The organism is Roseibium sp. MMSF_3412, from assembly GCF_030733265.1.
In the GTDB taxonomy this organism is placed as follows: domain Bacteria; phylum Pseudomonadota; class Alphaproteobacteria; order Rhizobiales; family Stappiaceae; genus Roseibium.
In genome coordinates this window covers 114843-171467 of sequence record NZ_JASHJI010000003.1, presented here as the reverse complement: position 1 = coordinate 171467, position 56625 = coordinate 114843, and the positions used below count along the sequence as shown (strand labels likewise).

The 56625-nt window shown below is 59.3% G+C and carries 56 protein-coding genes (2 of these 56 running past the window's edge); 32 read left to right on the top strand and 24 right to left on the bottom strand.

Annotated features, from left to right (window positions below):
• Both RBB49_RS07000 and RBB49_RS06995 read left to right on the top strand, forming a co-directional pair.
• Nucleotides 1-1143, top strand: the 3' portion of a protein-coding gene (locus tag RBB49_RS07000; protein ID WP_306141999.1) for a 6-phosphofructokinase. The gene continues 78 nt to the left of window position 1, outside the view; only the last 1143 of its 1221 coding nucleotides appear in the window; its start codon lies off the left edge, out of view; it ends in the stop codon at nt 1141-1143.
• Between the two features lie 207 nt (nt 1144-1350).
• Nucleotides 1351-3234, top strand: coding sequence for an SLC13 family permease (locus RBB49_RS06995; RefSeq protein WP_306141998.1), 1884 nt, complete (start codon nt 1351-1353; stop codon nt 3232-3234).
• A 38-nt stretch (nt 3235-3272) separates the two neighbouring features.
• Here RBB49_RS06995 and RBB49_RS06990 read toward each other — a convergent pair whose 3' ends face one another.
• On the bottom strand, nt 3273-4127 hold the full coding sequence (locus RBB49_RS06990; RefSeq protein ID WP_306141997.1) for a LysR family transcriptional regulator: 855 nt from the start codon (nt 4125-4127) through the stop codon (nt 3273-3275).
• Nucleotides 4128-4232: 105 nt separating this feature from the next.
• Here RBB49_RS06990 and RBB49_RS06985 point away from each other — a divergent pair, with 105 nt between their 5' ends.
• From RBB49_RS06985 to RBB49_RS06970, 4 genes are all read left to right on the top strand, one after another.
• Nucleotides 4233-5372: a TauD/TfdA family dioxygenase gene (locus RBB49_RS06985; RefSeq protein ID WP_306141996.1), complete on the top strand. Its 1140-nt coding sequence runs from the start codon at nt 4233-4235 to the stop codon at nt 5370-5372.
• Nucleotides 5369-5980: an HD domain-containing protein gene (locus RBB49_RS06980; protein ID WP_306141995.1), complete on the top strand. Its 612-nt coding sequence runs from the start codon at nt 5369-5371 to the stop codon at nt 5978-5980. Before RBB49_RS06985 ends, RBB49_RS06980 begins: the two co-directional genes overlap by 4 nt.
• A gap of 17 nt (nt 5981-5997) precedes the next feature.
• The gene (locus RBB49_RS06975) at nt 5998-6825 is read left to right on the top strand and encodes an alkaline phosphatase family protein (protein WP_306141994.1); all 828 of its coding nucleotides are present in this window, start codon (nt 5998-6000) and stop codon (nt 6823-6825) included.
• A gap of 203 nt (nt 6826-7028) precedes the next feature.
• Nucleotides 7029-8564, top strand: coding sequence for a hypothetical protein (locus tag RBB49_RS06970; protein ID WP_306141993.1), 1536 nt, complete (start codon nt 7029-7031; stop codon nt 8562-8564).
• A gap of 33 nt (nt 8565-8597) precedes the next feature.
• Here the strand turns inward: RBB49_RS06970 and RBB49_RS06965 are convergent, their stop codons facing one another.
• On the bottom strand, nt 8598-9083 hold the full coding sequence (locus RBB49_RS06965; protein ID WP_306141992.1) for a hypothetical protein: 486 nt from the start codon (nt 9081-9083) through the stop codon (nt 8598-8600).
• A gap of 131 nt (nt 9084-9214) precedes the next feature.
• On the opposite strand from RBB49_RS06965, the gene RBB49_RS06960 reads away from it, so the two are divergent.
• A complete protein-coding gene (locus RBB49_RS06960; RefSeq protein WP_306141991.1) occupies nt 9215-9613 on the top strand; it encodes a nuclear transport factor 2 family protein in 399 nt (132 codons plus the stop codon).
• A 347-nt stretch (nt 9614-9960) separates the two neighbouring features.
• On the opposite strand, the gene RBB49_RS06955 is transcribed toward RBB49_RS06960, so the two are convergent.
• On the bottom strand, nt 9961-11013 hold the full coding sequence (locus tag RBB49_RS06955; RefSeq protein ID WP_306142381.1) for a Gfo/Idh/MocA family protein: 1053 nt from the start codon (nt 11011-11013) through the stop codon (nt 9961-9963).
• An 85-nt stretch (nt 11014-11098) separates the two neighbouring features.
• Entirely contained in the window at nt 11099-11884 is a 786-nt protein-coding gene (locus tag RBB49_RS06950; RefSeq protein WP_306141989.1) for a ThuA domain-containing protein, read from the bottom strand.
• Nucleotides 11885-12097: 213 nt separating this feature from the next.
• Here RBB49_RS06950 and RBB49_RS06945 point away from each other — a divergent pair, with 213 nt between their 5' ends.
• From RBB49_RS06945 to RBB49_RS06935, 3 genes are all read left to right on the top strand, one after another.
• Nucleotides 12098-12466, top strand: a complete 369-nt coding sequence (locus RBB49_RS06945; RefSeq protein ID WP_306141988.1) for a hypothetical protein — start codon at nt 12098-12100, stop codon at nt 12464-12466.
• Entirely contained in the window at nt 12466-13029 is a 564-nt protein-coding gene (locus tag RBB49_RS06940) for a TetR/AcrR family transcriptional regulator (RefSeq protein ID WP_306141987.1), read from the top strand. The genes RBB49_RS06945 and RBB49_RS06940 overlap by 1 nt, the downstream gene beginning before the upstream one ends.
• A gap of 71 nt (nt 13030-13100) precedes the next feature.
• Complete coding sequence (locus tag RBB49_RS06935) at nt 13101-13610, top strand: hypothetical protein (RefSeq protein WP_306141986.1); 510 nt, start codon at nt 13101-13103, stop codon at nt 13608-13610.
• Here the strand turns inward: RBB49_RS06935 and ggt are convergent.
• Nucleotides 13604-15340: a gamma-glutamyltransferase gene (gene ggt, locus RBB49_RS06930; RefSeq protein WP_306141985.1), complete on the bottom strand. Its 1737-nt coding sequence runs from the start codon at nt 15338-15340 to the stop codon at nt 13604-13606. The two genes, RBB49_RS06935 and ggt, sit on opposite strands and share 7 nt — an antisense overlap.
• A gap of 174 nt (nt 15341-15514) precedes the next feature.
• On the opposite strand from ggt, the gene RBB49_RS06925 reads away from it, so the two are divergent.
• Nucleotides 15515-15883, top strand: coding sequence for a c-type cytochrome (locus RBB49_RS06925; protein WP_306141984.1), 369 nt, complete (start codon nt 15515-15517; stop codon nt 15881-15883).
• Between the two features lie 41 nt (nt 15884-15924).
• On the opposite strand, the gene RBB49_RS06920 is transcribed toward RBB49_RS06925, so the two are convergent.
• Nucleotides 15925-16896: an endonuclease/exonuclease/phosphatase family protein gene (locus RBB49_RS06920; protein ID WP_306141983.1), complete on the bottom strand. Its 972-nt coding sequence runs from the start codon at nt 16894-16896 to the stop codon at nt 15925-15927.
• 97 nt (nt 16897-16993) lie between these two features.
• Between RBB49_RS06920 and RBB49_RS06915 the strand changes: the two genes are divergently transcribed.
• The gene (locus RBB49_RS06915) at nt 16994-17392 is read left to right on the top strand and encodes a YchJ family protein (RefSeq protein ID WP_306141982.1); all 399 of its coding nucleotides are present in this window, start codon (nt 16994-16996) and stop codon (nt 17390-17392) included.
• Nucleotides 17393-17432: 40 nt separating this feature from the next.
• Here RBB49_RS06915 and RBB49_RS06910 read toward each other — a convergent pair whose 3' ends face one another.
• Nucleotides 17433-18200, bottom strand: a complete 768-nt coding sequence (locus tag RBB49_RS06910; protein ID WP_306141981.1) for an SDR family NAD(P)-dependent oxidoreductase — start codon at nt 18198-18200, stop codon at nt 17433-17435.
• 131 nt (nt 18201-18331) lie between these two features.
• Here RBB49_RS06910 and RBB49_RS06905 point away from each other — a divergent pair, with 131 nt between their 5' ends.
• Both RBB49_RS06905 and RBB49_RS06900 read left to right on the top strand, forming a co-directional pair.
• Nucleotides 18332-18901, top strand: coding sequence for a TetR/AcrR family transcriptional regulator (locus RBB49_RS06905; protein WP_306141980.1), 570 nt, complete (start codon nt 18332-18334; stop codon nt 18899-18901).
• A 162-nt stretch (nt 18902-19063) separates the two neighbouring features.
• On the top strand, nt 19064-19210 hold the full coding sequence (locus RBB49_RS06900; protein WP_306141979.1) for a hypothetical protein: 147 nt from the start codon (nt 19064-19066) through the stop codon (nt 19208-19210).
• A 94-nt stretch (nt 19211-19304) separates the two neighbouring features.
• Here RBB49_RS06900 and RBB49_RS06895 read toward each other — a convergent pair whose 3' ends face one another.
• Nucleotides 19305-19994: a hypothetical protein gene (locus tag RBB49_RS06895; protein ID WP_306141978.1), complete on the bottom strand. Its 690-nt coding sequence runs from the start codon at nt 19992-19994 to the stop codon at nt 19305-19307.
• 689 nt (nt 19995-20683) lie between these two features.
• Between RBB49_RS06895 and RBB49_RS06890 the strand changes: the two genes are divergently transcribed.
• Both RBB49_RS06890 and RBB49_RS06885 read left to right on the top strand, forming a co-directional pair.
• Complete coding sequence (locus tag RBB49_RS06890; RefSeq protein ID WP_306141977.1) at nt 20684-22108, top strand: lipopolysaccharide biosynthesis protein; 1425 nt, start codon at nt 20684-20686, stop codon at nt 22106-22108.
• On the top strand, nt 22098-23228 hold the full coding sequence (locus RBB49_RS06885) for a GNAT family N-acetyltransferase (RefSeq protein ID WP_306141976.1): 1131 nt from the start codon (nt 22098-22100) through the stop codon (nt 23226-23228). Before RBB49_RS06890 ends, RBB49_RS06885 begins: the two co-directional genes overlap by 11 nt.
• 8 nt (nt 23229-23236) lie before the next feature.
• Here RBB49_RS06885 and RBB49_RS06880 read toward each other — a convergent pair whose 3' ends face one another.
• From RBB49_RS06880 to RBB49_RS06870, 3 genes are all read right to left on the bottom strand, one after another.
• Nucleotides 23237-24868, bottom strand: a complete 1632-nt coding sequence (locus RBB49_RS06880) for an AMP-binding protein (RefSeq protein ID WP_306141975.1) — start codon at nt 24866-24868, stop codon at nt 23237-23239.
• Between the two features lie 75 nt (nt 24869-24943).
• On the bottom strand, nt 24944-25867 hold the full coding sequence (xerD, locus tag RBB49_RS06875; RefSeq protein ID WP_306141974.1) for a site-specific tyrosine recombinase XerD: 924 nt from the start codon (nt 25865-25867) through the stop codon (nt 24944-24946).
• Nucleotides 25867-26010, bottom strand: a complete 144-nt coding sequence (locus RBB49_RS06870; RefSeq protein WP_306141973.1) for a hypothetical protein — start codon at nt 26008-26010, stop codon at nt 25867-25869. Before RBB49_RS06870 ends, xerD begins: the two co-directional genes overlap by 1 nt.
• A 146-nt stretch (nt 26011-26156) precedes the next feature.
• Between RBB49_RS06870 and RBB49_RS06865 the strand changes: the two genes are divergently transcribed.
• The 3 genes from RBB49_RS06865 to RBB49_RS06855 are packed head-to-tail and all read left to right on the top strand — an operon-like array spanning nt 26157 to nt 29273.
• Complete coding sequence (locus RBB49_RS06865) at nt 26157-26786, top strand: shikimate kinase (RefSeq protein WP_306142380.1); 630 nt, start codon at nt 26157-26159, stop codon at nt 26784-26786.
• A 19-nt stretch (nt 26787-26805) separates the two neighbouring features.
• On the top strand, nt 26806-27948 hold the full coding sequence (gene aroB / locus RBB49_RS06860; protein WP_306141972.1) for a 3-dehydroquinate synthase: 1143 nt from the start codon (nt 26806-26808) through the stop codon (nt 27946-27948).
• Nucleotides 27945-29273, top strand: a complete 1329-nt coding sequence (locus RBB49_RS06855) for an HlyC/CorC family transporter (RefSeq protein ID WP_306141971.1) — start codon at nt 27945-27947, stop codon at nt 29271-29273. Before aroB ends, RBB49_RS06855 begins: the two co-directional genes overlap by 4 nt.
• Before the next feature lie 149 nt (nt 29274-29422).
• Here RBB49_RS06855 and RBB49_RS06850 read toward each other — a convergent pair whose 3' ends face one another.
• Nucleotides 29423-29860: a hypothetical protein gene (locus RBB49_RS06850; RefSeq protein WP_306141970.1), complete on the bottom strand. Its 438-nt coding sequence runs from the start codon at nt 29858-29860 to the stop codon at nt 29423-29425.
• Nucleotides 29861-29890: 30 nt separating this feature from the next.
• Between RBB49_RS06850 and RBB49_RS06845 the strand changes: the two genes are divergently transcribed.
• On the top strand, nt 29891-31675 hold the full coding sequence (locus RBB49_RS06845) for a hypothetical protein (RefSeq protein ID WP_306141969.1): 1785 nt from the start codon (nt 29891-29893) through the stop codon (nt 31673-31675).
• Between the two features lie 361 nt (nt 31676-32036).
• Here the strand turns inward: RBB49_RS06845 and RBB49_RS06840 are convergent, their stop codons facing one another.
• Complete coding sequence (locus tag RBB49_RS06840; protein ID WP_306141968.1) at nt 32037-32291, bottom strand: BolA family transcriptional regulator; 255 nt, start codon at nt 32289-32291, stop codon at nt 32037-32039.
• 181 nt (nt 32292-32472) lie between these two features.
• On the opposite strand from RBB49_RS06840, the gene RBB49_RS06835 reads away from it, so the two are divergent.
• From RBB49_RS06835 to RBB49_RS06820, 4 genes are all read left to right on the top strand, one after another.
• The gene (locus RBB49_RS06835; protein ID WP_306141967.1) at nt 32473-33063 is read left to right on the top strand and encodes a DnaJ domain-containing protein; all 591 of its coding nucleotides are present in this window, start codon (nt 32473-32475) and stop codon (nt 33061-33063) included.
• A gap of 66 nt (nt 33064-33129) precedes the next feature.
• Nucleotides 33130-34116, top strand: coding sequence for a cobaltochelatase subunit CobS (gene cobS / locus RBB49_RS06830; protein ID WP_306141966.1), 987 nt, complete (start codon nt 33130-33132; stop codon nt 34114-34116).
• A 7-nt stretch (nt 34117-34123) separates the two neighbouring features.
• On the top strand, nt 34124-36028 hold the full coding sequence (gene cobT / locus RBB49_RS06825; protein ID WP_306141965.1) for a cobaltochelatase subunit CobT: 1905 nt from the start codon (nt 34124-34126) through the stop codon (nt 36026-36028).
• A 26-nt stretch (nt 36029-36054) separates the two neighbouring features.
• The gene (locus RBB49_RS06820; RefSeq protein WP_306141964.1) at nt 36055-37083 is read left to right on the top strand and encodes an esterase-like activity of phytase family protein; all 1029 of its coding nucleotides are present in this window, start codon (nt 36055-36057) and stop codon (nt 37081-37083) included.
• Between the two features lie 53 nt (nt 37084-37136).
• Here the strand turns inward: RBB49_RS06820 and RBB49_RS06815 are convergent, their stop codons facing one another.
• From RBB49_RS06815 to rpmB, 3 genes are all read right to left on the bottom strand, one after another.
• Nucleotides 37137-37529 carry a GFA family protein gene (locus RBB49_RS06815; RefSeq protein ID WP_306141963.1) on the bottom strand — a complete coding sequence of 131 codons (393 nt, stop codon included), beginning with the start codon at nt 37527-37529 and terminating at the stop codon, nt 37137-37139.
• Nucleotides 37530-37612: 83 nt separating this feature from the next.
• On the bottom strand, nt 37613-38299 hold the full coding sequence (locus RBB49_RS06810; protein WP_306141962.1) for a queuosine precursor transporter: 687 nt from the start codon (nt 38297-38299) through the stop codon (nt 37613-37615).
• Nucleotides 38300-38324: 25 nt separating this feature from the next.
• Nucleotides 38325-38621 carry a 50S ribosomal protein L28 gene (gene rpmB / locus RBB49_RS06805; RefSeq protein WP_306141961.1) on the bottom strand — a complete coding sequence of 99 codons (297 nt, stop codon included), beginning with the start codon at nt 38619-38621 and terminating at the stop codon, nt 38325-38327.
• Nucleotides 38622-38964: 343 nt separating this feature from the next.
• Here rpmB and RBB49_RS06800 point away from each other — a divergent pair, with 343 nt between their 5' ends.
• The 3 genes from RBB49_RS06800 (at nt 38965) to RBB49_RS06790 (ending at nt 42503) form a co-directional block, all read left to right on the top strand.
• The gene (locus RBB49_RS06800; protein WP_306141960.1) at nt 38965-39798 is read left to right on the top strand and encodes a DUF3108 domain-containing protein; all 834 of its coding nucleotides are present in this window, start codon (nt 38965-38967) and stop codon (nt 39796-39798) included.
• 172 nt (nt 39799-39970) lie between these two features.
• A complete protein-coding gene (locus RBB49_RS06795) occupies nt 39971-40930 on the top strand; it encodes an acetyl-CoA carboxylase carboxyltransferase subunit alpha (protein WP_306141959.1) in 960 nt (319 codons plus the stop codon).
• A gap of 310 nt (nt 40931-41240) precedes the next feature.
• On the top strand, nt 41241-42503 hold the full coding sequence (locus RBB49_RS06790) for a murein L,D-transpeptidase family protein (RefSeq protein ID WP_306141958.1): 1263 nt from the start codon (nt 41241-41243) through the stop codon (nt 42501-42503).
• A 58-nt stretch (nt 42504-42561) separates the two neighbouring features.
• Here RBB49_RS06790 and iaaH read toward each other — a convergent pair whose 3' ends face one another.
• The 4 genes from iaaH to typA all read right to left on the bottom strand — a co-directional run bounded on the left by iaaH (nt 42562) and on the right by typA (nt 48427).
• A complete protein-coding gene (gene iaaH, locus RBB49_RS06785; RefSeq protein WP_306141957.1) occupies nt 42562-44037 on the bottom strand; it encodes an indoleacetamide hydrolase in 1476 nt (491 codons plus the stop codon).
• Nucleotides 44038-44120: 83 nt separating this feature from the next.
• A complete protein-coding gene (locus RBB49_RS06780) occupies nt 44121-44894 on the bottom strand; it encodes a helix-turn-helix transcriptional regulator (RefSeq protein WP_306141956.1) in 774 nt (257 codons plus the stop codon).
• Nucleotides 44895-44968: 74 nt separating this feature from the next.
• Entirely contained in the window at nt 44969-46021 is a 1053-nt protein-coding gene (locus RBB49_RS06775; protein ID WP_306141955.1) for a MaoC family dehydratase, read from the bottom strand.
• 582 nt (nt 46022-46603) lie between these two features.
• The gene (gene typA, locus RBB49_RS06770; protein WP_306141954.1) at nt 46604-48427 is read right to left on the bottom strand and encodes a translational GTPase TypA; all 1824 of its coding nucleotides are present in this window, start codon (nt 48425-48427) and stop codon (nt 46604-46606) included.
• Between the two features lie 242 nt (nt 48428-48669).
• On the opposite strand from typA, the gene RBB49_RS06765 reads away from it, so the two are divergent.
• The 5 genes from RBB49_RS06765 to RBB49_RS06745 all read left to right on the top strand — a co-directional run bounded on the left by RBB49_RS06765 (nt 48670) and on the right by RBB49_RS06745 (nt 53490).
• Nucleotides 48670-49131, top strand: coding sequence for a MarR family winged helix-turn-helix transcriptional regulator (locus RBB49_RS06765; protein ID WP_306141953.1), 462 nt, complete (start codon nt 48670-48672; stop codon nt 49129-49131).
• Nucleotides 49128-50339, top strand: a complete 1212-nt coding sequence (locus tag RBB49_RS06760; protein ID WP_306141952.1) for a multidrug effflux MFS transporter — start codon at nt 49128-49130, stop codon at nt 50337-50339. Before RBB49_RS06765 ends, RBB49_RS06760 begins: the two co-directional genes overlap by 4 nt.
• Before the next feature lie 118 nt (nt 50340-50457).
• Complete coding sequence (folP, locus tag RBB49_RS06755; RefSeq protein ID WP_306141951.1) at nt 50458-51276, top strand: dihydropteroate synthase; 819 nt, start codon at nt 50458-50460, stop codon at nt 51274-51276.
• 1 nt (nt 51277) lies between these two features.
• Nucleotides 51278-51790, top strand: coding sequence for a 2-amino-4-hydroxy-6-hydroxymethyldihydropteridine diphosphokinase (gene folK, locus RBB49_RS06750; protein WP_306141950.1), 513 nt, complete (start codon nt 51278-51280; stop codon nt 51788-51790).
• A 608-nt stretch (nt 51791-52398) separates the two neighbouring features.
• Nucleotides 52399-53490, top strand: coding sequence for a sulfatase-like hydrolase/transferase (locus RBB49_RS06745; protein ID WP_306141949.1), 1092 nt, complete (start codon nt 52399-52401; stop codon nt 53488-53490).
• Between the two features lie 64 nt (nt 53491-53554).
• Here the strand turns inward: RBB49_RS06745 and RBB49_RS06740 are convergent, their stop codons facing one another.
• The 4 genes from RBB49_RS06740 to ccrA all read right to left on the bottom strand — a co-directional run.
• A complete protein-coding gene (locus RBB49_RS06740) occupies nt 53555-54238 on the bottom strand; it encodes a hypothetical protein (protein ID WP_306141948.1) in 684 nt (227 codons plus the stop codon).
• A gap of 9 nt (nt 54239-54247) precedes the next feature.
• A complete protein-coding gene (locus RBB49_RS06735) occupies nt 54248-55468 on the bottom strand; it encodes an argininosuccinate synthase (RefSeq protein ID WP_306142379.1) in 1221 nt (406 codons plus the stop codon).
• 136 nt (nt 55469-55604) lie between these two features.
• Nucleotides 55605-56264 (bottom strand): hypothetical protein, encoded by a 660-nt coding sequence (locus RBB49_RS06730; RefSeq protein WP_306141947.1) that lies wholly within the window; start codon nt 56262-56264, stop codon nt 55605-55607.
• A 271-nt stretch (nt 56265-56535) separates the two neighbouring features.
• Nucleotides 56536-56625 carry the 3' portion of a crotonyl-CoA carboxylase/reductase gene (gene ccrA / locus RBB49_RS06725; RefSeq protein WP_306141946.1) on the bottom strand. Its footprint extends 1206 nt past the window's final position, so the window shows 90 of its 1296 coding nt (coding positions 1207-1296); its start codon lies beyond the right edge, outside the window — the gene reads right to left on this strand; its stop codon occupies nt 56536-56538.

Sequence of the window (56625 nt, the reverse complement as noted above, 5' to 3'; positions counted from 1 at the left end):
CTGGAATCACGCAAGTTCCGCTCCGTCGAGCTGATCTATGGTGCTGTTCACGGCGTGCGTGGGATCCTCGACGAGGACTTTTACGATCTGACACAGGAGACCACGCATAATCTGGAGATGGTCGCCAACACGCCGTCTTCAGCGCTTGGTTCGACGCGCGACAAACCGGACCTGAAATACTGCCAGGAACTGTTCAAGGTCCTGCGCGCGCATCAGATCGGCTATTTCTTTTACACCGGCGGCAACGATTCCTCCGATACCGTGCGAATCGTGAACGAAGAAGCGCGCAAGGCCGACTACAATATGCGCTGCATCCACATTCCGAAGACGATCGACAACGACCTTGTCGAGAATGACCACACGCCCGGCTTTCCCTCCGCCGCGCGCTACGTGGCGCAGGCGTTCATGGGCATCAACCTGGACAATGCGGCGCTCCCCGGCATCTATATCGGTGTCGTCATGGGGCGCCATGCCGGCTTTCTCACCGCCGCCTCGGCTCTGGGGAAGAAATTCTCCGATGATGGTCCGCACCTGATCTACATGCCGGAACGCACTTTCGAGATCGACAAGTTCATCAGGGACGTCAAGGACATCTACGACCGGCACGGGCGCTGTGTCGTTGCCGTCAGCGAAGGCATTCATGACGGCTCGGGAACACCGATCATTGCCAAGCTCGCCAGCGAGATCGAACGCGATGCGCATGGCAATGTGCAATTGTCCGGAACCGGAGCCCTGGCCGACCTGTTGACGCAGAAGGTCAAGCAGGAACTGAAGATCACACGGGTGCGCGGCGATACGCTCGGCTATATCCAGCGCAGTTTTGTCGGTTGCGTGTCCGATGTTGATCAGAATGAAGCCCGCGAAGTCGGCGAAAAGGCCGTTCAATACGGCATGTTCGGCGATCGCGACGGATCGGTAACGATCAAGCGCACCGGCCACTATTCCGTCGACTATGAACTGGTGCCGCTGGAGCAGGTCGCCGGAAAGACCCGGACGATGCCCGATGAATTCATCACCGCCTCCGGCCACGATGTGACGGACGAGTTCCGTCTCTATCTGCGCCCGCTTCTGGGCAAGGGCATGCCGGATGCCCATCGCCTCAGGCCGAACAAGGTGCCGAAGATCCTGGCGGGATCGTCTTAGCAACGGTGCCCGGGGGGCGGGGTCGGGACCGCTTCGCTCGTTGTTGAAGACAGCGCGCCGCAAACGATCATCGCGGGATGGATTACAGTCTTTCAGTTTGCTAGCCTGCCTGCTGCGGGCAGGTGAACACGCTTGTCCGGAGGTTGAGGCAAAAAAGGGCCGATCCATTTCGGCCAGACAATAACAAGATGCCGGGGGGCGCGCACGTTGGAGGCAATCACTCTAACCTACCCGATGATGGTGGTTCTGGGTCTGCTCGTTTTCACGGTCATACTGTTCGTCTCGGAGATCGTTCGTATCGATTTCGCAGCCATTCTCGTCATGGTGCTGCTCGGCCTGCTCAGTCAGATGCCCGGTCTGCATTCGCTGGCGGATGTCAGCAAGTTGTTCAACGGGCTCGCTTCCAATGCCGTCGTTTCGATCATCGCCGTCATGATCATCGGCGCCGGGCTCGACAAGACCGGCCTGATGAGCAAAGTCGCGGCGCTTATCCTGAAACATGGCGGCAGTTCCGAAGCCCGGGTTGTTCCGATTGTCTCGGGCACGGTCGGTGTCATTTCCTCCTTCATGCAGAATGTCGGTGCCGCGGCACTGTTCCTGCCCGTAGTCAGCCGTATCTCGGTGCGCACGGAACTGCCGCTCAGCCGTTTGCTGATGCCGATGGGCTTCTGCGCGATCCTGGGCGGAACGCTTACAATGGTCGGATCCTCGCCGCTGATCCTGCTGAACGATCTGATCGTGACCGCCAACCGGTCGCTTCCGGAGACGGCGCAAATGGGCACCTTCAGCCTGTTTTCGGTCACACCGGTCGGCGTCGCCCTGGTTGCCTCGGGCATTTTGTATTTCATGATCTTCGGACGGTGGATCCTGCCGGGGGAACAGGAAGCGGGCGATGCCACCAGCGCGCAGCCGATGAAGGAGTATCTCAAGAAGATCTATGGTTTGAAGACCGACATCTTCGAGATCACGATCCCGGCGGGACACCCCGTTGAGGGGCAAACCTTTGATGACGTCATCGAGCGCTACCATGTCTACATCATCGGCAGCGCCTTCCACGGCAAAACCTGGTTCGCGCCGGTTATCACGACCAAGATCACGACACCTTGCAGGCTGGCCGTGCTCGGCCGCGCAAAGGAAGTCCGGCACATGGCCGAGGATGCGAATTTCATCCTCCACGACAAGCTGGATGTCTTTGCCGAGGACTATGCGCCGACCAAGTCCGGCGTGGCCGAAATCGTCGTGACGCCGGGGTCATCGATTATCGGCAAGTGCGCCCATGATGTCGTCTTCCGAAAAACCTACGGGGCGAGCATGCTGGCGATCCACCGGGGCGAGGAAACGTTGAGCCTGGTGTCGACGGAAGATCATGAACCGACCCAGATCGCAGAGGTTCCTTTCCGCGCCGGGGACACAATCGTAATTCTGACGACCTGGGAAGCGCTGACGAGACTGACTCAAAACCGCGACTTCGTGGTCGTCACGACCGATTTCCCGCACGAGGAACTCCGCCCCAAGAAGGTGGTGTGGGCCCTGTTTTTCTTCCTTGTTTCCCTGTCCCTTATCCTGCTCACGGATCTGCGCCTGTCCCTGTGCCTCCTCACCGGGGCGGCCGGGATGATCCTCACCGGGGTGCTCGATATCGATGACGCCTACGAGGCCGTGAGCTGGAGCACGGTCTTTCTTTTGGCCAGCCTCATCCCCCTGGGCCAGGCGGTGCAGACGTCCGGCACCGCCGAGTGGATCGCGCAGCAGATCCTGCTGCTCTTGCACGGCTGGCCGGTGTGGTTGCTGCAGGCGGGGCTTGCTGTTCTGGCCACCGTGTTCACGCTGATCATGTCCAATGTCGGCGCGACGGTCCTTCTGGTGCCGCTCGCGGTCTCCATTGCCGTGGCTGCCGGCGGCGATCCGGCCATCTTTGCGCTCACCGTGGCGATTTCAACGTCAAATTCCTTCCTGATCCCGACCCACCAGGTCAACGCGCTGATCATGGGGCCGGCCGGCTACAAGGTGACGGACTTCATCAAGAGCGGCGGCATCATGACCATCCTCTTTCTTGTCGTGTCGCTGGTGGTCATGAACCTCGTGTTCTAAGGTAGGGGTCATGTTGGCCACGCCTGCTACGCCGATGATCACAGTGAAACCAGCTCGGACGACAGCGCCTCCCATTGCCGCCCACCGATCGCGTTCCGCGAGGCGAGCAACCAGTAAGTCTCGTTGTGCTCATAGACGTCTTTTCCGAGTTGGATCAACGTGCCGTTGCGCAGGTCTTCGGCGCAAAGCGCCAGCGATCCGAGGGCGACGCCCTGTCCAGCTTTCGCGGCCGCGATGGCTCCATGCAGCGTGTCCACCCTGATCCGGGGTATCGGCGTGGAGGGGACGGCAAAGCGTTCTGAAAATTGACCCCAGTCGGGACGCGGGCCGGTGCAGGCAATGCGCGGAAGCGCCGTCCAGTCTTCAGATGCCAGCTCCGGCGCGCAGACGGGAGCAAGCGCCTCCTGGTAGAGCGGGAGCTGGAAATGATGCGGCCAGCCCCCGGAGCCGTACCTGATCTGGATGGTGGTGTCCGTCGTCGCGGTCTGCCCGCCCAGAATGTAAGACTGCACGGAAATCTGCGCGCCGGTTGCCGCGCAGGCACGGGCCAGCCGAGGGGCCAACCACATGGAAATCACGGATTGGCTCGCGGAGATCGTGAGGCGAAGCCGCTGGCTCGCAAACAGCATTTCCGCGCTTTCACTCAAGGTGCGCAACGCCGCCTGGACGTGGGGCAGCCAGGTTTCGCCGTCGACCGTCAATGAGATCGTGCGTGCCCGGCGCAGGAACAATTGCGTGCCGAGGTGTTTTTCCAGCTGCCCGATCCGCTGGCTGACGGCCGGCTGGGTCAGGCCGGTCTCGGCCGCGGCTGCGGTGAAACTGCCAAGGCGCGCGGCAGCCTCGAAGGCTCGGACCCACTCCAGCGGCGGGAGTTTGTAGAGTGATTCATCCATTAGCAAAAGCGCTGCTCAGTCAGGTTTTTTATGATTTGAGTTTATATACCTTTTTCGCTCAAATGGGAGGTGCTTATCCGTTGTGCCGGCCGTGAGGGAGACGCCATGCAGACGACACTCAGTCAGGACGGTAAAGTCCTGACGCTTCATTCCGATAAGGGCTCAGCCCGCTATCATGCCATCTGGCTCCGGGACAATGCGCAGGACCCCGGCACGCGCGCGGCAGGCAACGGTCAGCGTCTGATTGCCCTGCGTGACATACCCGCTGACACGCGGATTGTCGCCGCCGTTGTGGACGGCGATATCCTGAACGTGACCTTCGCGCCGGAACAAAGAACCATCGCCTTCAGCCTGGCCTGGCTTGACGCCCATAGCTATGACGCACCGGACCAGCCGGTGCGCGGGTGGGTTCCGGAAGAACTCTCACCCTGGGATGCAACGTTGCAGCAGCATGTTCCGACCGGACACTACCCGATGCTTGTCCGGCGCGGTGCAGCATTTCAGGACTGGATCGAACAGGTTGTGCGTTATGGCTTCGGCAAGGTTGAAGGCGGGCCGGTCGAGGAAGGGGCGCTGTTCAAGGTCGTCGATCTGTTCGGCTACGTCCGCGAAACCAACTACGGCAGGCTGTTCGAGGTCCGCACGGAAGTAAACCCCACCAATCTGGCCTATACCGGCCTCGGACTGCAGGCCCATACCGACAATCCATACCGCGACCCGGTTCCCACGATACAGGTGCTTTACTGCCTGGAAAGCTCGGCGGCCGGCGGTGAGAACATGGTTGTCGACGGCTTTGCCTGTGCGCGCCGTCTCAAGGAAGAAAATCCGGACTATTTCGACGTGCTCGCCAGCCATTGTGCACGGTTCGAATATGCAGGCGAGGATGGCGTCTGCCTGACGTCCCGCCGCCCGCTTATCGACCTGGCTCCCGATGGCGAGCTGATCGGCGTGCGCTTCAACAACCGGTCACTTGCGGCCGTAACCGATGTGCCTTTTGAGCGGATGGATCTCTGGTATGCCGCCTATCGACGCTTCGGTGAGATCATCGACGACCCTGCGATGGAGGTGGTGTTCCGCCTCGATCCGGGCGAGGCCTTCGTGGTGGACAACACGCGCGTGCTGCACGCCAGGAAGGCCTATTCGGGTGCGGGAAAACGCTGGCTCCAGGGCTGTTACGCCGACAAGGACGGGCTCCGCTCGACCCGCGACGCACTACGCCGGATCTCACCGGAGGCCGCGGAATGACCGGACCGGCGCGGGACCTCACCGCAGATACAATCGTGGAGTTTCTCGCCTCGATTTTCGAACGCCGGGGATCGGAAGAATATCTGGGTGAACCCGTGACCATGGGCGAACACATGCTGCAGGGCGCGACCATTGCCGAACGGAACGGGCAAGCCGACGAGATCATCGTCGGTGCACTGTTGCATGATATCGGGCATTTCACCTCCGAATTCGGCACCTTCACGATGGAAGACACCGAAGACCGGCACCATGAGGATGCCGGCGCCGAGATCCTCGAACGGTTCTTTCCAAGCGTCGTGACGGATTGCTGCCGTTACCATGTCGCGGCAAAACGCTATTTGTGCGCAACCAAGCCCTCCTATTTTGAAAGGCTTTCCGAAGCGTCCGTTCATTCGCTGAACCTGCAAGGCGGGCCAATGAGCGCCGAGGAAGTCGCCGAATTCGAGAAGAACCCCAATCTCAGGGAGATCATCGCCGTACGGTATCTGGATGAGGCGGGCAAGGTGGCAGGCATGGAAACGCCTGACTTCCGGCATTTTGCGCCCAGAGTGCAGCGTCTCGTCGACCTCCACGTGGGTCGCGAGACCGGCAAGTCCGAGCTTCGCTAAAGGCCGGGGTGTCCGTCATGACCAAGGTTTGCCTGATCGTGATCGACGGATTGCGTGACGATACCGCGCGTGCGGCCTGCCACTACCTGATGTCCGCCGTTGCCGGAGGCGACGCACAGATCCGCACGATGCGCGCCTGTCTGCCGACGATTTCCGCACCGCTCTACGAAACGCTTCATACAGGCCGTGCACCAAAGGATCATGGGTTGATGGACAACAAGGGCTTGCGCCCATCCTCGGACCCGAGTGTGTTTTCGCAGGTGAAAGCGGCCGGAGGGCGGTGCGGCGTTGTCGGGCACTGCTATTTTCATACGCTTTTCGGCGGCACGCCGTTCGACGCCTTTTCTCACGCCGAGATCACCGACCCGAATGCCCCGATCGCCTATGCGCGCTACTACAGCATGGACGGGTACGATGCCGAAAACAGTGTCCAGCCGGCGGAAATCGATCTGTGCGCGCAGGCGTGGCTGATCGCCGACCGGCACGTGCCCGAATACCTGCTTCTGCATACGTCGAGCTGCGACACCCTCGGTCACGCGCATACCGGCCTTGGCCGGGCCTATTTCCGGCAAGCCGAAAAGGTGGATGCGGCATTGGCGCAGCTCATTCCTCGGCTGCTCGACCGCGGATATCATGTGCTGGTGACCTCAGATCACGGGATGGACGAGGACGGCAATCACGGCGGCGACGCAGCGTGTTTGCGTCATGTGCCGTTCCTGTCCTTTGCCGGCAGTGTGAAGGCCGAGCCCGCGGAGATCCTGGACCAGCGCAGCGTTGCTCCGACGATCCTGGCGCTTCTGGGAATATCCCGCCCGGCAACGATGGCATTCCCAGCTTTCTTGTGAGCTCTATCAACGAGCCGTGCAAGAACGCCGCCTGCGGGCACTGTTTGCTCAAGATCAGGCGCCAGCTTCGTCCGCAGCGGTCCCTTCGTGAAGCGCGCGTTTTACTTTGCAACTATGCGTACATAAGCTGACTTTACGTAAGACGCTCGCGTGTGCGTAGATGAAGCCCGTTTTGCAAGACCCGTTTCGATTGGACCACTGACGTGACCGACTTTCCAGTATCGCCAGAGACATTTCAGGCTGTTCTCGACCGGGTATCTGCCGGCGACAGGGTGCACCTGATGCCGGGAACCTATGACGGTGTCTACACGATCAGCCGCCGGTGCGGCGCAGATGGCCGGCCGATCGTGATCGAGCCTGCGCCCGGTGTCGATCCCATGGAGTGCATGATCAGCCGGGGCGTGAGCTCAGACGCGTTTCGCCGTCCGTCCAACCGCCTGGCACAGCATGCGCTCGAGATCGGATACGACTTTCCGGGCCTTTATCCCTGGATCGATGACGCAAGCCTGCGTATCTACCGGTGTCAGCATGTGACCGTGCGCGGCCTGGCATTTTCAAAGTCCTGGCCGACACATATTTTCATCGAGTCCGCGGCGGATATCAGCATAAAGGACTGCGCCTTTGAAGACGCCACCTTCTGCATCGGCGCGCTGGGGGCGGTCACGCGGGACATCCTCATCGAGAATTGCACATGGACCCAGGACACCGTTCCCGACCGCCTCTGGCACCGGATCCCGTGGTCTCGTGTGCATGGTGAAAAAGTTGACCTGGAAAAAGACTACCGCCTGTTCGATGGCGATTTCTTCCGGTCCAATGAAATTTCCGGTGGCGTCACGATCCGGAATTGCATGATCAAGGCGGCGTTCAACGCGATCCACGGGTTCAACACCTCGGCCCAGGCCGAACTCAACCGTGACTTTCACATACATCACAACAGGTTCGAGCAGATCCGGGACAATGTGTTCGAACCGGAGGACGGTGCGGCGAACTGGTGGTTTCACCACAACGACATGATCGACGTTCACAAGTGGTTTTCGATCGAGTGCGAGACCCGCGGGCCGATGTACATCTTTTCCAACACGGGGTCTTTCCGGACGCAACAGGGGTCGGACCCGTTTCAGGGTGACAAGGACGAAAACAGGGGCGGTGCAGTCTTCAAGCCGATCAAGAAGGTTGAGCGGGCGAAGGGGCCCTTTGCCGGTCTCTACGTTTTTCACAACAGTTTCATTACCCGGTCCAGCTACATCAAGAAGGGGCTCCTGCCGGGGCTCAGCCACAGGAACAACGCCATTGCCTATGCGCCTGCAAAAACGGACACGCCCAGGACAAACGGGTTTTTCGGCAAGGTTCATGAAGCGGAATACGAAAAGCGATTCACGTCCAGCTGGGAGCGGTGGAACATCGATTTCGACGGAGACGTGGTTGAATTCCCGTCCTTTGCGGAGGAGGTTATCGCTGCCGGATATCCGCTTGGGGACCACACCAATGACGAAGGTCCCGGTTTCGTTGGCACGGGACACGCACTTCAGGAATTCGAACTTGGGCCTGACAGCCCGGCAAGAGACACGTCCATAGCGTTCAGTATCCAGCTCCCCTCAGGCGTATGGTCTTCGCCTGGCGGCCTGAATGTGGGTGCCCTGCAAGGCGCGCCCGGGTCTCCCGCAAGTGATCGTTTTCACGGACCCGTCTTTGAGCCCACGCTCGGGGAACGGCACTACGACACGTTTGTGGGGGTGTAGGTTGAACGGCATTCGGTTTTTTGCGCCTGACGGCTAGCCGCACGCCGACGCAGGACCGGGGTAAAGCAGAAAGACGCGGTCGTCACTTTGCATGAGATCCGGTGAGAAATCATCGCCTTCGACAATCAGGTAATCGACGATCGACATGCGCAGGTTCTGGCCACGGCCGGTCAACTGGATACGCCCGCCATCGCCTTCCGTCCCGCAAAAGCCGTCGGCGCGGCAATAGGCGAAGCTCTGGTAAAACCGTCCGTCCCGGAGCGTGAACGCAAATTTCAACACGGCCGCATAGCCGTCCGGGCGCATGTCCGGATCGGCGGTGAACCAGATGCGTGCAACCTTCTGTCCGGGGTGTTCGGCAAGGTGATCCGCCGAATAGGTCCGAGCATAGCAAACCCCATCTGCGAACCTCTCGGCAATATCCTGTGCCTCGGCTGTTTCCATTCCTGCACATAGACCGGCGCCTATCAGTGCGGCTGCCGGAGCTTTCCACCTTGCAACAATTGATCTTCCGGGCATGGAGCGGTCCTCTTGACGTCTGTTCGGTGGCCTCTTCGACGCTGCGGCATGATATCCTGACCTGGGAAACGGTTTCGCGAACCATTTGCCTTTTCCTGATCCTACCGCGAAATGAGGCCGGAGGGGTATCGATGTCACCGCAATCCAGAAACAGCCGCGTTGTGCGGACCTTTGTCGATGCGTTCAACGCGGCCGACCTTGAGACCATGGCTTCCTGTCTTGCCGATGCGCTTGTGGCCGAGGTGACGCAGAGGGATGGCAGCACGAAGCAGGTAAAGGGCCGGGAGGCCTACATGGGCCTCATCGCGCAGCTCGATATCGCGACCGTGAAACCGAGACTGAAGATCACCCAGATTGCCGACGTCGATGAGAACCAGGTGCTGGTGATGATCGAGGTCAAGGCCGCGCGCAAGGGTTTGCAATTGCATAACTTCGCGGCCTATCTCATGACCATACGCGGCCAGCAGATAGGCAGGATCTGGATGGTTGAGGCACTGCCTGAAGAGAGCGACACGTTCTGGTCTGCCTGAAACAGGGACAATCGACCGATTTCGACCGGAAATTTCAGAAGAGGTTGTGGCCGGGCCGTGCAAGCGATTCATAAAACAACATATTGAAAGATAACACGTTTTCAGATCAATATCCGCGCAAACATGCGCTCCGTTGGGGCGCAGGACAACGGGTCCCGTAAAATTTGATGCAAAACGCTGCCGTGGCCTGAACGAAGTATCAGGGAGACTGCGATAGCTTATGCATACATTGCATGGAGGGACGGCGGACTTTGCAGTCTTCTGGTGATGTTGCCTTGCTGTAGTACCCACTTCACGCGGCGGAGCCCCTCAGGCTCCGCCGCAGTTCATTCAACTCAGCTCTAGCCTCAAGGCCCGACTTTCAGGAACGGGCCGTTTTGTGCGTCCGACAGTTCGGCCGTGTCGAGCGCCGCCTGGAGGCGTGCGCCGTGGGCAAAATCCGGTTCCGGTTTAACCTTGTCCAGGATGGCATCGACGAACCGTTCGTAGACGGTTGGAACCGGCCCGGCATCGACCTCCTGCCAGCGGCCTTCGGTCAGATCCGCACCCCGGCAAATCCGCAGGCTCTCGGCGCGTTTTTCAAACAGAACCTCCAGACCGCCCTTGTCGCCATAAAGGCGCAGGCGCAGATCGTTGAGGTGGCCGGAGGCAAAGCGGGTTGCGGTGATCGTCCCAAGCGCCCCGTTTTCAAGTTCCGCCTGCATGGTAAAACTGTCATTGGCATCGAGCGGGTACTCGCCGATACGGTTGCCGTCCGCCTTGTCGAAGGTCTTCAGGCGGCAGGACAGTTCCGAAACCTCGCTCTGGGCGGCAAAGGTGGCGAAATCCAGGATGTGAATGCCGACATCGCCGAGCACGCCCTTCGATCCATGTTCGCTCGACAGGCGCCACAGCCACTGACTTTCGGTGCGCCAGTCGCCCCAGGCCGGCTGGGTGAGCCAGCTTTGCAGATAAGACGCCTCGAAATGCCTGAGCGCGCCGATCTCACCTTCGGCGACCAGTTGCGCTGCCTTCTGCAGAACGGCGACGTCCCGGTAGCTCAGGTTGACCATGCCGACAACGCCTCTTTGCTGCGCCAGCGCGGTCATTTCGGCAGCGTCGGCAACATTTGTCGCGAGCGGCTTTTCACACAGAACATGCTTGCCGGCATGGAGCAGTTGCATTGTTGTCGGATGGTGAGCGGCGTCCGGGGTCACGTTCGAGACGGCATCGAACTCGCCCCAGGCAATTGCGTCTCCAAGATCTTCGAACCGGTGCGGGATCGCGTAGCGATCACAGAATGCGGTGAGCATATCCGGACGGCGGTCGACGCCCGCGACGATCTCCACGGCCGGGTTTTTCTGAAAGGCGGCGGCGTGATTTCCGGCCATGTTGCCCGTTCCCAGAATGAGAAGGCGGATCGGGCGATCAAGTGAGGACATGGGAAACTCCGTCCTGCGGTGAAACGGGACCCGGTGCTGCACACCGGGTCATTGAATAGTCCGCTCAGCGGAAGCCTTCTTCGCCGTCGGCGTGAAGCTTCGGGCCGCGTTCCTCGATCTTTTCCGGCGCGGCATCAACCGGCACGTTCGGTGCGGCATTGGGATCCGCAACGCGCGCCATCGGGTTGAAGGCCCATTTGACGCCGTTCTTCAGAACGGTCTGGACGGTCGCGTCGTGATAGGTCGGGTAGGTTTCGTGCCCGGGCCGGAAATAGAAGATATTGCCGGCACCGCGTTTGTAGGTCAGGCCGGAGCGGAAAACCTCACCGCCCTGGAACCAGCTGATGAACACGGTTTCCAGCGGTTCCGGCACGCCGAAAGGTTCACCGTACATTTCCTCCATTTCCAGTTCGAAACTGTCCGGCAGGCCTCTGGTAATCGGGTGATTGCGGCTGGTGACCCAGAGACGCTCGCGCTCGCCCGCCTCGCGCCATGTCAGGTTGCAGGGGCTGCCCATCAGCCGTTTGAACGGTTTGGCGAAATGGGCCGAGTGCAGGAACATCATGCCCATGCCCGACCAGACCGCGTCGCAGACCCGGTCGACAACGTGGTCGGCAACGTCGCCATGGGCGGCGTGACCCCACCAGACCAGGACATCGGTGTCAGCAAGGCGCTCCTCGGTCAGACCGTGTTCGGGATCCTGCAGGGTTGCTGTCGCCGCGTTGATCTCAGGGTCGGCATTCAGCGCATCGGCGATACATTGATGCATGCCATCCGGATAGGTCCGGGCGACGATTGCATTGTGCTGCTCATGGACGTTCTCGCCCCAGACCAGGGTTCTGATCGGCATGGCCGTTTCTCCAGGTTCAGTCGATATTTCAGGAAGGGCGCTCACTCTTCAAAGCGCTTTGAATAGCGCTAACATGCCACTTTTTGAGTGTCAATCTGCAAGCGCTCAGGAGCTTGGATCGAGGTGCCGTACCGTGTGACCGCGCGCCGCATGGCTTTGTGCGCGATATGCAGATAAACAAACCATACTATATGGTATGTTTTGGAGATTGATATGAATGTGCTTCTCATGATTGCGGGCGTCCTCTCGGGACTGACGTTTCTGATACATACGTTTCTCGGAGGACGGGAAATTGCCGGACCGCTGCTCAGTGCACCGGATCTGAAACCCGTACCGAAATATGTGAGTTACTATTGCTGGCATATCGCCACGATCGTTCTCGCAGCCATGGCGTTGATGTATGCGCTTGCGGCGTTCTTTCCGCAAAGCTGGGAACTCGGATGGATGGCGACAGGTCTTGCGCTTGCCTTCTGCTTCCTCGGATTGGCGCTTCCCCCGTTGAAGAAACAATCCTACAAGGCAATGCCGCAAGGTTGGCTCTTCCTGCCAATCGCGCTGTTGGGCATTGCCGGTGGAGTTTGATGGGATCTCGCAAGCGATTTGTGAAAAAGGACTGGCTTGATCTGGGTCTGGAGCATCTTGCCCGGGACGGCGGTGCCGCGCTGACGGTCGATGCCATGTGCGCGGCCGCAAGCCGGACACGCGGGTCCTTCTATCACCACTTCCAGGACCACGGCGCCTTTCTGGAGGCGCTGTTCCTGGCGTGGAAACAGCGCAACACGCTGGATGTGGCCGATGCGATCATGCGGCAACCGCAGGATAAACGCGCCCAGACCCTTTCCGATATTGCCAATATGCTCGATCAGGATCTGGAACGGGCCGTGCGCCAGTTTGCTCAATCCAACGACATCGCGCGGAAAGTCGTTCAGGAGGTCGACGAGGTCAGAACGGAGTTTGTCGTCGGCCTTTACCGCGATGCCGGTCTGGCACCCGAGCTTGCAAGGGAAATCGCCCAGCTGGAATACGCCGCCTATGTCGGCAGTCAGATCGTCTGGCCGCACATGACCGCCGAGGACAGGATACGGCTCGACAAACGGTTCGCCTCCATGGTGGCAAAGGCGTTCGGTCCGCTCACGCAAACGTGAACGCTAACTCTTCTTCAACCGCATGCTGATAGATTGCGCGCAATCCGGACCCTCAGGAAACGGAAACTGCCATGCACGCACTTCGCCAACCGATCACCGCCGTCGTCATCGTCTTCTGGTTCTTCTTCTGGCTCTTGAACGGGCTCGACAAGTTCTTTGCGCGCCAGGACATCGTTTTCCTGCACTGGTGGGGCAACCACCGGGTTGAGAAGTTCACCATGTATTTCGACAGGCTTGCCCTGGATCCGGCTTTCGTGCAGGCGACGCTGATCTTTGCCGGGATCGTCGAGTTCGCGGCAGCCGGGTTTTTCGTCTGGGCCGGTTTGCGCCTGGTCCAGGGCAAACCGGGCGTTGCCTATCGCACCGACCTTGCGATCACCGTGTCGATCGCGGTCTTTCTGGGCTTCACGATCTTTGATGTCATTGTCGGCGACCGTGCAGAGTTGCTGGAGCATTCCACCTATATCGGCGTGCTGCTGGTGTCTTTCCTCGCGGTCGCGGCGGAGAGCTTTTTCCACCATCTGCGGGATCTCGACAGCCAGAGCACGCTGAACAGGCAGTTTCCTCCGAAAACTCAGTAGCCCTGCGTCAGAGCGCCCTTGCGGCGCGGGTCCGAGAAACCGGCAAGGACGCCATCGACGCTCATGATCGACTGGGTCGAACCCATGGCGTTCTTGACCACGACCTTGTGGCCCCTGTCCTCAAGCAGCTTGACCGTGTCCGGCGAGATGCCTTCCTCGATGCGGATCTCGTCGGGGAGCCACTGGTTGTGGATGCGCGGCGCGACCGTGGCCTCGGCAATATTCATCTGGTGATCGACGATATTGAGAATGATCTGCAGCGTGGTCGTGATAATGCGGCTGCCGCCCGGCGAGCCGGTGGCCAGATGAAAAGCGCCATCCTTGAAGACCAGCGTCGGGCTCATTGAGGACAGCGGCCGCTTGCCGGCCTCGACCGCATTGGCCGTGCCGCCGATCAGCCCGTAGGCATTCGGGACACCGGGCTTGGCGGAAAAGTCGTCCAGTTCGTTGTTCAGAAGAACGCCGGTGCCGTCGGCGGTGAGGCCGGAGCCGTATGAGAAATTCAGCGTATAGGTATTTGAAACCGCGTTGCCCTCCTTGTCGACAACCGAGTAATGCGTGGTTTCATTGCTCTCATAAGGGAGCGGGTCTGCCGGCTTGACGTCTTCAGACGGCCGTGCCGCGTCCATCTTGATGGTTTCGGTCAGCTCCGCGGCATAGTCGGGGGATGTCAGTCCGGAAACAGGCACGCTGACATAGTCCGGATCGCCCAGATATTTGGACCGGTCCGCATAGGCAAGGCGCATCGCCTCCGACATTGCGTGGATCGCATCGGCGGAATTCGGGCCGAACTCGTTCATGGGGAAGTTTTCGAGGATGTTCAGGATCTGGACGATGTGAACGCCACCGGACGACGGTGGCGGCATGGAGGCAATCTCGTAGCCGCGATAGGAACCTGTAACCGGTTCACGCCAGACGGGCTGGTAGCCGGCAAGGTCTTCGATGGTCATGCTGCCGCCTGCCGCCTGCACCTTGGCGGCAATTTTTTCAGCCACATCCCCCTTGTAAAACCCATCCGCACCCTTTTCCGATATCAGCTCCAGCGTTCCGGCCAGATCCGCCTGAACCAGCGTTTCGCCGGGCTGGTAGGGAACGCCGCCGGCCTTGAAGAAAATTGCGGCTGTGGCCGGATCGCCGGTCAGCCGTTCGGCCCTTGCCGACAGGGCATCCGACAGGCTCGATGTCACGGTGATGCCCGATCCGGCGAGTTCTATCGCCGGGGCCACAAGCTCCTGCCAGGTCACGTTGCCGCTGCCGTGCCTTGAGAACGCCTCGGCGAAGCCGGCGACTGTTCCGGGAACCCCGATCGCAAGACCCGAAAACCGGGACTTTTGCTTGTCTGGCTCGCCGTCCGGTCCGAGGAACATGTCCTTGAAAGCACCGGCGGGTGCTTTTTCCCGATAGTCCAGGGCGTGGGTTTCGCCGCTGTCGGCCATATGGATCATCATGAAGCCGCCGCCGCCGAGATTGCCCGCGCGCGGCAGGGTGACCGCAAGCGCGAAGCCGGTTGCGATGGCGGCATCAACCGCATTGCCGCCCTTCTTGAGGATCTCGACGCCAACCGACGTCGCGACCGCTTCCTGGCTGGCAACCATGCCGTTTTGCGAGGTGACAGGATGGAAGAGATCCGTTTGCGAATAGATCGGTGCGGTCTGCGCCAATGCGTGGACCGGGGTCAGCGTCAACACTGCCGCCGCAGCACATATCGCGATTTTCAGGTGTCGAGCCATTTCATTCTCCCATGTCATTTCGATGAGACCGTGCCGGAACTGATCGTGCAGTAAAGCACAGAATCACGTTTAAGTTGAGGCGTTTCAGTCTGGATTGATCCACCGCAAGGCGGTTTCCGAGAGGCGCGTCATTCTCACTTGTGTGAGTCGGTGCGCAATTACAAGGAGGCCTTCATGTTCCGTTGTCCGAGCAATCAGAATCCTGCAGTCGTGACAGTGCAGCGGCGGGTCTTGTTTGGTGGCGCGGTCCTGGCGCTGATCCTGCAGATGGCCTCAACGCCTGCACAGGCCGCCGATCCGGCGACCGGCAAGGTGCTGGCGCTGCAATGGTGCGCATCCTGTCATCTGGTTTCCGACGATCAGCCGAGCGCAGCCAGTGTTTCGTTGCCGAGTTTCTATGATATCGCCAAGGACCCTGACTGGACGCAGGCGTCGCTCGCCACCTTCCTGAAAGACCCGCATCCGAAAATGCCGAACATGACACTCGGCAATGTCGAGATTGCGAACCTGGCCAGCTACATCAGTTCGCTCTCGCCGGACTGAAGCTGACAGATCAGAAGCGGCATTCGACCCCTTTGCCGGTGTCAGATGTCGAATTGCGCGCGCATGGCTGCATGATAGGAACCGGCATAGGTCTCGTCATCGGCTTCGAACACTTCGTCCGGCAAGCCGGCGTTGAAAACCCGCACGTCGACAACTCGGTCGGTGATCGGGCCGCTCGCCAGGATGTGGTCGAGCGCCTGGCCTTTCCCGCGATGAATGACCGTTTGCCGGTCAGGCAGCGGCAGCGAGGCGTCCAGTTGAAACAACCTGCGGTGCGTCCAATCAGGAGAGGCGGTGTCATCCGGGTCCGCGCGCAAGAGGCGCAGCGTGCCGGTTTCACCGGTTGCATTGAAGTCGCCCGTCAGGACGATTTGCGCCTTTTCATCCCGATCGAACAGGGCTTCGACCGCCAGGCGCAGTTCCAGCGCCTGTGCGCTCTGTTTCAGGACCGAGAGCAAGTAGCCTTCCGCCCAGGCCGACGTGCTTTTCCAGGTTCGCTCGGCGGTCTTTCCGCCCCGGATCATCGCGGCGATCGGTGCGCGCAAATGAACCACGAACAGGTGCAGCGGCTTCATGCCGCCAATGTCGATTTCGGATTTCAGGATCGGCCGTTCGAACGTGACGTGCTGCGGCGTGTCATACGCGGGGTCCGCCGTTGACGGCTGCCAGAGCGGGGCGTTGGCGCGGAGCTGAAACAGGCTTTCATGGGCCGAAATCGGGTATCGGGACAGGATGACGAGATTGTGCCTGTCGCCCGGTCCTTTCCCGGGCGCGCGTTCGCTGGCCGCGCGGTGAAAGGTTTCGTAAGGCGTGCCGGCGAGCAGCAGGTCGAGTGCAAGAAACTGACGCTGCGATGCTCCCTTGACCTTTTGGGCGTTGACTTCCTGAAGGCACAGGATGTCTGCCTCAAGCTCCAGGAGCCTTGGACGCAGGGCCTCGATCCGCGGCCTTAACCCGGCCGGCTCGAAACGGTCGCTTCCATAGGACTCTATATTGAACGTGGCCAGTTTCATGCCGCCAGACCTTCAGACAATTCAGATGCTTAACGATAGCGGTTTCGTCTGCTAAGTGATAGGCAGGCTGAGAAAGGTCGGCAAACGCGGGGTCTTGATGACAACAGACATGTGTCCATGCGGCAGCGGCAAAAGCCTTTCCGCCTGCTGCGGTCCTTTTCTTTCCGGCAAGGCGAACGCCGGGACAGCGGCGGCACTGATGCGCTCCCGCTATTCGGCCTATGTCCTGTTGAACATTTCCTATCTGAAGGAAACCCTGTGGCCAAAGAACCAGAATGGTTTCGACGAAACGGCAACTGCGCAATGGGCCCGGGACAACCACTGGACAGGCCTGACGGTCCTTGAGGTTCAAAAGGGCCGCGAAACCGATCGGGACGGAACCGTACTGTTCGAGGCGAAGTATCTTGCCGGCGGCAGATTGAATACGCACCGCGAACTCAGCCGGTTCCGGAAGAAGGCTGGCCGCTGGTATTACGTGGAAGCCCTCCCTGAATGAGGGAGTTGCCGGCCTCGGCAACTCCTTCGGCATGCTCGGACTAGTTCCGGCCGGCCATGACCCCGCCATCGACATCCCAAATGGAACCGGTCACCCAGCCGGCTTCGTCCGACAGCAGGAAGTCGACGGCCGAGGCGACATCTTCCGCGGTTCCGATGCGCCCGATGGGGTGAAAGGCATCAAATCCCTGTTTCAGCGTTGCCGAAATCTGGTCTTCCGGAATGAAAGCGCCGTAGATCGGTGTTTCGACAACAGCAGGTGCGACCGCGTTGACGCGAATGCCCCGATCGCCCAGTTCCATCGCAAGGTGTTGCGTAAAGGCGTGCAGGCCAGCCTTTGCCATCGAATAGGCCGATGACGGCGTCGCCTTGATCGCCTGGTGTGCCCACATCGACCCGAGGTTCACCACGGACCCCTTGCCCGATTCAGACATTTTCCGGGTCGCGGCTTGCGTGATCAGGAAGGTTCCACGGTTGAAGGCGTGATAGAGGTCGAAGTCGTCGCCCGTGTGATCCAGAAACGGTTTCGGACTGAAGTAGCCCGCGGCATTGACCAGATAGCCAAGCGGCCGGTCCAGGTTTGAGATCCTGTCGACCAGTTCCGCGACATCTTCCGGACGGGTCACATCCGCCTGCCAGGTATCGACCGTTGCCTGATGGCGTGTTTCCAGCTCGGAACGCGCGGACGAGAGCTTGTCCGGGGTGCGTCCGATTAGAACAAGCGGTATGCCTCGGGCCGCGAGGCGGTGGGCGGTCGCAAGGCCCATGCCGGAGGTGCCGCCCTGAATGATCGCGATGCTTTTTGTCACAGTCAGTCTCCATTTTTCGGTTAAGTCAATTTATCTATCTATCAGTAGGTAGATTCGATGAATGAGATATCGGTGTTGCGCTTTCCCATGTCAAGGCCTATCTATCAGTCGATAGATTAGGAGATCGATCCGTGCGTGCATCCATCGCTGATACAGAAGAAAAGATCCTCGATCTTGCGGAGATACTCATCCGGCAAAACGGTTACAACGGGTTCAGCTTTCGCGACATTGCATCCGGCGTCGGTGTGAAGAGTTCAAGCGTGCACTATTACTTTCCAACCAAGGCCGATCTGGGTGCGAAGGTGGCCAGACGATACACGGATCGTTTTCTGGACCTGCTTGGCGATCCGGTGGAACCGGTGAGGCCGGCCGAGGCGCTGATCTTGCAGTTGCATCGGGCGTTCGAGCGGTCCCTGGGCCAGGATGGACAGATGTGCCTTTGCGGCATTCTTGCAGCGGAATCCTCCGGTCTGCCGGATGCCGTGGTGAGCGAAGCGAAAACGTTCTTTGACCGGACCGGCGCCTGGCTGAAAAAGGGACTGAGACAATCGGATTGGGGCGCAGACATTTCGGAAGACGAGCTGAGCAGACAAAGTCTGGCAATCCTCGCACAGCTCGAGGGCGCAATGCTGATCGCTAAGGTTCAGGGCCGACCGGACCTGTTCGCCGATCTCGCACCGAGACTTGCAGAAAACAGATAGGAACATCCGTTGCCACTGTCGCGAATGTCAATTAATTAAATCGGAAAAAGTAATGCAACTTAAGAGTTTAGCGCAGTTTCTTAAAAATACTTAATTTGAATATCTTCCGATTACGTAACACCTTCTTGGGTAACGACGAACACCTGAGTGGAGGATGTTGAAATGTTGAGATACGCAACCAGGCACATGGATGAACTCAGAAAAGAGATCGAAATACTAATGGACAGGAAGGATCTTGACCCTTGCGAAAAAAGCAAGCGGCTGAACAGGCTGGACCGGTCCTACCAGTTCTGGCGCCAGTTTGCCTGAAGCGATAGTGCGGGCTTAGAAACGGGCTCACGCAAACAAGAAAAAATGCGGCCTCAAAGGGCCGCATTTTCTTTAAGCAAAAGACCTGCAGGTATCAGGCGGCTTTGCGGCGACGGGATGCGTAGCCGAGCAAACCGAGCCCGACCGGAAGCAAGAAACCGGCTGCCGGGATCGGAACTGCGGTAATGTTCACCGTATCGACGAACCCGCCCAGTGTGTTCTGTTTTCCGGTTGCTGCAAAGGAAAGCGTGTAGTCGCCGGCAGTCTCAACCTTGAACAATGCCTTGACCAGTGTCCACGTTCCAACCGCGGTCAGTGGTGATGCGCTCGGTCCGGTAATGGAATCCAGAAGCAAGCCACCAACCGAATACTCGATGCCATTCGAGGATGCATCGTTGTTCCGCGGGCTATACCAGAAAGACAGTTCGTAACTGCCAACTCCGAGCGATACGTCCTGAGACATGGTGGAGTTCGAATTGGCGCGTGGATGGCTATCAAGCTCAATGTAGTGCTGACCAGAATGCGCATCGATGGAACCCAGCGTGCGGTTGGTCTGCACTTCGATGCCGGCGCCATTTGTAGTCTTCCACCCGCTGATCTCGCTGAACACATCCCATGAGGATCCAGTCGTCGCCAGGTTCGACAACTTGTTGCCGTTGACGAGACCAGTGGGGTCCATGGTCGTGACGTCTTCGAAATCACCGTTGATGATCATCGCGCTGGCCGCGCCCGAGACGAGGAGCGCAGCGCTCGCAAATGACGCGAATGCGAGTTCCTTGAGCATTGTCGTTTTCCTTTGCTGACCGCAGCGAACCCGACCATTTCTTGCGGTGGATGTGGCGTTCGATGCAGATTGCCTAACACATATAAATAAATCTTTGAGCCTTATAAGATTTCTCTATTCGCAGTGCAACGAGATCCGGGCAAACCGATAAAATTGTCTTTAAATTTGGTTAATTTTAATCGGGCGGAAGGGTTTGAGCCTCTCAACAAAAAATCCGGCCCCTGCGCTTGGCGGCGATGCAGGGACCGGATCAAGTCGCGGATTGAAGGGGAGGCAACCCTCTGAATCCGCAAAGTAACTGGGCGCACAAAGAACCAGTGCCGATCGTCTGATGTTGTCCTGCCCGGATCGGCGATTCCTTTGTTCGCTATTTGTTCTCATTTTGACGGTTCTGTCAAGCTGGGATCGCACAGACATTTGTGTCTAGTAGCTAACGAATTGAAAACAAATCTGAATCTTGCAATTGCACCACGGATTGGAGTGCGAGCCGGTTCATTTGCCCGCCGTATGGCCAAGTGTGATCAATCCGGATCTGAACCCGGTTGGGCACAGCCGGTTTCCGTCACTCCACAAGGACTGAAATTCATCACACAGCTGTGAATGAAGGTCGGCAAAAGACAAGCGAAAGCCACGGAAAATTAAGGCCCTTGTGGCAAAAATACGGAAAACAAATCTCAGGGGCCCTCTACGTGCGATCGACCGCCAATTTCTGGACGAAGCGTTTTCAGGACGCTGCCTGGATACAGATCCTGGCGAAAGGCGTCGAGCAGATTGCAGCCGGTTCCGGACGCGCTTCTTCCGAGAAAGCGGCTGCGGGACGCATGGCCGTTTCGACTTTCGCCGTTCGAGTGGCGGGCGCGGGGCTTGCCTTCCTCTCCCAGATTGTCCTGGCCCGGCTTCTGGGCGCCTACGACTACGGCATTTATTCGGTCGCCTGGACGTTCGTGATTGTTCTCGGGGTCATGGCCTGCGGCGGGTTCTCGACCTCCGCAAGCCGCTTCATTCCTCAATACCGGCAGACCGGTGACCTCAACGGGTTGCGCGGGTTTCTGTCGGCAAGCCGTCAGGCGGCCTTTCTGATCGGCGTCGGCACGGCCGCGCTGGCGATAACCGGCGTTTTCCTGGCCCGTCCGTTCATTGCGCCGACCTATGTCGAGCCGCTTGTCATCGTGTTTCTGGCGCTGCCGTTCTTTGCCTTCGGACTGGTTCAGGACGGCATCGCACGCAGTCACGACTGGCCATCGCTTGCCATGCTGCCGACATATATCTGGCGCCCGCTTGCAATTCTGTTCCTGCTGGTTGCGGTCAGTGTCGCCGGGATGCCAGCGACCGCCACAACGGCGGCAATTATTGCGGTCGCCGCCACATCTCTCGTTGCCGCCTATCAGTATGTCCATCTGCGCGCACGGTTGCCCAGCAAAGTCCCAAAGGGGCCGGCAAGGACCGACCTGAAAACATGGCTCGCGATCTCGTTGCCGATGCTGATGGTGGAAGGTTTCCTGCAGCTGCTCACCAGCGCAGACGTGATCATGGTGAGCTTCTTTCAGAGTCCGGACGAGGTTGCGGTCTATTTCGCGGCTTCAAAAACGCTCGCGCTTGTTCACTTCGTCTACTTCGCAGTGCGCGCGGCGTCGGCACACCGGTTTTCGAGCTACAAGCACAACGAGGACAGGGACGGGCTTGCCGCCTATACGAGACAGGCGACGCTTTGGACATTCTGGCCTTCGCTGGCCGCAGGGCTCGCCCTATTACTTGTTGCACCTTTGCTGCTTCGCCTCTTCGGCAGCGGCTTCGAAGACGGCTATCCGCTCATCGCCCTTCTGATGATCGGCGTGCTTGCACGTGCCTCGGTCGGTCCGGCTGATGCGCTGTTGTCGATGACGGGCCACCAGAAAACCTGTGCCGGGGTCTATGCGGCAACGTTCGTCGTCAATGTTCTGCTCAACCTGATACTCATTCCGCTGCTGGGGCTGGCAGGTGCCGCGATCGCCACGAGTTGCGCGATCCTGTTCGAGGCGACGGCCCTTGCGATTGCCGCCAGGCGCAAGCTGAACGTCACGACATTCGTGCTGCCGATTATGCTGTCCGGCCGGAGGCCGTCGGATGACCTCTGAAAGCGGTGGGCCGTCCGAAGCGGATGCGCGCCTTCTGGATCCTCTGCAAGATGATCTGCCGCTGGTTGCCTGGCAGGCCTTGAGCGAAGACGCAGCAGACCCGAACCCGTTTTTTGGTCCGTCTTTCCTCCGGCCATACCTCAGCCATATGGGCCGTGGGCGCGTCAGGCTGCTGGTGGTGGCAGACAGCCTTACCGGCCAGTGGCTGATGGCGGCCCCGATCCGGTCGCGCCCGGTGGGTCTTCTTGTTCCGGTTCCCACAACCTTCACAACAGATTACGGCCCGGTCGGCACACCGCTGCTGCACCCGGATGCCGGTGCCATTCACGTGCAGCGGTTTTTTCAGGCCGCCGCAGGAAAATCTGGAATTCTTGCACTCCCTCATCTGCCGCTTGCCTCAAGGGCCGCCGGGTTTCTGATGGATCTCGAGGAAGCCGATGTTGCCGTTGTCGAACGATCGTACAGGGCGTCTCATGATTGCGGCGCAAAAGGGCAATCCCAGTTCGACGACGCGTTCAAGGGGAAGCGGCGAAAGGAAATGAAACGCCTCCTACGGCGTCTCGAAGACGAGGGGCCGGTCAGTCTCGAAACGATCGAAGGGGATCGTCTGCAAGCCCATTTCGAGCAGTTTCTCGCCCTTGAAGCGTCGGGATGGAAGGGGCGCGAGAACACGGCGCTTGCCAGCAAATCGCAGACGGCGGACTTTTCGCGGGAAACAGTCGCCGCGATGGGCAGCGCCGGGCATGTGCGGATCGATGAATTGCGGGTGGGCGAAAAGCTCATCGCCTCGCTGGTTTCATTCGTGGATGGCGGACACGTCTTTGCCTGGAAAATTGCCTTTGACGAGACTTACGCACGGTATTCGCCGGGTGCTCAGCTCGTCCTTTTCACGTTCCAGCAAAACCTGGCCATGCAAGGGTTCAAACTGGCGGACTCGCTTGCAATCCCCGGACATTCCATGATCGAACCGCTGTGGCGCGGCCGTCGGGAGACCGGTTTGCTGCTGCTGTCGTCCGGCTCCACGGCCACGTTCAAGAACAGGATCTGTTCCGCGGATTTCGCACTGGAACAGACGCTGCGGCGCCTGGCCCGCGATATCCGAAAGAAAGTGAGGTCCTGACCAGTTGGTCAGGACGCTTCCGCGCGCGCCATTTCGCGAAGTTTGCGCCGGATGACCTTTCCCGTCGTCGTCATGGGCAGTGAGCTGACGAATTCGATCTCGCGCGGATACTCATGGGCGGACAGGTGTTCGCGGACAAAGTCCTTGATGTCCGCTGCGAGGTTTTCGTTGTCCTGTTCATCCGGCTTCAGGACGACAAAAGCCTTGACGATCTCGGTGCGCAGCGGATCGGGTTTGCCGACGGCGGCCGCCAACGCGACGGCCGGATGTCTGATCAGGCAATCCTCGATCTCACCCGGGCCGATGCGGTAGCTGGCCGATGTGATGATGTCGTCGTCGCGTCCGACGAAATGGAAAAAGCCGTCCTCATCCATGACCCCCTGATCACCGGTCACCATCCAGTCGCCGATGAACTTGTCGCGCGTTGCATCCGGATTGTTCCAATATTCAAGAAACATCACCGGGTCGGGTCTCCTGATGGCGATCTGGCCAAGGGATTCTGCCGGCAGAACGGTGCCGTCGCCGCCTATGATGGCGACCTCATGCCCCGGCGTTGCCTTTCCGATCGCGCCGGCACGAGTCACACCAAGGCTTGCGGCCGACCCCAGAACGGCATTGCATTCGGTCTGGCCGTAAAACTCGTTGACCGGAAATCCGAATTCTTCTGCGAACCAGTCATAGGCCTCGCGCCCGAGCGACTCCCCGGCGGAACCGACGCTCCGCCACCGAAGCGCGAAGCGCGTCGCCGGGGTCTGGACGGACCGCAACATCTTCAGAGCAGTCGGCGGGATGAACGCGTTGCGGATGCGTTGTTGTTCCATAAGGTGAAACGCAAATTCGGGATCAAACTTCCGCGCTGCGTAGGAGACCACGGGAACGCCGAGTTTCAAGGCGGGAAAAAGGGCATTGAGCAATCCGCCGGCCCAGGCCCAGTCGGCAGGCGTCCACAGCATATCGCCCGCCTGACCCAGGAAATTCTGTGAGAGCTCGATCCCCGGCATATGACCGAGCAGCACCCGATGGCCGTGGAGGACGCCCTTGGGCTGGCCGGTCGTGCCGGATGTATAGATCATCAGTGCCGGATCGTCCGGTCTCGTGGCGAGGGTTTCGAAGCTGTCGCGCGCCGCGTCGAGGAGAGTTTGAAAGGAGCCTGTGTCCGGGGCTGGCCCATCGACGGAAATGACATGTTCAAGATCCGTCAGGTCGTTACGGATCAAGGAGAGCTTTTCAACACCGCTGCCGTTCGTGACGAGGACCTTTGCCCCTGAATCGGAGAGCCGGTACTTCAAGGCTTCTCGCCCGAACAGAGAAGCAAGAGGGACCGCGACTGCGCCCAGCTTGTAAGCGGCAATATGCGCGATTGCCGTTGCCGGGCCCTGCGGCAGGAGCAGGCCGATGCGGTCGCGCCTTTTGACGCCGAGACCGAGGAGCGCATTGGCAAAGCGGTTTGCCGAGCGGTTCAGCTCCAGGTGTGTCCAGTCTTCCACCTCGCCGGAGTGCCGCACGTGACGAATGGCGAGCCTTTGCGGGTCGCGCGCCGCCCAGGCATCGCTCACCGCATGTGCCATATTGTATGTTTCGGGCAGCGACCACTGGAAGCTTGATTTCAGCGCTTCAAAGTCGCTGGCATGTTGAAGCATTGTCTGCATCCGCTGCAAAATTTTTAGGCAGCGGAGTGTAGGGCGCTCTTTGCTGCGGTGCAATAGGATCTGTGATCAACGCTGTGCCAAAGGATGCGCCTGTTCCACGAGTTCACGCAGCCGTTCGTCGAGAACATGCGTATAAATCTGCGTTGTAGAGATATCGGCATGTCCCAGCAGCTGTTGAACGACACGCAGATCGGCGCCGTTTTGAAGAAGGTGCGATGCAAAAGCATGCCGCAAAACATGCGGTGAAATTTTCGTCACATCGAGTCCGGCCGTTTGGGCAAGCGCTTTCAGTTCACGGGCGAAATGCTGCCTTGTCAGATGGCCGCTGTCGCCATGGGAAGGGAACAGCCACGGACTTTTCTCGTAAGCGCCCTCGGCGGCGCGAAGCCCGACATAATCCTTCATGGCACGCTGGGCGGCCGGGGAAAGCGGGACGAGCCGTTCCTTGCCTCCCTTGCCCCTGATCTCGATCAGCCGCGCATCGCGCATAGCAGCGCTGACAGGCAGCGCGACCAGCTCGGATACGCGCAGGCCCGTGGCATAAAGCACCTCGATCAGGGTGTACATGCGCTGCGCCCGGAGACGGGCGGCGCTGCTGCGCTGCGGTTTTGCCGTTTCCGAACGCGCCGTTTCGATCAGCCTGTCGACATCATCGATTGACAGGACCTTGGGAAGGCTGCCGCGTTTTTTCGGCGCGGACAGCGTCCGGGTCGGATCATCCGCGCGTGTCCCCTCGGCATAAAGAAATTTGAAGAACTGTTTCAATGCCGACAGGCGCCGCGCCTGCGAGGTTTCGGCAAATCCCCGCCGGGTCAGGTCACTCATATAGGCCGAGATGTCATCCGACTGCGCGTCAGCGACTTTGGTTCGGCCCAGAAACCCCGAAAAGTCTTCCAGATCTCTGCGATAGCCCTGCAGCGTGTTTTCAGCAGCTCCCCTTTCGACGGCGAGCATTTCCAGAAAGGTTTCGATGTCGTAGCCCGCAGCCATCAGCGTCCGAAGCCGTCCTTCTTGACCCTGACGGTGATTTCCCGCTCGCGTGGATCCACGAAATTTGCGAGAGAATAAACCGCGCCGTAGCCAAGCGCACCGAGCAGGGCAAGCACGAGCAGCAGGCGGGTAAGGGTCGGCACATCAGTCTCCCGGGGCGAATCGAATAAGCGAATGTTCCAAAAACCAAGCCCTCTGCGCAAGCCGACAAAGAAAATCGCCGACCGTGTTCCACCGCGTGTCTTTTCGATCGAATGTGATACAACGCAGCATGAATGACAAAAACCTGATGACGGACCGGCTTGCGGTGAGCGCAGACGAAAACATCAATTCCATCGACACGGACCGGCTTCTGGCGGCCCTGGGATCGCGATCGATCGTTCTTGTCGGCATTATGGGCTGCGGCAAGTCAACTGTCGGAAAGCGGCTCGCATTGCGTCTGGGTCTTGAATTCGTTGACGCGGATTCCGAAATCGAGCGTGCGGCAAACATGACTGTGTCGGAGATTTTCGCGGAGCATGGCGAGCCGTATTTTCGTAGCGGAGAAGAAAGGGTTATCGCCAGGTTGCTGAGTGAAGGACCTCAGGTTCTTGCGACCGGTGGCGGTGCGTTCATGAGCGAAACAACGCGTTCGCAAATCACGGAACATGGCCTTTCCATATGGCTGAAGGTCGACTTTGAAACCGTGATGGCGCGGGTGAGACGGCGTGCGACACGTCCGCTCCTGCAAACGCCGGATCCGGAAGGAACCATGCGCAATCTCCTTGCGGAGCGCGAACCGGTCTACGCGAAAGCCGCGCTGACCGTTACTTCGAAAGATGTCCCGCATGACACCGTTGTTGACCAGATCATCATCACTATGGCCGATTATCTGTTCCAGGACGGGGACAGCGTGGCCTCGCAGACATCGAACACCTGAAATTTGGACTTAAACCGGAATGGCAGACACGATTGCGGCCACAGCCCCATCCGAGCGGACCACAGTGCACGTCGATCTCGGCGCGCGCAGTTACGACATCCTGATCGGACGTGGCCTGATTGGGGATGCGGGCTATCAAATCGCCTCGATATTGCCGAAGGCGAGGCTGGCGATCATTGCCGATGAAACGGTCGCGAAACTTCACCTCGGATCGCTCTCCGACAGCCTGAGTGCGTCGGGGCTCGGCCACACCGCGTATACCCTCCCTTCGGGAGAAAGCAGCAAGTGCTTTGCCGAATTCGAACGGCTTTGCGACGAAGTGCTTGCGGGCAGGTTCGAGCGCGGTGATGCGATCGTGGCGCTGGGTGGTGGCGTTGCCGGAGATCTGGCGGGATTTGTCGCGTCCGCGACCCGCCGCGGCATGGCGTTTGTTCAGGTGCCGACGACCCTTCTTGCCCAGGTCGACAGTTCGGTCGGCGGCAAGACCGGGATCAATTCCCGCCATGGCAAGAACCTGATCGGAGCGTTTTATCAGCCATCGCTGGTTTTGGCCGACACGGCAGTGCTGGATACCCTGCCGCCGCGCGATTTCCGGGCCGGGTATGCGGAGGTCGCAAAATACGGACTGCTTGGCGATGCGGAGTTCTTCGCCTGGTTGGAAACCAACTGGAAGGGCGTGTTCGAAGGCGGTCCGGAACGGGAGGAGGCGGTCGCCCGCTCCTGCCAGGCCAAGGCCGACATCGTGGCCGCGGACGAATTTGAAGCCGGTAAACGCGCACTGCTCAACCTGGGGCACACGTTCGGCCACGCGCTGGAATCTGCCGTCGCATACGAAACCGAACGCCTGGTCCACGGCGAGGGCGTTTCGATTGGCATGATGCTGGCGCACGAATTTTCTGCGCGGCTGGGTCTTGTCGGTGAAGACACGGTCCTGCGGGTTCGTGCGCATCTTGACGATGTCGGATTGCCGGTCCGGATCCAGGACATCCCGGGTCAGCTTCCGGGTGTGGACACGTTCATGGACATCATCGCCCAGGACAAGAAGGTGAGCCGTGGTGCGCTGACCTTCATTCTGACGCGCGGCATCGGAGAAGCATTCGTCGAAAAGGGTGTCGATCCCGGTGTTGTCACTGAATTTCTCAGGGAGAAACTCGATCAATGACGGAAACAGCTCTTTGGCTCGCGATCGGAGCGGTATTCGTGCTCCTGTTCCTGTCCGGGTTCTTTTCCGGCTCTGAAACAGCACTGACCGCTGCATCCAGGGCGCGCGTGCACCAGCTTGAGAAAACCGGCGACTGGCGCGCGCGCGTCGCCAGCCGGCTGATCGCGTCCCGGGAGCGCCTTATCGGCGCGCTCCTCCTGGGAAACAATCTGGTCAACATCCTGGCGTCCGCGCTCGCAACCAGCGTGTTCCTGACATTGTTCGGGGAGGCCGGTGTCGCGATTGCAACCCTGGTCATGACGGCGCTCGTTCTGATTTTTGCGGAAGTCCTGCCGAAAACCTGGGCAATTTCCAATCCGGAACGTTTCGCCCTCACGGTATCGCCGATCGTGCGTGTCGTGGTGGCCGTGTTCGGCCCTGTCGTCGCCGGGGTGGAGTGGATCGTGCGTCACATCCTGCGTTTTCTCGGTGTGCAGGTCGGCGCGGATGCCTTCCTCCTGTCCGCTCATGACGAGTTGCGCGGCGCTGTCGACCTTCAGCATATCGAGGGGGGACTTGAAAAAGGTGAGCGCGACCGCCTTGGCGGCCTGCTCGACCTTGCCGATCTCGAGGTCTCCGATGTCATGGTGCACCGGACCAACATGCTGGCGCTGAATGCGGACGAGGACCCGGTGAAGCTGGTCGATGCCGCGCTGGCCGCGCCCTATACGCGTTTGCCGCTCTGGCGCGGCGAAAGCGACAATTTCGTCGGTGTTCTGCATGCAAAGGATCTGCTGCGCGCCCTGCACCGCGCGGACGGCGACACGACCAAGATCGATATTCTGGACATCGCAGCGCCGGCCTGGTTCGTGCCTGACACGACCAGCCTTCAGGACCAGCTCAACGCGTTCCTGCGGCACAAGTCCCATTTCTCGCTGGTTGTTGACGAATACGGCGAGGTGATGGGGCTGGTGACGCTAGAGGATATTCTTGAGGAGATTGTCGGCGAGATCGCGGATGAACATGACCTGGACCTTGAGGGGCTGCGCCCGCAGGCCGACGGCTCGGTCATCGTCGACGGCTCCGTGCCGATCCGGGACCTCAACCGTGCCGCCGACTGGAGCCTGCCGGATGACGAAGCGACAACAATCGCCGGGCTCGTCATTCACGAGGCCAGAATGATCCCGGAAGAGCGCCAGATTTTCACCTTCCACGGCTTCCGCTTTACCGTTCTGAGGCGGGAAAAGAACCGGATCACGCGTCTGCGCATCATGCCGCTGACGCAGGCGTCTCGGGGGATCGCAGCGGCCGAACCGCAACGCCCCGCGACGGTGCCGGTTCAGTAAGGACCGGCGTTGGCTTAGGCGCGCCCGGCGGGCAGGGAACCGTCTCCGCTCCGCCGGATTGCGTTTGTAACGAGCCGGCCGAAACTGGTCGGGCGGGGTACTTCCGGCTCTGATCATTCATTTGTACGAACTAATCATTGGTTGTAGGGTTACGTAACGCAAGGCCTTTTCAGACTTGCGCCGTTTGACTGGTTGGCTTTCGGGGTCAGAAGCCGGGCTGGAGGCGTCCTATGGCAGTTTTTCTTCTTTCTTCCGCGATTTCCTTCGTAATTTTCAATTTGCTCATGTCGGTGAAGGCCACTTCCACTGGCGACCGCTTTACAATTGCTGTCGGTGGTTTCGTTGCGAGAATCCCGAAATTCTTCAGTTTTGTCTTTGCGATCATCGTTGTTGCCTTCTTCTGTGTCCTTTTTGCCTATCTCTCGTTTGTCTGGATCATCAAGCCCAGTCATGGTCTCTATAGCGTCTATGCGCTCTTCACGTCGCGGCTGACGACATCGACGCTTCTGGGCTTTGTTTTCGGCGGACTGTTCGCGATCTGGCTCCGGCGGATCTACAAGAAAAAACCGGCCGGCGAAGAATCGCACTTTTCCATTCCGGAAAAGTTCGAGGCCGTGTTGCTGTTCGTTCTGTTCATTCTCGGGACGACATCCTACACCGTGTCGGATCTGCTGAGCGGGCTTCAGGTGGATTCACCCATCGTCAAGTTCCAGCTTCAGTCCGCTCAGAATGTTGGCGGTAGCTCCGACAGGAACCCCCAGGCGCAGGGAGCAATCGACTTTCCAAAGGAAGCTGCTGAAAATTCGGACCGGGGCCTGCAGCCTGCGCCGATGCTGCGTTTCATGTCGTGGCAAGTGGATCGGGACAGGACCTACCTTGAACACCACACAAAGAATTTCAGAGCCAAGTACAAAGACACGTGTTTGCCTGAGCCAACAGACGAAGACTATTGCGAAGTGGCGTCTGACAAATACGGATTGATCACCCAAAACCTTCTTGACCTGGGAAAGGTTGCCCGGAGTGTGGAATACATTTTTTTAGAGTATATCGGTTGTCTTTCTGCTTCCAAAGCCATCCTGGAGGACGAGCATTATTTTGACCGGGCGTTTTCGGAGATCATCCCGAGTATCCGGGAATTTTACTGGTCTTCTGCCAAGCAAACGAGTCTGGAGGAAGCCTCGGATGGAACCGGGATATCGAGCAATCGCAACAGCAGTCGCGCTCTGGAAGTGGCTCTTGCCAAGGCGATAGAGCCGGTTGCCAGTCATGTCATCAACGTGGCTGACAACATCGGCAAAAGAAAAGAGTTGCTTGAGGGTGATCAACTGAAACGATACGACGACAGCGTCGTCCAGGCGTTGGAGCAAGCTAAGAGCTGCAAATCGGTCGTGGAGCGGATGGTGAAACTCCCGGCAACAGAGAATGAGCCGGAAAAGCAAAGATACGACCTGAGAGGCTCCACCGAGCAGGTGTCCATCAACCGTCCGTACCTCGCGATCGCTTATGCTTTGGCACTTGCCCATGTAAACGATTTCGAGACCGGAATCACAACGCTGGACCGCTGGATACGCGTGGAGCTGGGTGACGAGGCAGCGCTTTCCGATTTTGATGTTGATGACATCCGTTTCTGGTACTTGCTCCGCGTCAGGAGCATTCAGATTGCGCTCTACAAGGAGTGGCGGTTGCGTTCGCGCTATCGCACGTTGCAAAGGCCAATTCGACGCGAGGCCTTCAACCAGCTCATAGTTCTTCTTGATATCACCCGGAAACAAATGCGAGAGATCCCGGCCGTTGAGGGACGCGCACGGTACTTTCCGAAACCGCAATATGATGGCGTACCCGGACGTACGCTGGAAGCTGTCGGCTTTCTACGGCAACCGCCTTTTCGAGGGTGCGGCGCAATCCAGAATAGTGCTGAAAGCGAACTCGAAGGAGCGGATGGCAGGCTTATAAGCGTTTACTATCATGTTCTTTATGTCTCCGGGCTTTATGGCACGGAGCATGAAAAATACGACTCGACCCGGTCGGCGATTGTCAATGAAACGCTAACCGAAATAGCCAACACGGATTTTTCCTGCATGTCGCTGCCGGAACGGGAATCGCAGATTTTCCGTGCGGAGGTTTTCCGTGCCTATGCTCTGGCACGAATACAGGAAATCAAGCTGCGGAGGAATTTCGACGAAGCCTACGCGGAGTGGCTGAAAACCAAACTTGAAATTGCGCTCCAGGCTTTCAAGGTGTCGCGGAACATCATCCACGACCAGGCGGAAGATGACGAGAAACTACGATTGTCGTCGAATGAATTGAAAGTTCGCCTGAGAGTGTCGCATTCCGAATGGTTGCTAAAGGATCTCAACGAATGGATCGATCGCGTCGAACTGTTGCGGCAGCAGAATCAGTAGGTTGGAGCGGGTTCAAACCCGGAAAAAACAAAGGCCCGCATTAAGCGGGCCGATTGTTGCACTCATTGTCCTTGAATTCACGGAATCAGGAATGGTGCCTCAGCGAGAACCGCAGTTGCCAAACCCAACTGGATCATCAGCGATGTGATCAGAATTTTCACTTTTCTGCGCTCCTTTCCGGCGTTGTCAGTACCGCCTTATAGCATATCAACATGAACGTCACCTGAACGACTTTGTGGCTCAAACGGCGCTGACACATCTATATGCTCACCCTCTATATAGCACATTTGTGCCGAAATTTGAAGATGAGGCTAAAATTATTGCCCCGTGGGCTTTGAACGCCTGTGGCGCAGGCGGCGGGTCACCCGACCTCAATCGCAAGCGCGTGGACACCGTTTTCGAACTCGTCGGACAATGCCTCGTTGATCGCCCTGTGCTGGGCAACACGGTTCATGCCCTCAAAGGACTTCGCGGTGATTTGAACACGGAAATGGGTTTCGCCACCCTCGCGCCAGCCACCGTGGCCCCGGTGCTGCTCGGATTCGTCGATCACGTTGAGGGATTCCGGCGCAAAGGCCTGGGTCAGTTTGGCGGTGATCGTGTCTTTGGTGCTCATATCGCTCAACGTGTGGTCAGAGTTTCAAATGTCAAGTCTTTGCTGGTCCTGCGAGGCCTGATACAGTTGCGGGCTGTCCTGTTCCGGCCAGAACAAAGCGCCGGAAATTAACTTTGGACACCGGGGAAATGCAATGCCCGACGGGTTGCCCGCCAATAGATAGAGTTCGATATTCGACCGCATGAAACTTGACTCAAAACTTTTCGACAGCATCCGCGTGAAGCCGGACAAGGAGCGCGCGGCGGAAGACACGCATCCTGTGTGCGATCATCCCGGCTGCAATCGGCCCGGCATGCACAGGGCACCGAAAGGGCGTGACCGGGAAGGGGAATATTTCAATTTCTGTGTCGATCACGTCAGAGAGTACAACAAGTCCTATAACTACTTCGTCGGCATGGGCGACGAGGACGTTCGCTCCTTCCAGAAAGACAGCCTCACCGGCCACCGCCCGACCTGGAAAATGGGGGTGAACAAGCAGGCTGCCGACGGTCCTGACGGCTACGATCCGCGCTCGCAAATGCGCGGCCGCGCCCGCCAGCGCGCCGAACAGGTGCGACAACCTCGCCAAAGAAAGCTACTAACGCTTGAAAAACGGTCCCTGGATGTGCTCAATCTGCCGTACACAGCCCGTGGCGCGGAAATAAAAGCGCGCTATAAGGAGCTTGTAAAATTGAATCATCCGGACGCAAATGGCGGCGACCGATCTTCCGAAGACCGACTGAGGGAGATCATTCAGGCCTACAACGTCCTGAAAAAGGCTGGTTTCCTTTGAGCCGGTAGCTCCCTGCCGGCTTTTCCCAATTGATCCTTCCCGGTGATCCGGGACTTCGGAGGACTGATGACTGAGACGACGACTGCGGCTATGGCAACGCCGGACACCGAGGTTTCTGTTGAAGAGGTGTTCGGATTCAAATCCAGCCTCAAGGTGCCTGCATTCTCCACGCCGTCAGAACATGTGCCGGAGCGTGATGACGACTACCTGTTCGACCGTGCGACCACTCTTGCGATCCTGGCAGGATTCGCGCACAACCGCCGTGTCATGGTCACCGGCTATCACGGCACGGGCAAGTCGACTCATATCGAACAGGTCGCAGCGCGCCTGAACTGGCCGTGTATCCGCGTCAACCTGGACAGCCACATCTCGCGTATCGACCTTGTCGGCAAGGACGCGATCGTCATCAAGGAAGGCCAGCAGGTCACCGAATTCAAGGACGGCATCCTGCCCTGGGCCTATCAGCACAATGTCGCGCTTGTGTTCGATGAATATGACGCCGGCCGGCCGGATGTGATGTTCGTGATCCAGCGCATTCTGGAGTCGTCGGGCCGCCTGACCTTGCTTGACCAGAGCCGCGTTATCCGGCCTCATGCCGCCTTCCGGCTGTTTGCAACGGCAAACACGGTGGGTCTCGGCGATACGTCCGGGCTTTATCACGGCACGCAGCAGATCAACCAGGCCCAGATGGACCGCTGGTCGATCGTCACGACACTGAACTACCTGCCGCACGACAATGAGGTCGATATCGTCCTGTCGAAGGCCAAGAACTTCCAGAACGAGGAAGGCCGCAACACGGTTTCCAAGATGGTGCGTCTGGCCGACATGACCCGGAATGCGTTCATCAATGGCGACCTGTCGACCGTCATGAGCCCGCGTACGGTGATCACATGGGCCGAAAACGCGGAAATCTTCGGCGATGTCGGATTTGCCTTCCGCCTGACCTTCCTCAACAAATGCGATGACATGGAACAGTCGCTCGTCGCGGAATTCTATCAGCGCTGCTTTGGCGAAGACCTGCCGGAATCGTCCGTCAACGTTGTGATGAGCTGAGGATCCGATGGCACCGCGTCCGGGGCACAATACCCTTCCAGGCAACAAGCCTGCACCGTCGACCGAGCCGTTCAAGCAGTCGGTCAGCGGCACGATGCGCGCGATTGCGGGCGAGGCGGAACTGGAAGTGCTGTTTTCCGGAGACAGGCCCGGCCTCAGCGGCATGACAGCCCGCCTGCCGGAGCCGTCGCGCAAGGTCAACGCGCACGATATCGCGGTCACGCGCGGATTGTCGGATTCCATGGCACTGCGCATTGCCTGTCACGACAAGGCGGTGCACTCCAAGAACCTGCCGCAAGGCTCGGAGGCGAGGGCCATCTTCGAGGCAGTGGAACAGGCGCGTTGCGAAGCCGTGGGTGCACGGCGGATGCAGGGCGTTGCCGAAAATCTCGCCGTCATGCTGGACGACCGGTTCAGAAAGTCGGGTGCGCCGGATATTGCAAGCCGCGATGAAGCACCGCTTCAGGATGCCCTTTCCCTGATCGTGCGTGAACGCCTGACCGGTGAACAGCCGCCGGAAAGCGCCAAGAACCTGGTCGACATGTGGCGCGGCTGGGTGGAGGAGAAAGCCGGGTCCGAACTCGATCTGCTGCAGTCGGAAGTGGAAGACCAGAACTCCTTCGCATCGCGTTTCCGCGATGTTCTGAAGTCGCTCGACATGGGCGATGATCTCGGCGATCAGGATCAGGATACCGATCCTGAAGAGAACGAGGACCAGGGCAACAACGACGAAACCGAAACCGGCGAAGACGAGAACGACACCGGCGAGCAGGAAGCCTCGCCGCAGGAAATGGAACTGTCCGGCGAAGAACAGGACGCAGGCGATACAGAAGCCGCGGACATGGACATGGAAGACTTCGCCGAAGAGGACATGGCGCAGGATTCCGAAGAGCCCGGGGAAAGCGACCGCCAGGACACGCCCTTTTCCAACCGGCCCGAGACCGATTACCGCGTCTTCACGAACCAGTTTGACGAGACCGTCACCGCCGAAGAACTGTGCGATACGGCCGAACTCGACCGTCTGCGCGGGTTTCTCGACAAGCAGCTGACGCATCTGCAAGGCGCGGTCGCTCGGCTGGCCAACCGTCTGCAGCGCAAACTCATGGCGCAGCAGAACCGGGCCTGGGACTTCGATCTCGAGGAAGGCCTGCTCGATACCGCAAGGCTGACGCGCGCGGTCACCGATCCGATGTCACCACTTGCCTTCAAGCAGGAACGGGATACCAATTTCCGCGATACCGTCGTGACCCTGCTTCTTGACAATTCCGGCTCGATGCGCGGCCGGCCGATAACGGTTGCAGCAACCTGCGCGGATATTCTTGCACGAACGTTGGAGCGGTGCGGCGTCAAGGTCGAGATCCTCGGCTTCACCACGAAGGCATGGAAGGGCGGCCAGTCGCGCGAAAGCTGGATCGGCGCGGGCAAACCGCCGACACCGGGCCGACTCAATGATCTGCGGCACATCATCTACAAATCCGCCGATGCGCCCTGGCGGCGTGCGCGGCGCAATCTCGGCTTGATGATGCGCGAAGGGCTGCTGAAAGAGAACATCGACGGCGAGGCACTTCTGTGGGCGCACGAGCGCTTGCTCGGACGGCCCGAGCAGCGCCGGATCCTGATGATGATTTCGGATGGCGCTCCTGTTGACGACACCACCTTGTCGGTCAATCCGGGCAACTACCTGGAGCGCCACCTCAGATACGTGATCGAGGAAATCGAAACCCGGTCGCCCGTGGAACTGATTGCCATCGGCATCGGTCACGATGTTACCCGCTACTACCGCCGGGCCGTGACCATCGTGGATGCGGAGGAACTGGCCGGTGCAATGACCGATCAGCTGGCGGACCTCTTCGATGACGAGGTCCAGCAGGCGCAGCAGGGCAGCGGCAGACGGCGCGGCGGCCGCCGTTAGGGACCGGATCAGGGGGACAGAGGCATTTGAGGCGGTTCGGTTCCAGTTTCGCAGGCGCTGTTTTTCTGGTCCTGACCGCCTTCATCCTCGATGCGCCTGCTGTGCGGGCGCAGGAGATCCTGAGCGAAGGCCTGCCGGTCAAGGCGCGCACGCGCGCAATCGAAACCTTTCATATCGGGCACGATGACCCGGTATTCGGTAAGCTTACGTTTCTGGGCGGGCTTGAACTTCTTGCCTCCGACAGGAAGGTCGGGGGCCTGTCCGGACTTGTTTCCCTCGATGGCGGCAACACCTTTCTCGCGGTCACGGATAACGGCCACTGGGTGCGCGCGACCGTCGAACAGGAGAGTGACGGCACCCCGCTCGATATCAAGGATGTCCGTTTTGCACCTCTTCTGGGAAAAAACGGGAAAACACTGCGCGCCCGCTGGGGGCATGATACCGAAGCCCTGACGCTTGCCCCGTCCGGACTATACGTGACAGCTGAATACAGAAACGCGATCTATCACTATCCCTGGCCGCTCGCGACGGGCAAGGAGCGCATGATCGGTCAGCTCGGGCTACCGGGTGACATCACGTCTCTGCCGCGCAATGCCGGTCTTGAAGCCCTGGCCGCGGGCCCGGATGGAAGTTCGCTGGCCGGCAGGCTGGTCGCCGTCGCTGAATCCAGCAAAAGCGATGCGCATGATCTGTCAGGCTTCATCATCGGACCTGACGGCACCGAACGGTTTTCCATCGAACGCCAGGACCGGTTCGACGCGACCGATGCCGCCTTTCTGCCCGGTGGCGACTTTCTGCTCATGGAGCGCCGGTTCAACCTGCGCGACCTGATCGGTCTGAGGCTGCGCCGGTTCGAGGCCGGTTCAATCCAGGCAGGCGCGAAGCTGACGGGAGAGGTGATCCTGGAAGCCGGTTTCGAGCATCAGATCGACAATATGGAAGCCCTGGCCGTTCACCAGAATGCGGCCGGTGAAACCATCCTGTCGCTGCTGTCTGACGACAACCGGTCCATGCTGCAGCGGACTGTTTTTCTGCGATTCCGGCTGGACGAATGAGGTTCCGGTCTTCAGGCCGAATTTCGAGATGCTCCAGCCTGGGCGGGAATGCGCTAGTCCTCGCTTCGGCGGTCTGAGGTCCGGTCGCAGGCATAGCGCGCCTTCAGTGGAAATTCCGGCAACCAATTTTCCCTGCGCTTGGTCCACAATTCATAGGTCGGCATGAACTGATCCGTGCCGTCAAGCGAACCGAGATTGATTTCGATTTCGTCGGATGTACGCGAGAAGATGGACGATCCGCAATGAGGGCAGAAGTGGCGACCCTGATAGCTGCCTGTTTCGCCTTCAATACTGACCGCGCTCTCGGGAAACACGGCGGATGCATGAAAAAGGGCGCCATGCTGTTTACGGCAGTCCAGACAGTGACAAAGGCCGACGCGATAGGGATGACCGTGCGCGACAAACCGGACTTTACCGCACAGGCAACCGCCAGACATCACTTCCATGGTTGCACTCCGTTATGCGACATCGGGTCAGTCGTAAATCTAACGCCAAACGGAGAATTGGCTTCTGGACCGGTAAGTCTGATCTATGCCGCAGATCCGTTGGGCGTGGGCTGAAACACATTCAAGATAATGCGATATGGTGCCAACAGGGCCACGGCCACGAGCATCTTTACCAGAAAATCACCGGCAGCAAGCGAAACCCAGAGGGAAGTCTCCAGGTCTCCGCCAATGCCCAGGAACGGCACGGGGAAGGCCAGTGAGCCGTCTTCCATGCCAAACAGCGCATCAATGAAGGCGAAGCTGGCCGCAAACGCGATGCCGAAGAAGAGGATCGTGTCAATCATCGATCCGATCAGCGAGGACGTGACCGGCGCTTTCCACCATGTCAGCTTGCGCAGCTTGTCGAAAATGGTGACGTCCAGGAGCTGGGCGACCAGAAAAGCGGTTCCCGACGCGATCAGGATACGCGGTGTTGTGAAGGTTTCGTTGAACGCCCAGAAGATCATCGGGACGACAATGGCGAGAAGAAAACCGGAAATGACGACCCTGCGCGCGGCCGCGGGACCGAAGCGGCGGTTGGTCAGGTCGGTGACGAGGAACGCGACCGGATAGGTGAACGCACCCCAGGTCAGCGTGTCAGCCAGATTGACGCCGCCGACAACATGCTCGACCGGAAACTGAACCAGATAATTGGAGGCCGCAACAACAAGCGCCATCGCGAGGATCGCGATGGCGTGGTGTCCCGCGGAGAAGCTCCGGGTGTCCGTCATTTCATTTTACCCCGAAAGGGTTGGATCAGGCAGCCGCCGCTTCGGCCTGCTTGCGCTTGATGCTGACCTTGATCTTGCGGGCCGCATCGGACAGCTGGCTGTCGGAAGCTTTCAGAAGGTACGCATCCAGGCCGCCGCGGTGCTCGACCGAGCGCAGGGCGTGGGCGCTGACACGCAGCTTGAAGGTTTCGCCAAGCGTGTCGCTCAGGAGGGACACGTTGCACAGGTTCGGCAGGAACCGGCGGCGGGATTTGTTGTTTGCGTGCGAGACGTTATTGCCCGTCATCACATCTTTGCCGGAGAGTTCGCAACGGCGTGCCATGATATCACCTTTTGTTTTCGTGGCTGGGCCGTTACATGGAACCCAGCAAGTCCAAACCGGAACCGGCGCGGACCTTAGGTCCGGCGACATCGTCTCCGGCATTTCTCGGAAAAAGTTGCCCCGCTATAATGGCAGCGCGCTTGAACGTCAAGACATGTCCTGCCCGAGGAGCCGATTCTGTGGTTTTATTCGCACAGGTGCACCGCGTTAACCACTGAGTTACCATAATTTAGAATGATTGATGCGGTTCCCAGGACGATTTTCATGCTAGTGTTGACCGTACGGAACATATTGGCACGGGGCGCGGATCGTTGCCGAAGGGGCAGCGCGGAGGTTTGTTGAAGTGTTTGGTCTGTCGTCACTCGGACGCCTCGTCGTCCTCCCATTGATGGCCGGCGCGCTGCTGGTTTCGCCTGCCCAGGCGAAAAAGAACAGCGTCGGCGGTGTTTATGCAATCTCGCTCGCAGGCTTCAAGATCGGGCGCGGAACGCTGTCGCTCGTGATGCAGGGCAATGCCTATTCGGCCAAGGTCACGGTTGCGCCCGCCGGCATCGGAACCCTGTTCTCGACCGGAAAGGGCGGAGCGGAAGCCTCGGGCTGGCTGGTGGGTTCGAAGGTGGTGCCGTCGAAGTACCGGATGGCGTCGCATGCGGCCAATCTCGATTTCTACGTCAATCTGAACCAGGGCTCGCGCAATATCCGGTCGATGGAAGTTGCGCCCCAGTTCAAGCCGAACAAGGAACGGATCAAGATCACCAACCGCCACAAGCGGAATGCGATCGATCCGCTCAGTGCCGCCCTGATGCCGGTGAAGCGGTCGAAGGACAGTTTCGGACCGAAGGCCTGTTCCCGCAAACTTCCGATTTTTGACGGATGGACCCGGTTTGACATCAAGCTGAGCTATGAAGGCACCAAGGAAGTGTCCGGCCGGGGCTACAAGGGCACCGTTGTTGTCTGCAAGGCAAGATGGGTGCCTGTCGCCGGACACCGTCCGTCTAAGGAGTCGGTGAAATACATGGCCAAGGCGAACATGGAGGTCTGGATTGCTCCCATGGGACGGGACAATGTCCTCATTCCGTATCGCATTGCCATCGACACCAGGAACGGGCGGTTGCTCGTGGAGGCCACCAAGCTGACGATCGATGGCGCCGGCAGCGATCAGGCCGCGCGGCGTTAGCTTCTCTGACCACATTTGCCACTCTCGACCGGGGCCGAGACTTGCGCCCCCTTGCGTCTCTTGATACAGCGCTCCACATTACGCCAACGGGGCGCGCAAGCACCTTACAGTCAGTTTTCCGGACCGGCCTGTCATATGCCGGCCTGCCGGGTTGTTTCGGGTAAACAAGTACATGCACAGCTATCTGGAGTTCGAAAAACCCGTCGCGGATATTGAAGGCAAGATCCAGGAGCTGCGGGCCATCGCAGCCGAGGATGGCGAAGCGGTCAATGTCGATGGCGAGATCGAGCGGCTCAACGCAAAATCCGCCCAGACGCTCCAGGACCTTTATTCCAAGCTCACCCCCTGGCAGAAGACGCTGGTTGCCCGGCATCCGGACCGTCCTCATGCGGTCGACTACGTGTCAGGTCTGGTCGAGGACTTCACGCCGCTCGCCGGCGACCGTAAATTTGCCGAAGACCATGCCCTGCTGGCCGGGATCGGCCGTTTCCGCGGCCAGTCGGTCGCCGTTCTCGCGCAGGAAAAGGGGCACGACACCGACACGCGCCTGAAGCACAATTTCGGAATGGTTCGGCCTGAAGGATATCGCAAGGCCGTGCGCATCATGGAACTTGCCGAACGCTTCGACATTCCGCTGATCAGTTTCGTCGACACGTCCGGTGCCTATCCGGGACGGGGCGCCGAAGAACGCGGCCAGTCGGAAGCCATTGCGCGCTCGACCGATGTCGGCCTCGGACTTGGTGTGCCCTCCATTGCCGTCGTGATCGGCGAAGGCGGTTCCGGCGGTGCGATCGCGATTGCCACGGCAAACAAGGTGCTGATGATGGAGCACGCGATCTATTCCGTCATTTCGCCGGAAGGGGCCGCGTCAATCCTCTGGCGCGACAGCGCCAAGGCGCAGGACGCGGCGACTGCGCTCAAGATCACCGCGCAGGACCTGAAACAGCTCGGTGTCATCGACGACATAATCGTCGAACCGGTCGGAGGCGCGCACCGGGCACGCGAGATCGTCATTGACAGTGCCGGGAAATCCATCGAGGCAGCCCTGGAAGAGCTGGCGGGTCTCACCCCCGAAGAAATCCGCAAGCAAAGACGCGACAAATTCATCGCGATCGGGCGCACCCTGACTTAGGGGTAATCACGTCGCTTCACGAGAAAGTCAGCAAGAGAATCGGCTCTGCGATTGAAAAAGCAGGCATTTTTGCCATTGTGTGGCCAGATTCTGCCTGCATTCAGGCACAGTTAGGGCATTTGAAGGGTCGATTGCCTCAGTTTTTGTTCGTATCACCGGAATTTGCTTCGCAGGGGCAGGTGGGTTTCAGTAACTTATCGTCAACTAACATTCCCTAGCCTTTGCGCGGGGGCGAGACGCAGGAAACCAGAAACGTAACTGCCGGATTTGAGATCCGCGTTTCCGGTTCCACTCAGTTCGGGATAGTAACATGGTCTTTGGGCGCCGATTGAAAACGCCAGCCGCGCTGCAGAAGAGGGTCACCGGGAACGGTGCCGGAAAGGCGGCAAGGCTCGGATCGCTGGTGATTGCCGCCGGTGTCCTGGCAGCCTGTCAGGCCGACGAGTTCGGCGCCGGGCCGAAGCACCTGCGTCCCGTAAGCGATTCCATCAAGCGCAAGATGACCGATCTCAACATGAGCTCGACATCGCCGATCATGATCCGCATCTTCAAGGAAGAATCCGAGCTTGAAGTCTGGAAGCAGACGCGGACCGGCAAATACAAGAAGCTGGAAGAATTCGAGATCTGCAAGTGGTCCGGCAAGCTGGGCCCGAAGTTCAAGGAAGGCGACCGGCAGGCGCCAGAGGGGTTCTATGAAATCACCCCCGCGCTGATGAACCCGAATTCAAGCTATCACCTGGCGTTCAATCTCGGATACCCGAACAAGTATGACCGCGCCCATGGCCGCACCGGCTCGCATCTGATGGTGCATGGCGCCTGCTCCTCGCGCGGCTGCTATGCCATGACGGACGAACAGGTCGAGGACATCTACGCTCTTGCGCGCGAGAGCTTCAAGGGTGGACAGAAGTCTTTCCAGGTGCAGGCATTTCCGTTCCGCATGACGCCGGAGAACATGGCGCGTCACCGTGACAACGAGCACCTTGATTACTGGAACATGCTCAAGACCGGGTATGATCATTTCGAAGTGACCCAGACGCCGCCGAAAGTCTCGGTCTGCGAAAAGAAATACGTCTTTGATGCCACGACACTGGTCGAGGGCGTGCCGTTCCGCGCCAGCGCCAAGTGTCCGGAATACCAGGTGCATCCGAGCATCTCGTCAGCGGTTGCGTCCAAGCAGAGCAAGGACGACGAAAAGTTCCAGCAACTTGCGGCCCGTTTCGATGCCCGCGAGGAACGCCAGCAACGCCGGGATGAACGCAACAAGCGTATTGCCGAAGTCTTTGGCAATGCTGGCGACGAGACCGAAATCACGACAGCGAAGATCCCGCCCGCCGACGAGCCGGCTTCTGAGGCCGCTGCAAGTGCCGTGGCAGCTGCAAGCGCACCGGCCGATGCACAGGGCGAGACTGAGGGAACAGCCGTTGAAACGGCGTTCGCCCCGCAGGAACAATCCCGCGGCGGTGTGGCGGGACGCTTCCTGAAGCGCTGGGTTCCCTTCGGGTCAAAACCGACCGAGGCCGAGGCCGGTGTCGGGCCGATCACGACGAACATTGTTCCGGGTGCCAAACCCTGACCTGAACGGTCAGGGTTTGTGAGTTCCACTGATATCTACGCACATCAGACCGCGGGGCCTATTCGGGTGCCTGGATGTTCGGTAATGCCGCTTCAATCGCCAGGCCGAGTGCCAGCAGATGCCGGTCACTGAAAGCCGGGCCGTCGAGTTCGAGGCCGACCGGCACTCCGTCAGCTGTCAGACCGATTGGCAATGACAGGCCCGGAATGCCCGCGATCGAGCCCGGGTCCGTGTTGCGGATGAATGTCTGGAACGTCGGCACATCTTCCCCGTTCAGCGAGACCGTCATGTCCGATCCTGCAATCGGCTGGGCGGCAAGCGGCGTTGTCGGAAAGACGAGCGCATCCAGCCTGTTTGCGGCGAAGACCTCGGCATAACCCGACTGTACCAAGGGCCTGAGATCGGTCAAGGCGGCCGCGTAGACCTCATCCGGGATAGCCTGGTCGCCGAGCACGAGGTTTTCGAACACGAATTTGACGTCCGGGCTTGCCACTTCAGCTGCGACATCTTCCAGCGTGAGCCCGCTGCCGCTCGCGTCCAGGAATGCGGCAAGGTCGCGCCTGACCTCCCAGAGCGCAATCGGGAACCCGGCCTTGGCCGCAAGGTCCAACTCACCGCTGATATCGACGTCAATCAGGGTGACGCCGGCCTGTTCCAGCGTGCCGAGCGCTTCCCTGAACAGCCGCTCCGTTTCAGGCGAAAGACTTTCGGTCAGGACCGACGGAACGCCGAGGCGCACGGTATTCAGATCGGCGGGTGCAACACTCTCCCCGGTGCCCGTGATGACCGTATCGAAAAGGATGAGATCGGCCACTGACCTTGCAATCGGTCCTGCCGTGTCACGCGTTGCCGAAATCGGGATGATACCGCCCGCCGGATACCGACCGATTGTCGGACGCAGGCCGGATACGCCGTTAAGGGCGGCGGGAATGCGCACGGAGCCGCCGGTGTCGGTGCCAAGGCCTGCCGGTGCCAGGCGTGCGCCGACGGCGGCGCCGGTTCCGCCACTGGACCCGCCGGCGAAACGACCGGGATCATAAGCATTGGCAACCGCGCCGAAGGCGGCATTGTTTGACGTGATGCCAAAGGCAAGTTCATGCAGGTTGGTCTTGCCGATCAGGATGGCGCCCGCGTCTCGCAGTCTCGCAAGGACGGGGGCGTCTTCGGCCGGGATCCAGCCTTTCAGGGCCGGTGTGCCGCCTGTCGTGGGCAGTCCCTGGGAGGCGATGTTGTCCTTCACGACAATCGGCACGCCATGCAGCGGTCCGAGTTCGTCCCCGGCGGCAACACGTTCGTCGGCAGTGGCGGCCGCCGCCGCTGCGCCCTCGCTGTCGAAGCTGATATAGACATTGCCCGGATCATCTCCGGTCTTTGCAATCAGCGCGTCAACCAGTTCGGTTGCGGTCAGTTTCCCGTCCGCAATGGCTTTTGCCGCCTCCGAGGCGGTTAAATCGGTAATGTCCTGGGCGGTTGCAGCGGGCGCGGCAATCAGCGCGGCTGCTGTCAAAAGGCCCGATAGGATATGCCTGGTCATAGGTGTTCCCTTCTTTTGGAAGAAAACACAGCAAATGCCGGATCGTTGGCGAGCGCATCCTCCAAAATGAGGAGGCCTGCCGGTTATTGCAGGGCGTGAGACCCGTTCAGGCTGGCCAGAAGCGCCGCACGGCTTCCGGTACACGATTTTTGATAGATTGACTTCAGGTGGGACCGGACCGTCGTTGCCGAGACCCCGAGATCTGCCGCTATCTCTCGGTCCCGTTTGCCCTCGCTGAGCAATGCAAGCACGTCTTTTTCTCGCGCCGTCAGGCCGTGTTTTTCGGCCCAGGCCAGGAAGCGCCGCTGCGGATCAGCTTCGCGCAGCCGGGTTTCTTCACGGCGCAGATTGGTAAGGGCGTTGCCGAATGCCGTGCCGATGGCATCGAGCAGATCCAGATCTCTCTGCTCAAATGTCTCGCGGCCCCGTCCGCGCCAGATGCGCAGGTCGCCGAGATGGTTCACGCCGGAATAGGCGTGATAATTCATTCCATGCCGCAGGCCGTCGCGCGCCAGGAAGTCGTTGAAGAACTCGGTGCGCAGAAAGTCCTCGCGGGAAATAACCTGATCCAGATGGGTGGCACGGCGGCACATGCGGAAGCGCGGTGTGATCGGATCGCAATACTGGAAATGGGTCTCATAGGCGGCGAGGTTGTTTTCGTCCATGTTGAGGAATACGCCGCCGGTGTCTCCCGCGTCCCTTTCCCAGATGTAGGACGCGAAATGGTCAGCCTGAAAGAGATCGAGCAGGCGTTCGCCCAGTTGCAGCCGCAGCTCGCGCGCCTCCCGGATCGCGACCATGTCCTGCATGATGGCGAATACCAGGTTCGTTTCCCTCGCCGAGAGCGTCGTCAGCATGACCGGCCTCCTTCACCCTCATGGTAACCGGGAACGCGGGTCCCGTCACCTTCCGGCAACTCGCCGGTCAAAAGCTATTTCGGAATCAGCGCCCAGTAGTCGAAGTCGAGGATCACGTCGTCCAGATATTTGCCGTCTTCAGACTTCAGCGGGAAATCCTGGCACGGGCGGTTCTTGGTGGCCACGAGACGCAGGCGAAGCGCGCCGATGTCCTGGCGCCCGTCGATCTCGGACGCATCGAGAACCTCCGACCAGGCATAGACCGTGTCGCCGGAAAACAATGGTGCTACGTGGCGGCCGCCGTTGATGCCGGCAATGTGGAAGGCATTGCCGAGGCCGTTGAAGGAAAGCGCGCGGGCCAGCGAAATCACGTGTCCGCCATAGATCAGGCGCTTCCCGAACCGGCCTTTTGATTCCGTATGCTGGTTGAAATGCACCTTCGCCGTGTTCTGGTAAAGGCGGGTGGCCATCTGGTGTTCGGCTTCCTCGACCGTCATGCCGTCGACATGATCGATCTTTTCGCCGATGGCGTAGTCGCCGAAACGGAACTCCGATCCGGAAAGGGCATTGTCCCAATTCGCAGTGTCAAGCAGTGGCGCAGCCGTGCCGAGGGCGTGCGGGTCGATGGCGGCCGGAAGGTCGGGGACAACCGGCTCCGGTGCGGGAGAACCCGGGTCGCGCTTGTTGACCATCACCCAGCGCACATAGTCCAGGACTTCGGTCCCGGTGGCCGTGTAGCCGGTCGAGCGGACATAGACGACACCCGTCTTGCCGTTGGAATTTTCCTTCTTGCCGATCACTTCGGAGACAGTCGAGAGGGTGTCGCCGGGATAGACCGGTGCCAGGAAGCGGCCACCGGCATAACCGAGATTGGCGACGGCATTCAGCGAGATGTCCGGAACCGTCTTGCCGAAGACGATGTGGAAGGTCAGGAGATCGTCCAGCGGTGCATGAGCATAGCCGAGCGCACGGGCGAAGGCGTCGGAAGACTGAACAGCGAAGCGCGAGCCGTAGAGCGCGGTATAAAGCGCCTGATCGCCCGAGGTCACGGTGCGCGGCGTCGCATGACGGATCACCTGGCCGACCTCGAAGTCCTCGAAAAAATTGCCGCGATTGGTCTTGCTCAACGGTCCCTCCCAGATCCGGTTTGTTGCGCGCGATTAGAGCCTATTGCAGTGCACACAGGCAAGTCAGACATTGGGGGTAGGGGGTAAATCGCAGGGCCTCCGGAAAGGAATGTGCCGCCTATCCTTCGAGACGGCGCTGCGCGCTTCCTCAGGATGAGGCTGAGACTGGATATGCCGCTTTTCGTCTGTTCTGTGACATAAGGGCGGCGGAGCGGTCGCAATATCTTTCCTCATCGTCATTGCCGGACTTGATCCGGCAATCCATGCCGTGACGTTTCGGCTGGGTAAGGCGTGTGCGTCGGGAACGCAACGGCCAGAACGAAAATTTCCTCTCCCACCGGGAGAGGTACCACGCATAGCGACCAGATGGCCCTTTCGACCGAAGGCAAATGCCTTTCTGTGTTTGCCAATGCACCGTGTTCCCGGCGATTGGAAGAAGGTGGAACCCAAGAGGCTACCGGTTCCTGCCTTCGGCTGCGCTTCCGCAGGGATGACAAGTCTTTGGGCGTGCGTTCGCCTCCAAAGCACAAAAAAGCCCGGGCGGCTGCCCGGGCTTCTTGACTTGGTCAGGGTCCTTCGGCTTTACGCCGATGCCTTGTTGGCGGCGCGTTCCGCGCGCTTGCGGGCGTGCGGGTCGAGTTCCGCCTTGCGCAGGCGGATCGAGGACGGGGTGACTTCCACCAGTTCGTCGTCGGAGATGTAGGAGAGCGCGGCTTCCAGCGTCAGCTTCATTGGAGTCGTCAGCTTGACGGCATCGTCCTTGCCGGCCGAGCGGATGTTGGTCAGCTGCTTGCCCTTAAGGACGTTGACCTCAAGGTCGTTGCCGCGGGTGTGCTCGCCGACAATCATGCCCGGATACACCTTCGTGCCGGGATCGATCATCATCGGGCCGCGGTCTTCCAGGTTGAAGAGCGCGTAGGCAACCGCTTCACCCGTGCCGTTGGACAGGAGCACGCCCGTGTGACGTCCCTGGATCGGACCCTTGTAGGCTTCGTAGCCGTGGAAGATGCGGTTGAAGATGGCAGTGCCGCGGGTGTCGGACAGCAGCTCGGCCTGGTAACCGATCAGGCCCCTTGTCGGTGCATTGAAGACAAGACGCGTGCGCCCGCCGCCGGACGGCTTCATTTCCAGAAGGTCGGCTTTGCGCTCCTGAAGCTTTTGCACGACGATGCCGGAGTGTTCTTCGTCGACATCGATAATGACTTCCTCGATCGGCTCCAGACGGTTGCCGGCGGAATCGTACTGGTAGACGACGCGCGGACGGCCGACACCGAGTTCAAAGCCTTCGCGGCGCATGTTCTCGATCAGGATCGCCAGCAGCAATTCGCCGCGCCCGGAGACGATGAACGCGTCGGGCTCGTCCGTGTCTTCCACCTTCAGGGCAACGTTGCCTTCAGCTTCCTTCTGCAGCCTTTCGCGGATGACGCGGGACTGGACCTTGGAACCCTCGGTTCCGGCCAGCGGACTGTCATTGACGCGGAAGGTCATGGACAGCGTCGGCGGATCGATCGGCTGGGCCTGAAGCGGTTCGTCGACGCCCGGCGCGCACAGGGTATCGGCAACCGTCGCCTTGGTCATGCCGGCGATCGCGACGATATCGCCCGCCTCGCCCTGTTCGATCGGCTGCCGTTCCAGGCCGCGGAAGGCGAGGATCTTGGAAACGCGGCCGGCTTCCACCTGGCTGCCGTCGCGGGCCAGCGCCTTGATCGGCATGTTCGGCACGGCCGTGCCGGAGACAACCCGCCCGGTCAGGATACGTCCGAGGAAAGGATCGGACTCGATGGTGGTTGCCAGCATGCGGAATTCACCCGGGTCGGCTGCGGGCGGCGCGACCTTGTCCAGCACCATGTCGAACAGCGGATCCATGTTGTCCTGCGGTCCCTCCGGCTCTTCGGCCATCCATTCCTGTTTCGCCGAGCCGTAAAGAACCGGGAAGTCGAGCTGGTCCTCGTTGGCGTCAAGTGCGGCAAAGAGATCGAACACCTCGTCGAGAACCTCGTCCGCCCGCTGTTCCGGCTTGTCGATCTTGTTGATCGCGACAATCGGCTTGAGGCCAAGCTTGAGCGCCTTGCCGAGCACGAACTTGGTCTGCGGCATCGGTCCCTCAGCGGCGTCGACCAGCAGGATGACACCGTCAACCATGTGAAGGATGCGCTCAACCTCGCCGCCGAAATCCGCGTGGCCCGGTGTGTCGACGATGTTGATGCGCGTGTCTTTCCAGACCAGAGAAGTGACCTTCGCCAGAATGGTGATGCCGCGCTCGCGCTCGATGTCGTTGGAATCCATCATCCGTTCTTCGGTGCGCTGGTTGTCGCGGAAGGCGCCGGATTGCTTGAGCAGGACGTCGATCAGGGTGGTCTTGCCATGGTCAACGTGCGCGATAATGGCAATGTTGCGAAGTTTCATGAGTGGCTCCAAAAGACAGAGCGGGCCCGATTGGGACCCGCAGTCTGTCTGGACGATTTAAAACTGGGATCGGCATATACGCCGAATTTGGCGCCTTTATACGTGGAGAGCGTCAATTGTGCAATGCAATGCAGTTATGCAGCGGATTACAGGCACCGCGTGTCGGGTCCCTCACCATTGACAGCTTCGTCTTCAGGCCCTAATTCGTAAGGGAACCTTATTAATCAAAGCTGCTGGTTTTCATGTCGATCGCCTACCCGAATGTAAGCGTCACAATGCTGGTCGTCGATCTCGCGCGCATGCTCAGGCGGCGTTTCGAGGCGGCACTTGCCGATGTCGAGACCGGCCTGACGGTTGGCGAGGCGCGCACCCTGTTTTATGTGTGGCGCAATCCGGGTCAGCGTCAGGCGGCGCTTGCGGATATCATGTTCGTCGAACCGATGACGCTGGTTGGCTATCTGGATTCCCTGGAGCGCGCAGGTCTGATCCGGCGCTGTCCCGACCCGCGTGACAAGCGCGCAAAGCTGGTGCAACTGACGGCAGACGCCGATCCGCTCCTGGAACGGATCGGAACCGCGTTGCAGTCCGTGCGCGCGACGGCTTTGGAGAATATTGCCGAGCAGGACAGGGAACACCTGGAGACGCTGCTGCAGGTGATGAAGGACAGCCTGATCTCCGAGGAACTTCCGGGACGGCGCAAGTGACCGCTCAAAACGCCATCATGAGTGCGCGGCGCACATCGCTTCTGGGTGCGGCCCTGGTTGCCATCGGCCCGATTTCGATGGCGCTCTACACTCCGGCCATGCCGGCGCTCGTTGCGGTGTTCGGCACGAACGAAGCTGCGATCAAGCTGACACTGACGGCCTATTTCGCCGGGTTTGCGGTCGCCCAGCTGATCTGCGGCCCGCTTTCCGATGCTTTCGGGCGCAAGCGCGCAACGCTGGCCTTCCTCAGTCTCTATCTTGCCTCCAGCTTTCTGGCGACGTTCGCGCCGACGGTTGAGTTCATGGTCGTCGCACGGACGCTGCAAGGCATTGGGGCGGCTGTCGGCATTTCCGTTTCACGCGCAATCGTGCGCGACCAGTTCACCGGGCAGGCATCCGCGCGCATCATGAACGCAATCGCGATGATGCTGGCTCTGGGACCAGCCGTTTCCCCGACGATCGGCGGTTTTGTTCTGGAGCTTTTCAGCTGGCGGGAGGTGTTCTGGTGCATGGTGATCTACGGCGCTGTGCTGATGGTGTGCGTGGCCGTCTTTCAGGTGGAGACCAATCCCAATCCGGGCCTGCATCATCTCAATCCGGGACAGCTGGTCACCAACTATCTGACGCTTCTGAAAGACCCGCGATTTCTCGCGCCGAGCATTCTGATCGGTTGCGGACTTGGCGGACTCTATGCGCTTGCGAATGTCCTGCCTTTCGTGCTGATGAACAATGTCGGTCTGTCGCCGTCGCAATTCGGCCTGGCCATGATCATTCAGTCCGGCTCCTTCATCGTCGGAACAATTGTTACGGGACGCCTGCTCAAGGTGGTGGAAGCGCGCCGGCTCGTTCCTGTCGGCATGATGCTGTGGGTGATCTCTTCGACGCTGATGTGCGTTCTGAGTTTGACGATGGAGCCGACCGTTGCAACGGTCATGGGGCCTGTGGCGTTGTTCGTTTTTGCCCTCGCGTTCGTGCTGCCTGCCAGCTTTACCGATTCCATGGCGCCGTTCCCCAATATTGCCGGGGCCGCTTCGGCGATGACCGGCTTCATGCAGTTCGGCGGCGGCATCCTTGCCGGTCTCATTGTCGCGGCGCTTGGCGACCCGCTTATCGGTCTTGCAACGGTCCTGCCGCTGATGCCGATCGCCGGCATCCTGTTGCACCTTCACTTCCGGAACAGGGCGGTGCATTTCGCGCCTGCCGAATAGCCGGCCTGACCGAGCCGGGCCGGCACTGCTGCATCTTTTTTGAGCGCGTGGCCCGGTCCGCTTGACGCTGTCTCTCCAAACAGGCATCAGTCCATCGAGACAGAAGAGGGATCTCCCGATGGCGAAAGCCGCAAGCTACGCCCTGCCGGCGGGCCGTGCGCATGTGATGGGCATTTTGAACGTCACGCCCGACTCGTTTTCCGACGGCGGCAGACACAATGAAGAACAGGCGGCACTGGCACACGCAAAGACGATGATCGCCGAGAAGGCCGACATCCTGGACATTGGCGCGGAAAGCACGCGGCCGGGGTCCGATCCGGTGTCTGCGGAAGACGAATGGGCGCGGCTTGCCCAAGTGCTGGAGCCGGTCTGCGATCTCGGTGTTCCGGTGTCCATCGACACCTACAAGGCTGAAATCGCGCGGCGGGCCTGTGCGGCGGGAGCCGTGATCGTCAATGATGTCTGGGGCCTTCAGCGGGATCCGCTGATGGCCGACACGGTTGCCGAGGCGGGTGTGCATGTGGTGATGATGCACAATCGCGAAAGGGCGGACAGCGCCATCGATATCATGAGCGACATCGACCGGTTCTTCGAGACGTCGCTCCGGCTGGCACACGCAGCGGGCATTCCGGAGGAGAAGCAGATCCTCGATCCCGGTTTCGGATTCGGCAAGACCATCGATCAGAATTTTCTCATCCTTAACCGGTTCAAGGATCTGAAAAAGCACGGCAGGCCGATCCTGGCGGGTGCCTCGCGCAAACGGATGATCGGAGCCATCCTGAATGTCGAGACCGATGACAGGCTCTACGGTTCGATGGCTGTCCATATGACCGCGCTTTTGAAGGGTGCGGCGATCGTTCGCGCACATGATGTCGGTCCACATGCCGATTGCGTGCGTATGCTGGACGCAATACGACTTGAACAGGCTCCTTCCTGAAATGACATTTTCCGATACCACCCCTGATGCTCCGACAAGATGCGCTCTCGGGCTCGGCTCCAACCTGGGTGATCCCAGGGCCAATCTCGATGCCGCCGTGCGCCTGCTTGAAGAGACGACGGGCATCACGCTGGTCGCGCGTTCCGCGAACTACCGGACACCACCGTGGGGGCCGGTGCCGCAGGATGACTACGTCAATATCTGTGTGGTTCTGGATACCTATTTGAGTCCGCAGGACCTGCTGCAGCGCTGTCTTGGCGTCGAAAAGGAACTGGGCCGCGTTCGCGATGTGCGCTGGGGACCCCGGATCATTGATGTCGATCTGTTGATCTACGGCATCCGGAAGGTACAGGAAGACAATCTCGACGTGCCGCATCCCAGGATGGGGGACCGCGCGTTCGTGCTCATCCCGCTCGCCGAAATCTGGCCGGACGCACCGCTCGGTGATGGCCGCACGGCACTGGACGCGCTTGCGACCTGTCCGGACCAGGACGGGGTTGTCCGGATCGATTGAGGCGCGTTCGATCCGCGTTTGCGCGGATTGCCGATTTCCGGGTTGTGTGTGCCCTTCCGGGTGGGGCGGCGTCAAAGATCAGGCCCGATGCTGCGCCGACTGCAAATCTGACATTTCAGCGCGACAACACCCGAAAACTGCCGAAAATTGCTGAAAAATGCCCTGTATCAAAAAGGTTGTATTTTACACGTTTTGCGTTTGCAATTTTTTATAGTTTTTACTCTTGATTAAATTCTAGGTTGCTAAAACTCTCGTGCACTCATGTGGAGCTAAATAGCAATCCAATGAATTTTGTATCACCTGTAATTGAAAAATTTCGAAAAAACAGAATTTCAACAAAGGAGTCTCTTAAATTTGCGTTAATTCCACTATTTTATGCGAATATAATATATGTTTTCGCGAGCTATTTTTATAGCTCACCGAGAAATGTTTTTATCTTTTCAACGATACTCGTTTGTATTACGGGTTTATTTTTGAATAGATATGTTTTTTTATTTTTATTGTTTATAGCAGTTTTTTTGGATGCCGCAGTGTTCGTGGCCAATTTCTTTCAGATGCCGTTGCCGATGCTTCTGGATTCATTGCAATTTTTACTTGAAATAAATTGGTTGCAATCACTCACTTATCTGGCTGTTTTCGGCCTTCTGTTCGCAACGCTTCTGATGACCTACAGGACCGTGATTGCCCTGAAGAAAAGCCGTGACCGGATTTCTCTGGTGCCTGTCCTTATTGTCACGATCATCGCAGGCAGTGCCGATTTTCTGCTGAACTCTCCACCAAAAGATGTGAAACAGTTGCAGCTGCGGCTTGCCGAAACATTTGAGCCGATTGACGACGCGGCGAGTTTCAAGACCGGTCTGACTCAATTGACCGAAACCGGTGAAAGTCCCGACCTTCTGATTGTGATGGTCGAGGGTCTTGGCGCCTTTGAGTCACAGGCGTATCAGGACCTCGTCTGGGGTCCGCTGCTCGGTGCTCGCATTCGCGAAAGATACGCGGCCAGTCAGGGAACCACCCACTATTTTGGCTCGACCACCTCAGGCGAAGCACGTGAATTGTGTAACCTGAAAGCCGACTACAGAGACTTCCGCGACAAGGACATGAGTGATTGCCTGCCCTATCGCGTGTCGGCATCAGGTTACAAGACGGCCGCGTTTCATGCCTTCACGGAGCGGTTCTTCGAGCGAAAGGACTGGTTTCCGAAAATCGGATTTCAGGAACTCTATTTCCTTGAAGACAGGGTCGGGCTGAAACCGGATGATCCACTTCCCTGGTGCGGCCTGAGTTTCAAAGGGCTGTGCGATACCGACGTGGCAAGATCCGTCGAGGCCTACCTTACGAGCGATGAGACCCGGCCCCGCTTCGTCTACTGGTTGACGCTCAACTCGCACAAGCCGGTCAAACCCGGAGAAGCGCCCGAACGACTTGCGTGCGAAGAGGGCGGTGTGTTCGGCGATCGTGAACTTTGTCTGATGAGCGAGCAATGGCTGAACATCTCTCATCTTGTCGAGCGGATCGCCCTGAACAGGAAACTGAGAAAGACCGAGATCCTTCTTGTCGGCGATCATCACCCGCCGCTGTTCACGCGCAAGGCAAGGAGCCTCTTCCAGCCAGGCAAGGTCGCCTGGCTGCATCTCAAGCCTCTGGATGCGACGCCGAAAGGAAGACTTGCCGCCGCAAAGCGGGAGTTTGGCGACTAGTCACCTGAATCTGAAGCTCGACTCATTTTGCAGCTTGGTCCGAACGAGCTTCAAATTCGCCGCACTAGAGCCCGATGAAGCTGGACATGTGAAACCGTGCATTGTCGGGATGCGGTTTGTGGTCTTCGCCAAAAGGACAGGCGTGTCTGGCAAGGCAGCCGGACCAGCAGGCAATCTCGGAGCTTTCTTGAAGATGGCCCTTGCAGGCAGGAACATCATAGCCGGTTTCGACGGAAATGGCGTTCACAGGGCAGGCATTCAGACAGGGTTTGTCCCGGCAGGTTTCGCAAGGACCGGCGTTGGCGGGCGGACCTTGATCGACGACCGCTGCAGCGGACAGGAAGGCGGCACGGAACCCGGTCCAGGGCCCATATGTTTCATGCGCAAGCACGCCCAGGGGGCTTTGTGAAAAACCGCCGCATTTGAGCGCCCATTGCTGGAAAGGGAAATAGGGCGGGCCTTCGAACGGAAACAGAACGTCAAGGCCGTGAACGGTGGCGAGCCGGGACAGCTCCTGCTTCGCATAGCGGTCCATCGGATGCGGCGTGCCGTCCTGAAACTCCCGACTTGATGTGAATTGAGGCCAGAGGGACGGTCCGGTGCTTCCGATCAGCAGCAGGCTCTGTGCAATTGCGCCGCCGGTGATGTCCGGAACGCCATCGCCCGGAGAAGGCCGGAAGCCGCCAAGCAGCAAAAAACCGGCGGCCGCGAGATCATCTTGCAGATACGCGAGCGCCGGTTCGGTCATGGTGTTTCCTCAGCCGAGGCGATCGCGCTTGGCGAGCGTGCGCAGGCGCAGGGCGTTCAATTTGATGAAGCCGGCGGCATCCTTCTGGTCATACGCTCCCTGATCGTCCTCAAACGTTACCAGTTCCTCCGAATAGAGCGAATAGGGCGAGGCGCGGCCGATCAGGATCACGTTGCCCTTGTAGAGCTTCAATCGGACGGTGCCGGTGACATGTTCCTGGCTCTTGTCGATCAGCGCCTGAAGCATCTCGCGTTCCGGGGAGAACCAGAAGCCGTTGTAGATCAGCTCGGAATAGCGCGGCATGAGCTCGTCCTTCAGGTGCGCGGCACCGCGGTCGAGCGTGATCGATTCCATAGCCCGGTGCGCCGTCAGAAGGATCGTACCGCCCGGTGTCTCGTAGATACCGCGGCTCTTCATGCCGACAAACCGGTTTTCGACCATGTCGAGGCGGCCGATGCCGTTGTCGCGGCCATAGTCGTTGAGCTTTGCAAACAGCGTTGCCGGTGACATCTGCTCGCCGTTGAGAGAGACCGCATCGCCTTTTTCGAAGCCGATTTCGATTTCCGTGACCACGTCCGGTGCTTCGGTCGGATCAACCGTACGCTGGAACACGTAATTCGGGGCTTCCTCGGCCGGGTCTTCCAGAACCTTGCCTTCGGAAGACGAGTGCAGCATGTTCGCGTCCACGGAGAACGGGGCATCGCCGCGCTTGTCCTTGGGCACCGGGATCTGGTGCTTTTCTGCGAAATCGAGCAGATCCGTGCGCGACTTGAACGACCAGTCGCGCCAGGGCGCGATCACCTTGATGTCCGGGTTGAGCGCATAAGCCGACAACTCGAAACGGACCTGGTCGTTGCCCTTGCCGGTCGCGCCATGGGCAACAGCGTCGGCGCCGGTTTCCTCGGCGATCTCGATCAGGCGTTTCGAGATCAGCGGACGGGCAATGGACGTGCCGAGCAGGTAGACACCTTCATAAACGGCGTTGGCGCGGAACATCGGGAAAACGAAATCGCGGATGAATTCTTCGCGCAGATCATCGATGTAGATTTCCTTGATGCCGAGCATTTCGGCCTTCTTGCGCGCAGGCTCCAGTTCTTCACCCTGACCGAGGTCGGCCGTGAAGGTGACGACTTCGCAGCCGAATTCGGTCTGCAGCCATTTCAGAATGATGGATGTGTCCAGGCCACCGGAATAGGCCAGAACAACTTTCTTGATATCTCCATGCGCCATGTTGGGGAACGTCCAGTTCGATGTCTTCGGCGGATTGACCGCACCGTTGAAAATTTGCGGCAATTTATCCGTTTCCCCACGCGGCGCAAGCCCTTCGGATCGGCAAAATTGTCGCCGTCTGGAGGCAAGTGCGGCGTCAGGTGTTTAGCTTGACGAAGATCTTCTGCATGAACTCTGTGACGTGATTGTCATCGACCTGTACCTTTGGCGTCGGAATTCTTCCAATCTCCATGTTCAGAGCAAAATCTCTCCATGCATTGACGGTATCCGCAAACCGTTCCGGGGAGCTGCAGGCTGCTTCCTCGTCGGCGCCACGTTTCGAATAGCGATGGTTTGAAATATACTTGTCGATCGAAATCCTGAGATCTTCGCTGCCTGATTGCGTTGGTTCGTCCTCGTGTTGAGCAGAGTTGCCGGCACCAAGAATTCGCGCGGCCAGGTAGTGTCTGGCAACACGCTTCCGGCCCTGACGATCTTCGACGATCCCCTCCTGAAGCGTAAAGCGGGATATGTCCGACCAGGCAATAACCTGTTCCTGTCGGGGTTCCACAAACCTGATCGCTTTTCGATTTAGTTCGACGAACGTGTCGTCTGTCGGTAGGCGCAATTTGAAAAAAACGAGCAGGCCGACGGCAATTCCAGTCGCCGGAACAGCGAAAAAACTCGGAGCAAGCTGCCCAAGCAGCAAATAGGCCACGCCGGCTGCCACAACGCCAACGATCGCAGATTCGCCAATTGCCACTAAATAAAGTTTTGCAGGGTCAGGTCTGAGGATGAGTTTGTCTTTGATCGCCACGTAAAACCGAAACAGTGAGACGGGAAAAGGGAGAGTGCCTGGTCCCTAGTTTTGACGAAAGTTCGCTTGAGATCAACGACGGGTTGCAGTTCGATTTGGTAAATCCTGAACCCGGATCTGCGTTCAGCTGTGCTTCACGTTGCCGGAATGACCGCATTTTTTCCCTTGCCGTAGCCCCGCTCTCACAAAAAGACCGGCCCGCAGAACGGGCCGGTCAGGCTGCATCAGGCTTGTTCGGGCCTATGGCCCAAGCCTTTCAGGGAGCTCTTTGTCAGCGTTTTCCAGCCTCCAGGACGTCTTCGAACGTTCTGAGCCCGGTTGTCGGGGCGCAGACCAGAACCGACATGTTGCCGGGGGCATG

What these genes read in the sequence shown, in the direction of transcription:
- RBB49_RS06835 (WP_306141967.1), top strand. Translation starts at nt 32,473, where the DNA reads ATGAAACTTGACTCAAAACTTTTCGACAGCATCCGCGTGAAGCCGGAC.
- RBB49_RS06935 (WP_306141986.1), top strand. Translation starts at nt 13,101, where the DNA reads ATGCACGCACTTCGCCAACCGATCACCGCCGTCGTCATCGTCTTCTGG.
- RBB49_RS06855 (WP_306141971.1), top strand. Translation starts at nt 27,945, where the DNA reads ATGACGGAAACAGCTCTTTGGCTCGCGATCGGAGCGGTATTCGTGCTC.
- RBB49_RS06780 (WP_306141956.1), bottom strand. Translation starts at nt 44,894, where the DNA reads ATGCTGACGACGCTCTCGGCGAGGGAAACGAACCTGGTATTCGCCATC.
- RBB49_RS06950 (WP_306141989.1), bottom strand. Translation starts at nt 11,884, where the DNA reads ATGCCGATCAGAACCCTGGTCTGGGGCGAGAACGTCCATGAGCAGCAC.
- ggt (WP_306141985.1), bottom strand. Translation starts at nt 15,340, where the DNA reads ATGGCTCGACACCTGAAAATCGCGATATGTGCTGCGGCGGCAGTGTTG.
- RBB49_RS06740 (WP_306141948.1), bottom strand. Translation starts at nt 54,238, where the DNA reads ATGACCGAACCGGCGCTCGCGTATCTGCAAGATGATCTCGCGGCCGCC.
- RBB49_RS06985 (WP_306141996.1), top strand. Translation starts at nt 4,233, where the DNA reads ATGCAGACGACACTCAGTCAGGACGGTAAAGTCCTGACGCTTCATTCC.
- RBB49_RS06865 (WP_306142380.1), top strand. Translation starts at nt 26,157, where the DNA reads ATGACGGACCGGCTTGCGGTGAGCGCAGACGAAAACATCAATTCCATC.
- RBB49_RS06880 (WP_306141975.1), bottom strand. Translation starts at nt 24,868, where the DNA reads ATGCTTCAACATGCCAGCGACTTTGAAGCGCTGAAATCAAGCTTCCAG.
- xerD (WP_306141974.1), bottom strand. Translation starts at nt 25,867, where the DNA reads ATGGCTGCGGGCTACGACATCGAAACCTTTCTGGAAATGCTCGCCGTC.
- RBB49_RS06795 (WP_306141959.1), top strand. Translation starts at nt 39,971, where the DNA reads ATGCACAGCTATCTGGAGTTCGAAAAACCCGTCGCGGATATTGAAGGC.
- folP (WP_306141951.1), top strand. Translation starts at nt 50,458, where the DNA reads ATGGCGAAAGCCGCAAGCTACGCCCTGCCGGCGGGCCGTGCGCATGTG.
- RBB49_RS06945 (WP_306141988.1), top strand. Translation starts at nt 12,098, where the DNA reads ATGAATGTGCTTCTCATGATTGCGGGCGTCCTCTCGGGACTGACGTTT.
- RBB49_RS06980 (WP_306141995.1), top strand. Translation starts at nt 5,369, where the DNA reads ATGACCGGACCGGCGCGGGACCTCACCGCAGATACAATCGTGGAGTTT.
- cobS (WP_306141966.1), top strand. Translation starts at nt 33,130, where the DNA reads ATGACTGAGACGACGACTGCGGCTATGGCAACGCCGGACACCGAGGTT.
- RBB49_RS06840 (WP_306141968.1), bottom strand. Translation starts at nt 32,291, where the DNA reads ATGAGCACCAAAGACACGATCACCGCCAAACTGACCCAGGCCTTTGCG.
- iaaH (WP_306141957.1), bottom strand. Translation starts at nt 44,037, where the DNA reads ATGACCAGGCATATCCTATCGGGCCTTTTGACAGCAGCCGCGCTGATT.
- RBB49_RS06900 (WP_306141979.1), top strand. Translation starts at nt 19,064, where the DNA reads ATGTTGAGATACGCAACCAGGCACATGGATGAACTCAGAAAAGAGATC.
- RBB49_RS06815 (WP_306141963.1), bottom strand. Translation starts at nt 37,529, where the DNA reads ATGGAAGTGATGTCTGGCGGTTGCCTGTGCGGTAAAGTCCGGTTTGTC.
- RBB49_RS06975 (WP_306141994.1), top strand. Translation starts at nt 5,998, where the DNA reads ATGACCAAGGTTTGCCTGATCGTGATCGACGGATTGCGTGACGATACC.
- RBB49_RS06920 (WP_306141983.1), bottom strand. Translation starts at nt 16,896, where the DNA reads ATGAAACTGGCCACGTTCAATATAGAGTCCTATGGAAGCGACCGTTTC.
- RBB49_RS06960 (WP_306141991.1), top strand. Translation starts at nt 9,215, where the DNA reads ATGTCACCGCAATCCAGAAACAGCCGCGTTGTGCGGACCTTTGTCGAT.
- RBB49_RS06925 (WP_306141984.1), top strand. Translation starts at nt 15,515, where the DNA reads ATGTTCCGTTGTCCGAGCAATCAGAATCCTGCAGTCGTGACAGTGCAG.
- folK (WP_306141950.1), top strand. Translation starts at nt 51,278, where the DNA reads ATGACATTTTCCGATACCACCCCTGATGCTCCGACAAGATGCGCTCTC.
- RBB49_RS06765 (WP_306141953.1), top strand. Translation starts at nt 48,670, where the DNA reads ATGTCGATCGCCTACCCGAATGTAAGCGTCACAATGCTGGTCGTCGAT.
- RBB49_RS06735 (WP_306142379.1), bottom strand. Translation starts at nt 55,468, where the DNA reads ATGGCGCATGGAGATATCAAGAAAGTTGTTCTGGCCTATTCCGGTGGC.
- typA (WP_306141954.1), bottom strand. Translation starts at nt 48,427, where the DNA reads ATGAAACTTCGCAACATTGCCATTATCGCGCACGTTGACCATGGCAAG.
- RBB49_RS06915 (WP_306141982.1), top strand. Translation starts at nt 16,994, where the DNA reads ATGACAACAGACATGTGTCCATGCGGCAGCGGCAAAAGCCTTTCCGCC.
- aroB (WP_306141972.1), top strand. Translation starts at nt 26,806, where the DNA reads ATGGCAGACACGATTGCGGCCACAGCCCCATCCGAGCGGACCACAGTG.
- RBB49_RS06990 (WP_306141997.1), bottom strand. Translation starts at nt 4,127, where the DNA reads ATGGATGAATCACTCTACAAACTCCCGCCGCTGGAGTGGGTCCGAGCC.
- cobT (WP_306141965.1), top strand. Translation starts at nt 34,124, where the DNA reads ATGGCACCGCGTCCGGGGCACAATACCCTTCCAGGCAACAAGCCTGCA.
- RBB49_RS06940 (WP_306141987.1), top strand. Translation starts at nt 12,466, where the DNA reads ATGGGATCTCGCAAGCGATTTGTGAAAAAGGACTGGCTTGATCTGGGT.
- RBB49_RS06810 (WP_306141962.1), bottom strand. Translation starts at nt 38,299, where the DNA reads ATGACGGACACCCGGAGCTTCTCCGCGGGACACCACGCCATCGCGATC.
- RBB49_RS06885 (WP_306141976.1), top strand. Translation starts at nt 22,098, where the DNA reads ATGACCTCTGAAAGCGGTGGGCCGTCCGAAGCGGATGCGCGCCTTCTG.
- RBB49_RS06895 (WP_306141978.1), bottom strand. Translation starts at nt 19,994, where the DNA reads ATGCTCAAGGAACTCGCATTCGCGTCATTTGCGAGCGCTGCGCTCCTC.
- RBB49_RS06965 (WP_306141992.1), bottom strand. Translation starts at nt 9,083, where the DNA reads ATGCCCGGAAGATCAATTGTTGCAAGGTGGAAAGCTCCGGCAGCCGCA.
- rpmB (WP_306141961.1), bottom strand. Translation starts at nt 38,621, where the DNA reads ATGGCACGCCGTTGCGAACTCTCCGGCAAAGATGTGATGACGGGCAAT.
- RBB49_RS06790 (WP_306141958.1), top strand. Translation starts at nt 41,241, where the DNA reads ATGGTCTTTGGGCGCCGATTGAAAACGCCAGCCGCGCTGCAGAAGAGG.